This window comes from Kitasatospora sp. NPDC004531, from assembly GCF_053602195.1.
Map to the genome: position 1 here is coordinate 1 of NZ_JBSGDD010000049.1, position 54,167 is coordinate 54,167.

General features: G+C 73.9%; 54 protein-coding genes and 1 riboswitch. Of the genes, 25 read left to right on the forward strand and 29 right to left on the reverse strand.

What is annotated here, in order from left to right; all coding sequences use genetic code 11:
- Position 1 precedes the first annotated feature (1 nt).
- Positions 2–2,404, reverse strand: coding sequence for a glycosyl hydrolase 2 galactose-binding domain-containing protein (locus ACWEMJ_RS20175; RefSeq protein ID WP_452138437.1), 2,403 nt, complete (start codon positions 2,402–2,404; stop codon positions 2–4).
- Between the two features lie 176 nt (positions 2,405–2,580).
- Here ACWEMJ_RS20175 and ACWEMJ_RS20180 point away from each other — a divergent pair, with 176 nt between their 5' ends.
- Entirely contained in the window at positions 2,581–4,398 is a 1,818-nt protein-coding gene (locus ACWEMJ_RS20180) for a hypothetical protein (RefSeq protein ID WP_452138438.1), read from the forward strand.
- Between the two features lie 136 nt (positions 4,399–4,534).
- Complete coding sequence (locus tag ACWEMJ_RS20185; RefSeq protein ID WP_452138439.1) at positions 4,535–5,830, forward strand: hypothetical protein; 1,296 nt, start codon at positions 4,535–4,537, stop codon at positions 5,828–5,830.
- A gap of 21 nt (positions 5,831–5,851) precedes the next feature.
- Here the strand turns inward: ACWEMJ_RS20185 and ACWEMJ_RS20190 are convergent, their stop codons facing one another.
- Positions 5,852–8,020, reverse strand: a complete 2,169-nt coding sequence (locus ACWEMJ_RS20190) for a transglycosylase domain-containing protein (RefSeq protein ID WP_452138440.1) — start codon at positions 8,018–8,020, stop codon at positions 5,852–5,854.
- Positions 8,021–8,211: 191 nt separating this feature from the next.
- Between ACWEMJ_RS20190 and ACWEMJ_RS20195 the strand changes: the two genes are divergently transcribed.
- Complete coding sequence (locus ACWEMJ_RS20195; RefSeq protein WP_452138441.1) at positions 8,212–8,901, forward strand: hypothetical protein; 690 nt, start codon at positions 8,212–8,214, stop codon at positions 8,899–8,901.
- A 31-nt stretch (positions 8,902–8,932) separates the two neighbouring features.
- Here the strand turns inward: ACWEMJ_RS20195 and ACWEMJ_RS20200 are convergent, their stop codons facing one another.
- Positions 8,933–9,946: a LacI family DNA-binding transcriptional regulator gene (locus ACWEMJ_RS20200; protein WP_452138442.1), complete on the reverse strand. Its 1,014-nt coding sequence runs from the start codon at positions 9,944–9,946 to the stop codon at positions 8,933–8,935.
- Positions 9,947–10,147: 201 nt separating this feature from the next.
- On the opposite strand from ACWEMJ_RS20200, the gene ACWEMJ_RS20205 reads away from it, so the two are divergent.
- Positions 10,148–11,122, forward strand: coding sequence for an ROK family protein (locus ACWEMJ_RS20205; RefSeq protein WP_452138443.1), 975 nt, complete (start codon positions 10,148–10,150; stop codon positions 11,120–11,122).
- A 240-nt stretch (positions 11,123–11,362) separates the two neighbouring features.
- On the opposite strand, the gene ACWEMJ_RS20210 is transcribed toward ACWEMJ_RS20205, so the two are convergent.
- From ACWEMJ_RS20210 to ACWEMJ_RS20225, 4 genes are all read right to left on the reverse strand, one after another.
- Positions 11,363–12,022 (reverse strand): SDR family oxidoreductase, encoded by a 660-nt coding sequence (locus ACWEMJ_RS20210; protein ID WP_452138444.1) that lies wholly within the window; start codon positions 12,020–12,022, stop codon positions 11,363–11,365.
- 114 nt (positions 12,023–12,136) lie between these two features.
- Entirely contained in the window at positions 12,137–12,715 is a 579-nt protein-coding gene (locus tag ACWEMJ_RS20215) for a GNAT family N-acetyltransferase (protein WP_452138486.1), read from the reverse strand.
- A 59-nt stretch (positions 12,716–12,774) separates the two neighbouring features.
- Positions 12,775–13,122 (reverse strand): winged helix-turn-helix domain-containing protein, encoded by a 348-nt coding sequence (locus ACWEMJ_RS20220; RefSeq protein WP_452138445.1) that lies wholly within the window; start codon positions 13,120–13,122, stop codon positions 12,775–12,777.
- Positions 13,119–13,853, reverse strand: coding sequence for a hypothetical protein (locus ACWEMJ_RS20225; protein ID WP_452138446.1), 735 nt, complete (start codon positions 13,851–13,853; stop codon positions 13,119–13,121). Before ACWEMJ_RS20225 ends, ACWEMJ_RS20220 begins: the two co-directional genes overlap by 4 nt.
- Positions 13,854–13,985: 132 nt before the next feature.
- Here ACWEMJ_RS20225 and ACWEMJ_RS20230 point away from each other — a divergent pair, with 132 nt between their 5' ends.
- The 4 genes from ACWEMJ_RS20230 (at position 13,986) to ACWEMJ_RS20245 (ending at position 17,155) form a co-directional block, all read left to right on the forward strand.
- Positions 13,986–14,384, forward strand: coding sequence for a DnaJ family domain-containing protein (locus ACWEMJ_RS20230; protein WP_452138447.1), 399 nt, complete (start codon positions 13,986–13,988; stop codon positions 14,382–14,384).
- Between the two features lie 71 nt (positions 14,385–14,455).
- Positions 14,456–14,968, forward strand: coding sequence for an N-acetyltransferase family protein (locus tag ACWEMJ_RS20235; RefSeq protein WP_452138448.1), 513 nt, complete (start codon positions 14,456–14,458; stop codon positions 14,966–14,968).
- Between the two features lie 240 nt (positions 14,969–15,208).
- Positions 15,209–16,357 (forward strand): Cmx/CmrA family chloramphenicol efflux MFS transporter, encoded by a 1,149-nt coding sequence (locus ACWEMJ_RS20240; RefSeq protein WP_452138449.1) that lies wholly within the window; start codon positions 15,209–15,211, stop codon positions 16,355–16,357.
- A 111-nt stretch (positions 16,358–16,468) separates the two neighbouring features.
- Positions 16,469–17,155, forward strand: a complete 687-nt coding sequence (locus ACWEMJ_RS20245; RefSeq protein WP_452138450.1) for a hypothetical protein — start codon at positions 16,469–16,471, stop codon at positions 17,153–17,155.
- Positions 17,156–17,167: 12 nt separating this feature from the next.
- Here the strand turns inward: ACWEMJ_RS20245 and ACWEMJ_RS20250 are convergent, their stop codons facing one another.
- Entirely contained in the window at positions 17,168–17,941 is a 774-nt protein-coding gene (locus ACWEMJ_RS20250) for an SDR family oxidoreductase (RefSeq protein ID WP_452138451.1), read from the reverse strand.
- Positions 17,942–17,983: 42 nt separating this feature from the next.
- Positions 17,984–19,255: a cytochrome P450 gene (locus ACWEMJ_RS20255; protein WP_452138452.1), complete on the reverse strand. Its 1,272-nt coding sequence runs from the start codon at positions 19,253–19,255 to the stop codon at positions 17,984–17,986.
- 292 nt (positions 19,256–19,547) lie between these two features.
- Here ACWEMJ_RS20255 and thrS point away from each other — a divergent pair, with 292 nt between their 5' ends.
- The 4 genes from thrS to ACWEMJ_RS20275 all read left to right on the forward strand — a co-directional run bounded on the left by thrS (position 19,548) and on the right by ACWEMJ_RS20275 (position 23,192).
- On the forward strand, positions 19,548–20,762 hold the full coding sequence (thrS, locus tag ACWEMJ_RS20260) for a threonine--tRNA ligase (RefSeq protein WP_452138453.1): 1,215 nt from the start codon (positions 19,548–19,550) through the stop codon (positions 20,760–20,762).
- A gap of 185 nt (positions 20,763–20,947) precedes the next feature.
- Positions 20,948–21,586 (forward strand): hypothetical protein, encoded by a 639-nt coding sequence (locus ACWEMJ_RS20265; RefSeq protein WP_452138454.1) that lies wholly within the window; start codon positions 20,948–20,950, stop codon positions 21,584–21,586.
- A gap of 201 nt (positions 21,587–21,787) precedes the next feature.
- A complete protein-coding gene (locus ACWEMJ_RS20270) occupies positions 21,788–22,582 on the forward strand; it encodes a thioredoxin domain-containing protein (protein ID WP_452138455.1) in 795 nt (264 codons plus the stop codon).
- Positions 22,583–22,586: 4 nt separating this feature from the next.
- Entirely contained in the window at positions 22,587–23,192 is a 606-nt protein-coding gene (locus tag ACWEMJ_RS20275) for a vitamin K epoxide reductase family protein (RefSeq protein WP_452138456.1), read from the forward strand.
- A gap of 70 nt (positions 23,193–23,262) precedes the next feature.
- Here ACWEMJ_RS20275 and ACWEMJ_RS20280 read toward each other — a convergent pair whose 3' ends face one another.
- On the reverse strand, positions 23,263–23,850 hold the full coding sequence (locus tag ACWEMJ_RS20280) for a TetR/AcrR family transcriptional regulator (protein WP_452138457.1): 588 nt from the start codon (positions 23,848–23,850) through the stop codon (positions 23,263–23,265).
- Between the two features lie 30 nt (positions 23,851–23,880).
- Complete coding sequence (locus ACWEMJ_RS20285) at positions 23,881–24,732, reverse strand: alpha/beta hydrolase family protein (protein WP_452138458.1); 852 nt, start codon at positions 24,730–24,732, stop codon at positions 23,881–23,883.
- Positions 24,733–24,919: 187 nt separating this feature from the next.
- Between ACWEMJ_RS20285 and ACWEMJ_RS20290 the strand changes: the two genes are divergently transcribed.
- From ACWEMJ_RS20290 to ACWEMJ_RS20300, 3 genes are all read left to right on the forward strand, one after another.
- On the forward strand, positions 24,920–25,411 hold the full coding sequence (locus ACWEMJ_RS20290; protein WP_452138459.1) for an SRPBCC family protein: 492 nt from the start codon (positions 24,920–24,922) through the stop codon (positions 25,409–25,411).
- 126 nt (positions 25,412–25,537) lie between these two features.
- The gene (locus tag ACWEMJ_RS20295; RefSeq protein ID WP_452138460.1) at positions 25,538–26,164 is read left to right on the forward strand and encodes a YbhB/YbcL family Raf kinase inhibitor-like protein; all 627 of its coding nucleotides are present in this window, start codon (positions 25,538–25,540) and stop codon (positions 26,162–26,164) included.
- 71 nt (positions 26,165–26,235) lie between these two features.
- Positions 26,236–26,907, forward strand: a complete 672-nt coding sequence (locus ACWEMJ_RS20300) for a thiaminase II/PqqC family protein (RefSeq protein ID WP_452138461.1) — start codon at positions 26,236–26,238, stop codon at positions 26,905–26,907.
- A 390-nt stretch (positions 26,908–27,297) separates the two neighbouring features.
- On the opposite strand, the gene ACWEMJ_RS20305 is transcribed toward ACWEMJ_RS20300, so the two are convergent.
- The 3 genes from ACWEMJ_RS20305 to ACWEMJ_RS20315 form a co-directional block, all read right to left on the reverse strand.
- On the reverse strand, positions 27,298–28,143 hold the full coding sequence (locus tag ACWEMJ_RS20305; protein ID WP_452138462.1) for a nucleotidyltransferase domain-containing protein: 846 nt from the start codon (positions 28,141–28,143) through the stop codon (positions 27,298–27,300).
- A 77-nt stretch (positions 28,144–28,220) separates the two neighbouring features.
- Entirely contained in the window at positions 28,221–29,654 is a 1,434-nt protein-coding gene (locus ACWEMJ_RS20310) for an endo-1,4-beta-xylanase (protein ID WP_452138463.1), read from the reverse strand.
- 225 nt (positions 29,655–29,879) lie between these two features.
- Positions 29,880–30,386: a GNAT family N-acetyltransferase gene (locus ACWEMJ_RS20315; RefSeq protein WP_452138464.1), complete on the reverse strand. Its 507-nt coding sequence runs from the start codon at positions 30,384–30,386 to the stop codon at positions 29,880–29,882.
- A gap of 199 nt (positions 30,387–30,585) precedes the next feature.
- Between ACWEMJ_RS20315 and ACWEMJ_RS20320 the strand changes: the two genes are divergently transcribed.
- The 3 genes from ACWEMJ_RS20320 (at position 30,586) to ACWEMJ_RS20330 (ending at position 33,086) form a co-directional block, all read left to right on the forward strand.
- The gene (locus ACWEMJ_RS20320) at positions 30,586–30,780 is read left to right on the forward strand and encodes a hypothetical protein (protein WP_452138465.1); all 195 of its coding nucleotides are present in this window, start codon (positions 30,586–30,588) and stop codon (positions 30,778–30,780) included.
- Positions 30,781–30,887: 107 nt separating this feature from the next.
- Complete coding sequence (locus ACWEMJ_RS20325) at positions 30,888–32,477, forward strand: hypothetical protein (protein WP_452138466.1); 1,590 nt, start codon at positions 30,888–30,890, stop codon at positions 32,475–32,477.
- A gap of 234 nt (positions 32,478–32,711) precedes the next feature.
- Positions 32,712–33,086 carry an RNA polymerase-binding protein RbpA gene (locus ACWEMJ_RS20330; RefSeq protein WP_073816413.1) on the forward strand — a complete coding sequence of 125 codons (375 nt, stop codon included), beginning with the start codon at positions 32,712–32,714 and terminating at the stop codon, positions 33,084–33,086.
- 139 nt (positions 33,087–33,225) lie between these two features.
- Here the strand turns inward: ACWEMJ_RS20330 and fxsA are convergent, their stop codons facing one another.
- The 4 genes from fxsA to ACWEMJ_RS20350 all read right to left on the reverse strand — a co-directional run bounded on the left by fxsA (position 33,226) and on the right by ACWEMJ_RS20350 (position 37,702).
- Positions 33,226–33,795 carry an FxsA family membrane protein gene (fxsA, locus tag ACWEMJ_RS20335; protein WP_452138467.1) on the reverse strand — a complete coding sequence of 190 codons (570 nt, stop codon included), beginning with the start codon at positions 33,793–33,795 and terminating at the stop codon, positions 33,226–33,228.
- 146 nt (positions 33,796–33,941) lie between these two features.
- Positions 33,942–35,549, reverse strand: a complete 1,608-nt coding sequence (gene lnt, locus ACWEMJ_RS20340) for an apolipoprotein N-acyltransferase (protein WP_452138468.1) — start codon at positions 35,547–35,549, stop codon at positions 33,942–33,944.
- 67 nt (positions 35,550–35,616) lie between these two features.
- Complete coding sequence (locus tag ACWEMJ_RS20345) at positions 35,617–37,230, reverse strand: amidohydrolase (RefSeq protein WP_452138469.1); 1,614 nt, start codon at positions 37,228–37,230, stop codon at positions 35,617–35,619.
- 31 nt (positions 37,231–37,261) lie between these two features.
- The gene (locus ACWEMJ_RS20350; protein ID WP_380466084.1) at positions 37,262–37,702 is read right to left on the reverse strand and encodes an Lrp/AsnC family transcriptional regulator; all 441 of its coding nucleotides are present in this window, start codon (positions 37,700–37,702) and stop codon (positions 37,262–37,264) included.
- A gap of 207 nt (positions 37,703–37,909) precedes the next feature.
- On the opposite strand from ACWEMJ_RS20350, the gene ACWEMJ_RS20355 reads away from it, so the two are divergent.
- The 3 genes from ACWEMJ_RS20355 (at position 37,910) to ACWEMJ_RS20365 (ending at position 41,149) form a co-directional block, all read left to right on the forward strand.
- A complete protein-coding gene (locus ACWEMJ_RS20355; RefSeq protein WP_452138470.1) occupies positions 37,910–38,311 on the forward strand; it encodes a hypothetical protein in 402 nt (133 codons plus the stop codon).
- 75 nt (positions 38,312–38,386) lie between these two features.
- Positions 38,387–39,010: a uridine kinase family protein gene (locus ACWEMJ_RS20360; protein WP_452138471.1), complete on the forward strand. Its 624-nt coding sequence runs from the start codon at positions 38,387–38,389 to the stop codon at positions 39,008–39,010.
- 315 nt (positions 39,011–39,325) lie between these two features.
- Complete coding sequence (locus ACWEMJ_RS20365) at positions 39,326–41,149, forward strand: AAA family ATPase (RefSeq protein WP_452138472.1); 1,824 nt, start codon at positions 39,326–39,328, stop codon at positions 41,147–41,149.
- 19 nt (positions 41,150–41,168) lie between these two features.
- Here ACWEMJ_RS20365 and ACWEMJ_RS20370 read toward each other — a convergent pair whose 3' ends face one another.
- Together ACWEMJ_RS20370 and ACWEMJ_RS20375 are read right to left on the reverse strand one after the other, a co-directional pair.
- Positions 41,169–41,720, reverse strand: a complete 552-nt coding sequence (locus tag ACWEMJ_RS20370) for a hypothetical protein (protein WP_452138473.1) — start codon at positions 41,718–41,720, stop codon at positions 41,169–41,171.
- A 195-nt stretch (positions 41,721–41,915) separates the two neighbouring features.
- Positions 41,916–42,581 (reverse strand): TetR family transcriptional regulator, encoded by a 666-nt coding sequence (locus ACWEMJ_RS20375; protein ID WP_452138474.1) that lies wholly within the window; start codon positions 42,579–42,581, stop codon positions 41,916–41,918.
- Positions 42,582–42,649: 68 nt separating this feature from the next.
- Here ACWEMJ_RS20375 and ACWEMJ_RS20380 point away from each other — a divergent pair, with 68 nt between their 5' ends.
- Entirely contained in the window at positions 42,650–43,537 is an 888-nt protein-coding gene (locus ACWEMJ_RS20380) for an SDR family NAD(P)-dependent oxidoreductase (protein WP_452138475.1), read from the forward strand.
- A gap of 51 nt (positions 43,538–43,588) precedes the next feature.
- On the opposite strand, the gene ACWEMJ_RS20385 is transcribed toward ACWEMJ_RS20380, so the two are convergent.
- The 9 genes from ACWEMJ_RS20385 to ACWEMJ_RS20425 form a co-directional block, all read right to left on the reverse strand.
- Positions 43,589–44,620: a hemolysin family protein gene (locus tag ACWEMJ_RS20385; RefSeq protein WP_452138476.1), complete on the reverse strand. Its 1,032-nt coding sequence runs from the start codon at positions 44,618–44,620 to the stop codon at positions 43,589–43,591.
- Positions 44,617–45,957, reverse strand: a complete 1,341-nt coding sequence (locus ACWEMJ_RS20390) for a hemolysin family protein (RefSeq protein WP_452138477.1) — start codon at positions 45,955–45,957, stop codon at positions 44,617–44,619. The genes ACWEMJ_RS20385 and ACWEMJ_RS20390 overlap by 4 nt, the downstream gene beginning before the upstream one ends.
- Before the next feature lie 194 nt (positions 45,958–46,151).
- Positions 46,152–46,595, reverse strand: coding sequence for a PH domain-containing protein (locus ACWEMJ_RS20395; RefSeq protein ID WP_452138478.1), 444 nt, complete (start codon positions 46,593–46,595; stop codon positions 46,152–46,154).
- A gap of 61 nt (positions 46,596–46,656) precedes the next feature.
- Positions 46,657–47,505, reverse strand: coding sequence for an ATP phosphoribosyltransferase (gene hisG, locus ACWEMJ_RS20400; RefSeq protein ID WP_452138479.1), 849 nt, complete (start codon positions 47,503–47,505; stop codon positions 46,657–46,659).
- 37 nt (positions 47,506–47,542) lie between these two features.
- Positions 47,543–47,815: a phosphoribosyl-ATP diphosphatase gene (locus tag ACWEMJ_RS20405; RefSeq protein WP_400298587.1), complete on the reverse strand. Its 273-nt coding sequence runs from the start codon at positions 47,813–47,815 to the stop codon at positions 47,543–47,545.
- A 105-nt stretch (positions 47,816–47,920) separates the two neighbouring features.
- Complete coding sequence (gene ribH, locus ACWEMJ_RS20410; RefSeq protein WP_452138480.1) at positions 47,921–48,406, reverse strand: 6,7-dimethyl-8-ribityllumazine synthase; 486 nt, start codon at positions 48,404–48,406, stop codon at positions 47,921–47,923.
- A gap of 31 nt (positions 48,407–48,437) precedes the next feature.
- Positions 48,438–49,712, reverse strand: coding sequence for a bifunctional 3,4-dihydroxy-2-butanone-4-phosphate synthase/GTP cyclohydrolase II (locus ACWEMJ_RS20415; protein WP_452138481.1), 1,275 nt, complete (start codon positions 49,710–49,712; stop codon positions 48,438–48,440).
- The gene (locus tag ACWEMJ_RS20420) at positions 49,709–50,290 is read right to left on the reverse strand and encodes a nicotinamide mononucleotide transporter family protein (RefSeq protein WP_452138487.1); all 582 of its coding nucleotides are present in this window, start codon (positions 50,288–50,290) and stop codon (positions 49,709–49,711) included. The genes ACWEMJ_RS20415 and ACWEMJ_RS20420 overlap by 4 nt, the downstream gene beginning before the upstream one ends.
- Before the next feature lie 56 nt (positions 50,291–50,346).
- Positions 50,347–51,006 carry a riboflavin synthase gene (locus ACWEMJ_RS20425; RefSeq protein ID WP_452138482.1) on the reverse strand — a complete coding sequence of 220 codons (660 nt, stop codon included), beginning with the start codon at positions 51,004–51,006 and terminating at the stop codon, positions 50,347–50,349.
- Positions 51,007–51,195: 189 nt separating this feature from the next.
- A riboswitch (FMN riboswitch) is annotated at positions 51,196–51,323 on the reverse strand.
- Positions 51,324–51,470: 147 nt separating this feature from the next.
- Between ACWEMJ_RS20425 and ACWEMJ_RS20430 the strand changes: the two genes are divergently transcribed.
- The 3 genes from ACWEMJ_RS20430 to ACWEMJ_RS20440 all read left to right on the forward strand — a co-directional run bounded on the left by ACWEMJ_RS20430 (position 51,471) and on the right by ACWEMJ_RS20440 (position 53,977).
- Entirely contained in the window at positions 51,471–51,719 is a 249-nt protein-coding gene (locus tag ACWEMJ_RS20430) for an SCO4226 family nickel-binding protein (protein ID WP_452138483.1), read from the forward strand.
- Positions 51,720–51,766: 47 nt separating this feature from the next.
- Complete coding sequence (locus ACWEMJ_RS20435; RefSeq protein ID WP_452138484.1) at positions 51,767–52,405, forward strand: MSMEG_1061 family FMN-dependent PPOX-type flavoprotein; 639 nt, start codon at positions 51,767–51,769, stop codon at positions 52,403–52,405.
- A gap of 192 nt (positions 52,406–52,597) precedes the next feature.
- The gene (locus tag ACWEMJ_RS20440; RefSeq protein WP_452138485.1) at positions 52,598–53,977 is read left to right on the forward strand and encodes an FAD-dependent oxidoreductase; all 1,380 of its coding nucleotides are present in this window, start codon (positions 52,598–52,600) and stop codon (positions 53,975–53,977) included.
- Positions 53,978–54,167 lie beyond the last annotated feature (190 nt).

The following is a 54,167-nucleotide window of genomic DNA, read 5'->3' on the forward strand; positions in this document are numbered from 1 at the left end:
GTCAGGCCGGCTCGACGCAGAACAGCGCGGCCCGGACCTGCTCGGCGCCCGGGGCGCCCGCGCCGCGCACCCGGATCACCAACTGCTCGCCGGGGAGCAGCGTGGTCAGGCCGCGGTCGGCGGTGGCGGACGGGTGGAGGCGGTCGGGCTGGAGCAGCAAGTCGCGCAGCAGCGTGCGGGCAGTGACCCGGACGTCCGCCGCGTCGTCGCCGGCCGGCGTCACGTCGAGGTCGAACTCGGGCACCGGGTAGGCGAACAGCTTGTCGGCGACGGGCACGTGCACGGCGCGCAGGCCGTCCGCGTCGGCCACCAGGAACTCCTTCGTCGACCCCTCCTCGATCAACAGCCCTTCCGGCAGCGGCAGTTGGCGGACCTCGCGCGGCCCGACCGCGACCTGCTCGGTGTGCTCGGCGAGCAGCCGTCCCGCCGTGTCCAGGCGGCGCAGCCGGACGGTGGCGGTCCAGGGTTCGGCGGACTGGTTGACCAGGGCGGTGCGAGGCGCGCCGTCGCGGTCGGCGGGCTGGAGGGTGAGCAGGCGGTCGGCGTACAGGCGGCGCAGTTCGTGGTGCAGCGGCTTGAGGCGGCCGTCGCCGTCGATCGCGGACCAGGAGGAGACCGGCCAGCAGTCATTGAGCTGCCAGACCACGGTGCCGGCGCAGTGCGGCCAGTGGGAGCGCCAGTGCTCGATGCCGGTGGCGATGGCGCGGGCCTGGACGACCTGGGTGAGGTAGTGCCAGCGGTCGAAGTCGGCGGGGAGGTCGAAGTGGCGTTCCAGGCCGCGGCGGAGTTTGCCGTTGCCGTCGCCGGCCTTCTGGTGGTGCAGCATGCCGGGCGAGTCGGCGGCGAGGGTCTCGTGCGGGAGGGCGCGGCGCAGGGTGGCGTGCGCGGGCGGGGCCTGCCAGCCGAATTCGGCGACGAAGCGCGGGACGGTGGCGCGGTACTCGGCGTAGTCCTGCCGGTTCCACACGTCCCAGGAGTGGTGGGTGCCGTGGTCGACGTCGTTGGGGTGGTGGTCCCAGCTGCCGGACCAGGGGCTGCCCGCGCTGTAGGGGCGGGTGGGGTCGAGTTCGGCGACGATGCGCGGCAGCAGGCCGAGGTAGTAGCCCTCGCCCCAGGAGTCGCCGTTCAGCTGCTGCTCCCAGCCCCAGTCGCGGAAGCCCCACAGGTTCTCGTTGTTGCCGTTCCACAGCACCAGCGAGGGGTGCGGCATCAGCCGGACGACGTTGTCGCGGGCCTCGGCCTCGATCTCGCCGCGCAGCGGCTGCTCCTCGGGGTAGGCGGCGCAGGCGAACGGGAAGTCCTGCCAGACCAGCAGGCCGAGTTCGTCGCAGAGGTCGTAGAACGCGTCCTGCTCGTAGATGCCGCCGCCCCAGACCCGGATCAGGTCGATGTTGGCGTCGACGGCCTGGAGCAGGCGGGTGCGGTAGCGGGCGGGGGTGACGCGGGTGATCAGGGTGTCGTCGGGGATCCAGTTGGCGCCGCGCACGAACAGCGGCTCGCCGTTGACGGCCAGCGTGAAGGGGGTGCCGGTGGCGTCGGGGGTGCGGTGCAGTTCGACGGTGCGGAAGCCGATCCGCCGCCGCCAGTCGTCGAGTTCGGCCTCGCCGTCGGTGAGGATGAGGGCGAGTTCGTAGCGCGGCTGGTCGCCGTGGCCGCGCGGCCACCAGCGGGCGACGCCTTCGGCCTCCAGTGTCAGCACGGCGCGGTCGCCGTCGAAGGTGGCCTCGGCGACCGCGCCGGCGACGGTGGCGCGGGCGGTGAGCGGGCGTCCGGCGCCGGTGGCGGTGCGTTCGACGGTGAGGTGCAGTTCGACGCGGCCGGTGTCGCCGTCGACGGTGACCAGGGGGCGGACCTCGGCGATCCGGGCCGTGGACCAGCGTTCGACGGCGACGGGCTTCCAGATGCCGGCGGTGGGCAGGGTCGGGCCCCAGTCCCAGCCGAAGCTGCTGGCCATCTTGCGGATGTACTGGAACGGCTCCGGGTACTCGTTGGGCCGCTCGCCGACGAGGCCGCGGACCCGCTCGGCCTCCGTGTAGGCGCTGGTAAAACGCACCGTCAACGCGCCGCTCAGGCCGGTGGCGTCGAAGCGGTGGCGGCGGTGCATGTTGCGGGTGCGGCCGAGTTCGACGCCGCCGAGGGTGACGGTGGCGACGGTGTCCAGGCCCTCGAAGACCAGGTCGGTGCGCTCGTGCCCGGCGCCGTCCGGGGCGGGCAGGTCGAGGCTGTACGTCCAGTCGCGGCGGCCGACCCAGGCCACCTCCAGCTCGTTGGCGTCCAGGTACGGGTCGGGGATCAGCCCCGCGGCCAGCAGATCGGTGTGCACGCAGCCGGGCACCGTCGCGGGCAGCGACTCCCCGTCGTGGTGCAGGCTCCAGCCCTGGTCGAGCGGGGTGGTGTCCTTCATCTGTGCGGACTCCTCGGTGACGGTCGGTCGGCGCGAGCTGCACCGTAACCCCGGCCCGTCGGAGCTGTCCACGAACAGTCCGGCCGCCCGTCAGCACCCGGCGGGGGCCGCGACGTTCGCTGTCACGGCCTGCGGGTAGCGTCGGCCGCACCCGATCCACCGAGGAGCGCCGCCGGATGCGACCGCCGAACGAACTCGACCAGGTCGACTGGGCCGCCCTCTCGCACGCGTACGGCTCGGCCGAGGACGTCCCCGAGCTGATCCGCGCCCTGTACCGGCCCGACCCGGAGGCGGTCGAGGAGGCGGTGCACGAACTGTTCGGGACGGTGTACCACCAGGGCAGTGTCTACCCGGCGTCCGGTCCCGCCGTCGCGTTCCTCGCGCACGCCGCCCGGCACGGCGCCGGGCGGCGGGTGGATCTGCTGTTGCTGCTCGCGCTGATGGCCGATCACGGGGCGGAGGACGTGGCGTCCCCGCGCTGGGAGCGCTCCGAAGTGGCCGATATGTGCGCGGAGTTGGTCCGCGTGCTGCCCGAGATCGCCCGCTGCCTCGCGGACCCGGACCCGGAGGTGCGGCAGGGTGCGCTGCGCGTGGTGGCGGCCGTCGCCGACCTGCTGCCGACGCGGCAGGTCGATGAGGTCGCGGGCCGGGTCGGCGGGCTGCTGGCCGGCGATCCGGTGCCGCAGGTGCGGGCGGACGCGCTGCTGACCCTCGGCGCGCTGGGCCACCGGGCGGCGACTCCCGACGACGCACCGCCCGAACTACGCCTGGCCGCAGCGCTGTTGACCGCCGAACGGGACGGTGCGCCGTACGCCCCCGAGCTGGTCGAGGTGTTCGCCGCCGACGGCGCGCGCCCGCCGTGGAGCATGCCGTGGGCGGACGAGCGGGACATGGACGCGCGGCTGACCTGCGCCCTCTCCCTCGACCCGGACGCGGCACTGGCCGTCGCGGCCCGCTGGATCGCCGCCGGCGACCGGGGCACCCGCGGCACCTGGCTGGCCGAGCACATCGTCGAGACCTGGCGCGACCGCGAGGGCGAGGTGCTGGAACTGCTGCTGGCCGCCCTGCCCCACCAGGGCGACGGCCGCTCCGCGCACCACCTGCGCACCATCGCCCACTGGATCGAGGCACTGCCCGCCCCTGGCGCCGACCTGCGCGACACCCTGTTCGCCCACGCGGCCGGCGACCCGTCCGCGCTGCTCGGCCTGATCCGCGCCCGCGACCCGCGCGCGCTGGACCTGCTGGGCGACCGGCCCGACCCGCACCTGCTCGCCGAGGCGGCCCGGCTCTTCCCGTCGGCCGCCGAACGGCTGGTCCCGCCGATCCGGGCCCGGCTCGCCGACTCCGCCGCCCTGATCGCCGCCCTGCCCGCCCTCGGCGGGCCCGCCCGCGCGGCCGTGCCCGAGCTGCTCGCCTGCCTGCGCACCGGCCACGTGCACCTCGCCGCCGCTGCCGCCCGCGCCCTCGGCCGGCTCGGCGCCGCGACCCCGGAGCTCCTCTCCCCCGAAATCCACCGCGACGATCCGACGCTGCGCATCGCCGTCACCGTCGCCCACCACCGGCTGGTGGGCGACCCCGCGCCGGCCCTCGCCGCGTTCCGCGAGCTCCTTCAATCCGCTCAACCGCGTTGGCTGCCCGAGGAGTTGAGCGCGGTCGGCCCGGCGGGCGCCGTCCTGCTGCCGCTGCTCGAACCCCTGCTGGCCGCCCGCGACCACGTCCGGTTGGCCGCCGCCGACGCCCATCACCGGCTGTCCGGCTCCCCGGACCGCGCGCTCCCGGCCCTGGCCGACCTGGTCGGCCCGTCCGCCCTGGGCCTGTCCGCCCTCCGCTGTCTCGCCGACATCGGCCGCGTCCCCGACTCGCTCCGCCCCACCCTCCGCGCGCTGGCCTTCTCCCCGTACCGCCTGGCCCCGGACGACCCGCTCGCCCACACCGGCGGCGGCCACCCCGACCGCGAACTGCGGTCGCTGGCCCTGCAGTTGCTCGCCACCTGACGCACCGTCGCCCGACGGAGCCGGTCTCTTCATTGATACGACTACATACTCAGTAACCATTCCGATCATCGGGTCGTCCTACTACCGAGAACGGTCTGCCAGCCGGGCGGCCGTACGACGGAGGGGACGGCGAGCGATGACGGACGGACGACACCCGGGCGGCGGCACGGGACGACGGGCCAGAACGGCGCGGATCGCGGCGGCCGTGGTCGCCGCCGGCGCGGTCAGCGCGCTCGCGGTGAGCCTGACCACCGGTGGCGACGCCGCCCCGGCACAGCATTCGCTCTCCGCTCCGAGCCCCACCACCGGCACCGCCCCACCGACGACCGGCCCAGCCCCGGCGTCACCATCCCCGTCCCCGTCCTGGGACGGCAAGGTGAAGGTGCTCGGCGACGGCTCCACCTCCGACACGGGGCCGCAGCCCGACCAGCTGAAGGCCGAGAAGCTGAAGCCGGGCGAGAAGCCCCCGCAGTTCGTCGTCTTCTCCTGGGACGGCGCGCTGGAGAACGACGACCACCTGTTCTCCCGGTTCCGGAAGCTGGCGAAGGACAACCACGCGAACATGACGTTCTTCCTCACCGGGATCTACCTGCTCCCCGAGGAGAAGCGCTCGCTGTACCGCCCGCCGCAGCACGACCGGGGCAACGCCGCGATCTCCTTCCCCACCGACGAGCACGTGAAGGAGACGCTCGCGCAGCTGCGGCTGGCCTGGCAGGACGGCAACGAGATCGGCACGCACTTCAACGGCCACTACTGCGGCCCGAAGGGCGGCGGCGACTGGAGCGTGGAGGAGTGGCGCAGCGAGATCGAGCAGGCGTACTCGTTCGTCACCGACTGGCGGACGAACACCGGCTTCGGCAACGAGGCACCGCTCCCGTTCGACTTCCGCAAGGACCTCGCGGGCGGTCGCGCGCCCTGCCTGGAGGGGCAGGCGAACCTGCTCAAGGTCGCGAAGGAGCTCGGCTGGCGCTATGACGCGAGTTCGCCGGGCGAGTTCCAGGTGTGGCCGTCGAAGGTCGGCGGGGTGTGGAACTTCCCGCTGCAACTGCTGCCGTTCGGCGACAAGCAGGTGCTGTCGATGGACTTCAACTTCCTGGCCAATCAGTCCGGCGACAGCACCCAGGGCGATCCGCGCAAGTACAACTCCTGGGAGAAGCAGACCCGCGAGGGGTACCTCGACGGGTTCGCGCGGGTCTACAACGGCAGTCGGGCGCCGATGTTCATCGGGAACCACTTCGAGACCTGGAACGGCGGCATCTACATGCAGGCGATCGAGGACGTGATGAAGGAGGTCTGCAACAAGCAGGACGTCCGCTGCGTCTCGTTCAAGGAGCTCGCCGACTGGCTGGACGCCCAGGACCCGAAGGTCCTGGACCAGCTCCGCCGGCTCGACCCGGCCCAGGCGCCGGACTGGCCGACCTACCTCAAGTAGCCTCCCGGGAACGGCACTTCATCACCCCGCCGCCTTGGTGTAGGCGGCCCAGACGGCGGCGGGGACGGTGTGGTCGGGGGTGGCCGGGTCGGCCCCGGCCACCCCGGTCAGCGGCTGCAGTTCGAGGGTCTTCGCGTCCATCCGGAACAGCGAGACGGCGGTGGTGACCGCGCCCCGGTAGCCGACGAACCAGCCCGCCGTGCGCGCCTGGTTGACGCCGGTCTTCCCGGCCGCGCCGGGGACGGCCTTCCCGACCTCCTTGCCGGTGCCGTTCTCGACCGCGCCGCGCAGCGCGCTGTCGACCTCGGCGGCCACGGCGGCCGGCACGGCCCGCACGGGGGCCGGGAGCTGGACGGCGACCTCGCCGCCGTTGCGGGTGACCCGGGCGACGGAGTACGGGTCGGTGCGCATGCCCTGCCCGCCGAACGCGGTGTAGGCGTCGGCCAGCCGGATCGCGCTGGGCGTGGAGTTGCCGAGCGAGAAGCCCGGCACCAGGTCGCCCATGCTCTCCGGCAGCAGTCCGAAGCCGAGCGCAGCCCGGCGCACGTTGTCGAGGCCGACGTCCATGCCGAGCTGCTCCAGCGGGCCGTTGACGGACTGTTCGACGGCGGTCCGCAGGCCGATCCGGCCCCAGCTGCGCTCGCCGTCGTTGGCGGCCTTGGCCTTCTTCCCGTCCCGCGCCCAGTACGGGCCCTCGGGGGTCTGCAGGTCGATGCCGTTGTCGCCGTTGTAGGGGGTGGTGGGGCCGACCGGGGTGCGCCTGCCCTGCCGTTCGCGCTGGACGCCCTGGTCGAGCGCGGCGGCGTACACCAGCGGGGTGAAGGCGGTGCCGGTGGGCACGTTCACGGTGTTGGCGTTGTTGAAGCCCTGTTTCAGGTAGTCGGGGCCGCCGTAGACGGCCAGGATCCGCCCGTCGGAGGCGACCGAGGCGGCGCCCAGGTGGACGTCCCGGTCGGCCGGGCGCTGCTCGGGGTCGAGGTTCTTCACGGCGTCCTGGGCGGCCTGGGTGAGCGCGGTCTGCCGGGGCTTCTCGAAGGTCGTCCAGATCTGGTAACCGCCCAGGTCGAACTGGGCCGGGGTGACGTCGGAGTGGCTCTGCAGGTAGGTCCGGGCGAGGTCCACCAGGTAGCCGGTCTGTCCGCTCAGGCCGGCCTGCTTCAGCGGGGCCTGCGGCTCCGGGAAGACGTTGTACTGGGCCCGCTCCTCGGCGGACAGCTTCCCGATCTCCACCATCCGGTCCAGGATCCACGACCAGCGCTCCACCGCCCGGGCCCGGTTCTCGTCGCCGAGCGCCGGGTCGTACAGCGCGGCGCCCTTCAGCACGGCGGCGAGGAACGCGCCCTCGCTGGCGTTGAGTTGGGAGACGTCCTTGCCGTAGTAGGCCTGCGCGGCGCGCTCGATGCCGTAGCTGCCGCGCCCGAACCAGCTGATGTTCAGGTAGCCGCTGAGGATGTCCTTCTTCTCCACCTGCCGGTCCAGCTTGACGGCGATGAACGCCTCTTCGAGCTTGCGGGAGAAGTCCTGACGCTGGTTCAGGTAGGCGTTCTTCACGTACTGCTGGGTGATCGTCGAGCCGCCCTGGGTGTCGCCGCCGGAGCCCATCCGGTAGAACGCCCGGGCGATGCCCTTGACCGAGATCCCGGGGTCGGAGTAGAAGCTCGCGTTCTCCGCCGCGAGCACCGCCCACTGCACGTGCTGCGGCACCTGCTCCAGCGGCACGTCCTGCCGGTTGACCAGGCCGGTGCGGGCCATCTCGGTGCCGTCCGCCCAGTAGAAGACGTTGTTCTGCTGGGTGGCGAACGCGTTCAGGTCCTCGGGGATGTCCGTCCGGACGTACATCACCAGCGCGGCGGCGGTCAGCATGCCGACGAACGCCGTTGCCAGCAGCGCCAGTTGACGCCAGGACGGGAGCCAGCGCCGGACGCCCCGGCGGCCGCCGCGCGGATAGTCCGGGCGCAGCCTCGCGAACCGGCCGCGCCGCGGCTCCTGTTCCGGCTTCTGCTTCGGCTCCTGTTCCGGCTTCTGCTTCTGCTTCTGCTTCTGCTTCTGCTTCTGCTTCCGGGCGGGCCACCGTCTCGCGCGCTCCGCAGTTCCGTCCGCCGCCCCGGCCGCTTCCCTCGGCCCGTCCGTCGCTTCCGCGTCCTTCGGCTCGCCGGACACCATGCGTTCCCCGATCTGCTCGACTGGCAAATCTCTCCCGAAGATGTCCGACGCCCCGCACACCCCTCCCGTTTCAACCCGCCCGGTGTGACGATCACCACCCGAGCTCGATGCAACCTCCTGGAAAGCCTTTGCCGAACGCCGCCCGCACGCGCCCGCCGCCCTCTGGTAGCGTCGCGCTCTTCGCCACTCGCACCGGCGGAGTACCCCTGGCAGGAACCATGACGACCGCTCAGCAGCGCCTGCACCACGCCCTGGACGCCCTCGACTCCGCCGGCGGCAGCTCACGCCCCGGCCCGCCCGTCCACGGCTGCGAACACTGCTGGAGCGCCGAGGACTTCGCCCTGCTGGCCGGGCCGCCGACCCTGCTGCCGGACGCCCTGCTGCACCGCGCGGCGGCGAAGGGCGCCGACCTGTGGGACGACTTCCCCACCCTCTACCGCCGCCTCGCGCCGCGCATCCTGCGGCAGTTGACCACCGGCCGGCTGCTGGTGGACGGCCCGCTGATCGCCTCCCGGCTGGTCGCCGCCGACTGGCGCGGGTGGCCGCACGCCGAGCAGCTCGCCGAGGTGCTGGACGCCTGGTGGCTCGCCGCCCTCGACCGGCCCGCGCCCGTCCCGGACGTGGCACAGACCCTGGAGACCGTCGCGACCGCGTCCGGCGCCCTCGCCCCGTGGCTGCGCGCCTGGGCGGCGACCCGGACGCCGACCGCCGACCGGCACCTCGCCGACGTGCTGGAGGGGTGGCTGCGCGGGGGCGACCTGCCCGGGCTGGAGTTCGGCTCCCACCGCGAGCTCCCGGTCGGCGCGGAGCTGACCCGGTGGCTGCTCGACCTCCCGCCCGGCCGGATCGGCGCGGATCAGCGGTACTGGCTGGAGCTGCTCGACTCGCCCGCCCCGCAGGCCGGTTGAGCCACGGCCTGGCGGGCGCTACGGCCGGGCGCTACGGCCGGAGCTCGCCGGAGCCCCGGGCGATCAGCGTGGTGGGCAGCTCCAGCCGCTCGGGCGCGCCGCAGTCGCCGGCCAGGCGGGCGAACAGGCGGCGGGCGGCGAGGGCGCCGAGGGCGGCCGGGTCCTGGGCGACCACGGTGAGGCCGGGGGTGAGCAGGTCGGCGAGCTCCAGGTCGTCGAAGCCGACCACGGCCGGGCGGCGGCCGGCGGGCAGGTGGTGCAGCGCGGCCAGGGTGACGCGGTTGTTGGCGGTGAACAGCGCGGTGACGGCGTCCGGTCCGGTGGTGAGTCGGCGCACCGCCGCGCCGACCCTGGCCCGGTCGGTGGGGCCGCAGTCCACCCAGCGTTCGTCCACCGGGAGCCCGGCCCCGGCCATCGCGGCGCGGTAGCCGCGTTCGCGTTCGGCGGCGGTGTGGATGGCCCGCTGGTCGCCGATGTAGCCGATCCGGCGGTGGCCGTGGGCGATCAGGTGCGCGGTGCCCCGGCGGGCGCCGCCCGCGTTGTCGCTGAGCACCGCATCCGCGTCGATGCCGCCGGCTGGGCGGTCGAGGAAGACCACGGGCGTGCCGGAGGCGATCTCCGGCAGCAGGTACCGGTGGTCGTCGCCGGCCGGCACCACGATCAGCCCGTCCACCCGGCGGGCGCAGAAGGCGAGCGCCAACTCCCTTTCCCGTTCGGCCCGTTCACCGCTGGAGCCGGTGAACAGCAGGCAGCCCTGGGCCGCCGCCACCTGTTCGACGGCGCGGGACAGCGCGGAGGAGAACGGGTCGCTGATGTCCTCCAGCAGCAGCGCGACGCTGGCGGTGCGCCCCGTCCGCAGCAGGCGCGCGCTGTCGTTGCGCCGGAACCCGAGCGCCTCGATCGCCTCCCGCACCCGGCCCGCCGTCTCGACCGTCACCCCGCTCTCGCCGTTGACCACCCGGGAGACGGTCTTCAGCCCGACCCCGGCCGCCGCGGCGACGTCCTTCATGGTCGGTCGGACACCGGTGCGGAGGCTGCTCGTCATGGCACGGAGAATAGTGCGGGCCAAGAAGAACCTTGTGCGCCCTGCCCTCAACTGCCGTCCGCGCTCCCGCCGGGACCTGTCCGGGCCGCGCCGCGCACCTGCTGGACAACGTTGTCAAAGGGGGCCAGAATCACAAGACCGATCCGACGGCGCCCTGCCACGCACCACGGCGCTCCCCGTCCCACCTGCGGAGACGTCACCATGAGTCAGCAACCGGCAGCACCCGCCGCGCCCGGCGGGCCGCTGCTCGCCGCCCTCGACATCGGCGGCACGAAGATCGCCGGCGGCCTGGTCGACACCGAGGGCGCGCTGCTGCACCGGCTCCAGGTGCCCACCCCCGCCGACGGCGACCGGCACCGGCTGATGGCCGCCGTCTCCGGCGTCCTGGACGCGCTGGCCCGCCACCCCGCGTGGCCCCGGGTCGGCGCGCTCGGCATCGGCAGCGCCGGGCCGGTCGACATCGCCGCCGGCACCGTCAGCCCCGTCAACCTGCCCGGCTGGCGCGAGTTCCCGCTGCGCGCCGAGGCCGCCGCGCACCCCGCCGTCCGCGGCCTGCCGGTGGTCCTCGGCGGGGACGCGGTCGCCATGACCGCCGCCGAACACTGGCGCGGCGCGGCCCGCCCCTACCGCAACGCGCTCTGCCTGGTCGTCTCCACCGGCGTCGGCGCCGGCCTCGTCCTCGACGGCCGCCTGCACACCGGCCCCACCGGCAACGCCGGCCATCTCGGCCACATCAGCGTCGACTTCCGGGGCCGCCCCTGCCCGTGCGGCTCACGCGGCTGCCTCGAAGGACTCGCCTCCGGCACGGCCATCGCCCGCACCGCCACCGAGAACGGCTGGCGGCCGGGCCCCGACGGCGACCTCACCGCCGCCGGCGTCGCCCGCGCCGCCGCGGCCGGCGACCCCGTCGCCCTCGCCGCGTTCGACCGCGCCGCCCAAGCCCTCGCCGCCGGCATCGCCGCCACCGCCACCCTGGTCGAACTCGACGTCGCCGTGATCGGCGGCGGCGTCGCCACCGCGGGCGACCTCCTCTTCACCCCCCTCGCCCGCCACCTCGCCGCCTACGCGACCCTCCCCTTCACCCGCCACCTCACCGTCACCCCCGCCCACCTCGCCACCACCGCCGGCCTCATCGGCGCCGCCGCCCTCGCCCGCGCCGCCCTCCCCGGCCACTGACCGCCCCGGCGGTCACGCCCGGAGCCCCACCTGTCGGGGCGCGCCCGCGAGGACATCTCCCGGCAGACTTCGAAACCATGCCCCTCACCGGTGAGTTGCCATCAGCAGGCCCCAACGTCCGCCCCACCAGTGGCTCGTCCCGCATGCTTGGCCAGGTAGTCGCCGATACGCCCTTCGGCGTCATGGAAGCCACGCTGCGAGGGCTCCCGCTCCACCCGGCGGACCCATGCGGCCAGAGCACTAGCTTCCGGCTGCCGAAACCGCCTCCGCCACGGGCGAGTTGCCGCTGATCAGCTCCAACGTCCGCCCCACCGTGGCCGGTTCGTCGAGCAGGGCGACGAGCACCGCCGCCACGTCGTCGCGCGGCACCGTGCCGTGCCCCGTGGACTCGCCCAACTTCACCCGGCCCGTGCCCGGTTGGTCGGTCAGGCCGCCCGGGCGCAGAATCGTCCAGTCGAGACCGGACCGGGAACGCACCTCGGCGTCCGCCGCCGCCTTTGCCCGCAGGTACGCGGCGAAGACCGGATCGGTGCCCTTCGGCGGCTCCCGGTCCGTCCCCATCGACGAGACCACCACGAAGCGCCGCACTCCGGCCGCCTCCGCCGCGTCCGCGAAGAGCACGCAGGCGCCCAGGTCGACCGTCTCCTTCCGCGCCGCGCCGCTCCCCGGGCCGGCCCCGGCCGCGAACACCGCCGCGTCCGCCCCCTCCAGATGCCGGGCCACTTCGGCCACCGAGGCCGACTCCAGGTCGCACACCACCGGTTCGGCCCCCGCCGCCGACAGGTCTCCTGCCTGTTCCGGCCGCCGAATGAGCCCCGCGACCTCGTCGCCCCGCCCGCTCAGCAGCCGTTCCAGCCGGAGCGCGATCTGACCATGACCACCCGCGATGACAATGCGCATGCGCTCCACGCTATGCCCCGCCGCCCACCCCCGCCTCCGCAACCCGCGAACTCCCGCGGCGCCGACACCCCGGGCCGGTGTGATCGGTCAGTGGCCGTGTCGGCCAGATTCCCCTCACGACTCCCCGTCGAGAATCCGCTCCCACATCAGCGAGTCCTGCCACCGCCCGTCGAGCAGGATCGCGCCGTGCGCGACCCCGTACGGGCTGAACCCGTTGCGGCGCAGGACCCGCTGGGACGGGAGGTTCTCCAGGTTGGTGAACGCTTCGACGCGGTGCAGCCCGAGTTGCTCCGTCATCACCTCCAGCGCGAGCCCGACGGCGCGGCCGGCGTGGCCCTGGTTCTGGGCGGTGGTCGCGATCCAGTAGCCGAGCGAGGCGCGCCGCAGGTGCGGATGCGGGAGAATGCCGCCGACGGTGATCTGTCCGACCACCTGATCATCCGCGAGCACCACCCCCGGCCAGACCGTCCCGTCACGGTGCCCGGCCAGCAACCGCTCGATCCGCGCCGCCTGCCCCTCCACCGTGAAGAACTCGGCCGGCTGCTCCGGCTCCCACCGCCGGAACGCCTCGACGTCCCGCAGCCGATGCCCGGCGATCGGGCCGGCGTCGCCGGGCGCTATCAGACGAATACCGGTATGGCTGCTGGGCACGGCGGCTGCCTCCTCGTGACGGTAGATCAGGTCGCCCGGCAGCCTACGCACCGAAGCTCCCGGAGGGCTCCCGAGAGCCCCGGGCGTCGCAGCCGACTCCCCTACCCCGGGCGGCCGTTCTCGATCTGCTGGATGAGTCGTTTGAGCTGGGTGACCTCCTCCTGCAACGCCCGGTCGCCGGCCGGGCTGAGGGTGAGCCAGGTGCGGGCGCGGCGGCCCTCGTAGCCCTTCTCGATCGTGATCAGGCCGGCCTTCTCCAGGACGGTCAGGTGCTGGCTGAGGTTTCCGGCAGTGAGGCCGAGCGCGGTGCGCAGGAAGCCGAACTCGACCCGGCGGGCCTGGTGGGCGACGGTGAGGATGCCGAGGCGGACGCGCTGGTGGACCACGTCGTCCAGGCCGCTGGCGGGGTGGGGTTCGTGCTGGTCGGGCAGGTTTCGCTGGTCGGTCATGACGCGGCGCGTCCCCGGGTCCGTTCCGCCAGGGCGAAGCCGAGCGCCCCGAGCAGGAGCAGTGCGCCGGGGGCGGCGTACTGCGGCAGGAAGGCCCACGGCGAGGTGATCGGGATGCCCGCCCAGCCGTTGCCGAGCGGGACGAGTTCCATGGCCAGGTACAGTGCGGCGATCAGCAGCAGGGCGCGGCTGCGTTCGACCCGGGCCAGCACCAGCAATGGCAGGCCCACGGCGAGGGCGCCTCCCATCAGCCGTCCGAGGAACCGGGTCGTCGGCGCGGCGGCGTCGAGGTGCAGGCCCCAGAGGTCGAGCGGTGCGCCGGGCTGCGGGATCCCGTTCCGGGTGACCCAGAAGCTGGTGCCGGCCACCACGGCGAGCAGGACGACGCCGGTGAGGACGTACGGCCGCACGGCCGTGCCGACGCCCCGACTGCGGGCCCGGCGGAGGTAGAAGACCGCGGTGGCGAGGTAGGCGACGGCCAGCCCGATCGGCCAGTAGAACGGGGAGCCCTGCCTGACCAGGGTGCAGTCGCCGGCGAGGTCGGGGCAGGGGACGGTCAGCAGCCGGTAGGTGAGACGGCTGACCAGGATGCCGCCCATGGTGAGCCCGCCGAGCAGCAGCAGCGGGAACCAGGTGCCGCGCTGAGCGGCACGCACCTTGCGGGTCAACTCGCCCATCCAGGCGGAGAGTTCGTGCGGGGTGCCGTTCGCGGGCACCGATGCGTCTGTCATGCCGTCAGGTTTGCATGACAAACCAGTTGCCGCAAGAGACTTCCCGTGATCGGCCCGCCCCGCACCGCCGGGCACTGACGTAGGCTCGTGAAGGAGAGCCGTCCGCGCCGAACCGAACGGGAGGATCGCGCCGTGACCGACCGCAAGCCCCCAGGGGTCACGTTCGAGAGCTGGGTCGATCGGCAGATCCGGGAGGCCGCCGAGCGCGGTGCGTTCGACGATCTGCCGGGGGCGGGCAGGCCGCTGGCGCACGAGGGGCGGCCGTACCACGAGATGTGGTGGGTCCGGGAGAAGCTCGAACGGGAGGGGCTGAGCTTCCTGCCGCCCTCGCTCGTGCTGCGCAACGAGCTGCGCGAGGCGCTCGACGCCGCCCGCCTCGCGCCCACCGAGGCGCTGCTGCGTCGGCGGCTGGCCGAGCTCAACTCCCGTATCGACGCCGCGCTTCGCCGCCCGATCGAGGGCCCGCCGCTCGGCGTGGCGCCGGTCGACGTCGAGGCGGAGCTCGCCGAGTGGCGCCGCTCCCGCAGCTGATCCGGCGCCCGGCCGAGCAGGCGTCGAAAACCGGCTTTCGCACCGGCCGCCGCACGGCCGAAGATGTCCGGATGGATGCTGATCGAACCGTGCAGCTGCGGCGGATGACGCCCGCCGAGTACCAGGCCGTGACGGAGCGCCGCGAGGCGGAGACGGCGCGCGAGCTCGCCGCGTTCCTGCCCGAGGAGCTCGCCCGGCAGCGGGCCCGGGAGGGCACCGCGCAGTTCCTGCCGCAGGGGGTCGACACCGACGGGCACCACCTGGTGGTCGCGGAGGACGAGGCCGGCCGGGTGGTCGGCGACGCCTGGATCGGGCCGGACCCGCGCCAGTTGGCCGGCGGCACCGCCTCGGCGTGGCTGTACGACCTGCACGTGCGGCCGGAGTTCCGCCGCCGGGGCTTCGGTTCGGCGATCCTCCGGGCCGCCGAGGCCCTCACCGCCCGCGAGGGCTGGACGGCCCTCGGCCTGAACGTGTTCGGCGGCAACGAGGGCGCCATCGCGCTGTACCGCGCCAACGGCTACCAGGTGGCCGCCATGGCGCTCCGCAAGGAGGTCGCCGGGCCCGCCCGGAAGAAATCCGGGTGACCGGACGGCGGGTGTTCGGTAGCGTACGCAGCGTGGTGAGCCCCGAGTCGGACGAGGCGGGGGTCTTCGGCTCCGCCGTCGGCCCCTGAGCACCCGAGTCCGCGCCTGCGCGCCCGCGCCGCCCCCGGAGAACCGCCGGGGCCGCGCGGCTCTGCGGCGTGCCCGCCGCGCGCGTTCCGCGCGGTGACCGGGTGACGAGACGGCAGTCCGTTTCCTCTCCTCACCCCGGAGTACCGTGCGATGCCTCTTGCCCTGTACCTGCTCGCCCTGGCCGTGTTCGCCATGGGCACCTCGGAGTTCATGCTGTCCGGCCTGCTGCCGGACCTCGCCGCCGAACTCGGCGTCCAGGTCGGCACGGCCGGCCTGCTGACGTCGGCCTACGCCGTCGGCATGGCCGCCGGCGCCCCGCCGATGGCGGCCCTGGCCCGCCGCTGGCCGCGCCGCGCCGGGCTGTTCGGGTTCGTCGCGCTGTTCGCGGCGGCCCACGCGGTGGGCGCGGTGACCGACTCGTTCCCGGTGCTGTGCGCGAGCCGCGTGGTGGCGGCGCTCGCGAACGCCGGCTTCCTGGCGCTGGCGGTGACGACGGCGGGTGCGCTGGTCGCACCGGAGCGGCGGGGGCGCGCGATCGGCGTGCTGCTGTCGGGGACGACGGTGGCCACCGTGGTGGGCGTGCCGGCGGGTGCGCTGCTCGGTCAACTGCTGGGCTGGCGCGCCTCGTTCTGGGCGGTGGCGCTGCTCTGCGTACCGGCCGCGGTCGGCGTGCTGGCCGGCGTCCGGTCCGAGCCCGGGACGACCGACCGGCCCGCGCTGCGGGCGGAACTCGCCGAACTCTCCCGGCCCCGACTGCGCCGCGTGCTGCTGCTGGGCGCGCTGGTGAACGGCGGGACGTTCGCGGCGTTCACCTTCCTCGCCCCGCTGGTCACCGGCCCGGCCGGGCTCGGGCGGGGCTGGGTGCCGGTGGTGCTGGTGCTGTTCGGTCTCGGCACGTTCTGCGGTGTGGGCGTCGCCGGGCGCCTCGCCGACCGGCACCCGCTGCGGCTGCTCGCGGTGGCGGTGCCGCTGCTGCCCCTCGGCTGGGCGGCCCTCGCCGTCCTGGCCGGCCGACCGGCCGCCGTCCTCACCCTGGTGCCGCTGCTCGGCGCCCTCTCCTTCGCCGCCGGCGGGACGCTCATCGCCCACACCCTGACCACCACCCCCAACGCCCCCACCATGGCGGGCTCCTACGCCACCGCCGCCCTCAACCTCGGCGCCGCCGCCGGCCCGCTCCTCGCCGCCGGCACCCTCCCCAGCCCCACCGGCCCGCTCCACGCGGCCACCGCCCTCACCGCCGTCGCCCTCCTCCTCGCCCCCACCCTCCGCGAACGCCCGCCGGCCCCGACCACCGCCTGATCCCGACCACTGCCCGCCCCGGCCCCCTCGTCACCGCTGCTCAGCGTGCTTGTAGAGTGCTCGCCGTCGTCCGACCGGACGACCTGATTCCACTTCAGCCAGGGGGAGCCGATGACCACCGCCGAGGAGCCGCCGCAGTCGGGCGTCGACAGCCTGCGGACGATCTGGGCGGCGGGGCAGCAGCCGCCGGTGCCCTGGCACCGGCGGCTGACGGGGAAGCAACTCGGCCTGTGCATCGGCGCGGTGGCCGCACTCTCCCTCCTCGCGCTGGGCCTGGTCGCGATCGACTCCGAGTCCGAGCAGCGCACGGTCGCCCTCCCGGCCGAGTTCGCCGGCCTGTCCCGGGTCGCCGAGGACCAGGACCTGGCCCGCCTCCGCGCGGCCTACCAGGCGGACAACGCCAAGCGCTACGTGCCGCGCAGCATCGAGGTGGTCGCGTACGGGCAGCCGGGCGCGACCGGCCTCGGCGAGGCGGAGCTGCTGGCGGTCGGCCTCTCCGGCTCGGTCCCGGACGCCGCCGAGGCGGCCACCCGCATGCTCGGCGGCTACTCCCCCACCGGCACCCGCACCCTCCGCGACGGCACCGAGGTCACCGACCTGCGCACCTTCGACCCCGGCCCGCTCGGCGGCAGCCTCGCCTGCGCCCTGCTCCAGGACACCGACCGCGAACTCCCGGTCTGCGCCTGGGCCGACGGCTCCACCCTGGGCAGCCTCACCGACGGCACCGCCACCCTCACCCTCGACGAACTCGCCGCCCGCACCCGCGAACTCCGTACCCTCGCCGAACACCGCAGCTAGGGTCTGCCCCCGCTACTGGAAGCCGCCGCTGCTCTGCAGGAGTTGGCCGTTGATCCACTGACCGTCCGGGGAGCAGAGGAAGTCGATCAGGCGGGCCGCGTCCCGGGGGGTGCCGAGGCGGGCGAGGGGGGTTCGGGCGAGGATCCCGGTGCGGGTGGCGTCGTCCATCCAGCCGGTGTCGGTGGGGCCGGGGTCGACGGCGTTGGCGGTGATGCCGAGGTGGGCGAGTTCGTGGGCGGCGGCGAGGGTGATCCGGTCGAGGGCGCCCTTGCTGGCCCCGTAGGGGAGGTTGCCGACGGTGTGGCCGCTGGTGAGGGCGATGATCCGGCCGGTGCCGAACGGGCCGGCGAAGCGGCGGCCGAACTCGCGGATCAGCAGCCAACTGGCGCGGGTGTTGACGGCGAAGTGCCGGTCGAAGCTTTCCACGGTGGTGTCGAGCAGGCCGGAGTCGACGGATTCGGCGTGGCTCATCACCAGCGCGGTGACGGGGCCGAGTTCGGCCGTCACCCGGTCGAACAGCCGGGCGGGGGTGTCGGGGTCGGCGAGGTCGGCGGGCACCGCGAGCTGCCGGGCGCCGTGCGCACGGATCGCGGCGCCGACGGTCTCGACGGCACCGGCCTCCACGCCCCAGGGCATCCGGGTGTCGTACGGCGTCCAGTGGGTGTGCGCGATGTCCCAACCGGAGGCGGCGAGTTGTTCGGCGATCGCGGCGCCGATGCCCACCGTCCGGCCGACTCCCGTCACCAGTGCGACGGGGCGGGCGCCGTCATGCTCAGCAGTCTTCATCGCCGCCGATTCTGACGGCGCATCACGGAGCGCCGCAAACGATTACCGCCGCAGCACCGCCCGCACCGGCCCGTCGGGGTGCACCGTCAGCCGGTAGCCGACGCCGCTCGGCCGCTCCCGGATCTCCGGCCGGACGGCGGGCAGCACCTCCTCCAACAGCAACGTCATTTCCCGCAGCGCGAATTGGGCACCGATGCAGGCCCGCGGGCCGAGCCCGAACGGGAAGTAGGCGCCGGGCGCGGGGCGACGCTCGGCGGCCAGGAAGCGCTGCGGCCGGAACGCCTCCGGGTCGGGCCACAGCCCGGGGTCGCGGTGCGTCAGGTAGGGGCAGAGCAGCACGGTCGCCCCGGCGGGGACGGTCACCCCGCCGACGGCTCCGGTCTCGGCTGCGTGCCGGGGCATCAGCCAGGCGACGGGGTACAGCCGCAGCGTCTCGTCGATCAACGCCCGTACAGCGGCGGCCCGTTCAGCCGATCCGGCCGGCCCGGCGGCGAGCGCCCACTCCCGCTGTTCGGGGTGCTCGTCGAGCAGCAGGAACAGCCAGCCGAGCGTGGTGGCGGTGGTCTCGTAGCCCGCCACCATCAGGGTGAGCAGCTCGTCGCGGACCAACTTCCGGTCGTAGTCGGGCAGTTCGCTCGCGGCCCGGAGCAGCACCGCGATCAGGGTGGGTTCGTCGGCCTGCCCGGCGAGGGCGACGGCGTGTTCGGCGGCGCGGTCGGCGTCGGCAACGGCGCGGCTGAAGTCGAGCCCGGTCTCGCCGGTGGCGGGGGCGAACGCGGGGATGGCGGCAAGGCTGTCCCCGGCGGCGACCAGCTGCCGGTAGGTGGGCTCGTCCAGGGCCTGCGCGGTGAGCGCGCGCCAGATCACGTCGAGCGAGAAGTACCTCAGGTCGGCGTCGAGTTCGCGTTCCTCGCCGGTGTCGGCGGCGGCCCGCCAGCGGTCGGCGAGGGCGGCGACGGCGGCCCGCAGCTGCGGTTCGTAGGCGCGGATGCCGCGCACGGTGAACTGCGGTTGCAGCAGCTTGCGTTGACGCCGCCAGGGCTCGCCGGCGGCGCACAGCAGGCCGTCGCCGAGCAGCACCTTGGCGCGGTGGCCGTGCTTGACGTACGTGTCGGGTTCGCGGGCCAGCACCTGCTGGACTTCCTCGGCCCCGGCGACCAGCACCACCTGCCGCTCGCCGATCCTGAACCCGGCCACCGGGCCCAGCTTCTGAGCGGCCGTCAGCAGGTCGACCAGCCGCCCGCCGCCCGCCCGCCAGCGGACCAGCTCCTCGGCGTCGAGCTCCGGAAGGGTGCTGTCCGCTGCCGTCACCATCGCATCTCTCCCCTGCCGCCACGGTCCGAACAGCACCCACCCTAACGGAGCGTGGGCGCCCCGTGCCGGTCCGCAACCGCCGACCGGACGCCGACCCGGCAATTCGGGTGCGGTCGCGCGGCCTGCCCGCTAGCGTGGCGGCCATGAAGCGCGCTGCGATGCTGACGACGACGCCGGAGAGTGTCCCGGCGCGCTGACTGCTGCAGTGAGTTCAAGCCCCGGGGCCGAGCGCCCAGGGCTTTCGCATGTGCGGCCACCGGCGGCTCGTCCCCCTTCCGGTGAGGAGACCGCCGTGTTCGACCATCGCAAGCTGGGCCGCGAGTTGGGCCTGTTCGACACCGATCCGCTGATCGGTTCGGGTCTGCCGTTCTGGCTGCCGGACGGCGCCGCGGTGCGGCAGAGCCTGGAGGATTTCGTCCGCGCCCTGGAGCGCCGCGCGGGCTACCGGCACGTGTACTCCCCGGTGTTGGGCAAACGCGAGCTGTACGAGCTGTCCGGGCACTGGGCGCACTACCGGGACGACATGTTCCCGCCGCTGTCGATGAGTGACGACGACCAGCTGGTGCTGCGCCCGAGCCTCTGCCCGCACCATGCGGTGATGTTCCGCTCCCGCGCCCGCAGCTACCGTGAACTGCCGTTGCGGATGGCCGAGTTGGGCGACATGTACCGCTCCGAGCGGTCGGGGGTGCTGGGCGGGCTGACCAGGGTGCGGGCGATCCGGCTGAACGACGCGCACATCTTCTGCACCCTCGACCAGGTGGCCGAGGAGGCGCGCGGCGCACTGGAGTTGATCGCGGTGGCGTACCGGGCGATGGGCATCGTCCCGTCCCGCTACCGGCTCTCGCTGCCCGGCCCGGGCGGCAAGTACGTGGCCCGGCCGGAGCTGTGGGAGCGGGCGACCGCGCTGCTGGTGGAGGTGCTGGAGGAGCTGGGCGTGCCGTACGAGGAGGGCGTCGGCGAAGCGGCGTTCTACGGGCCGAAGATCGACGTGCAGGTGGTGGACGCCGCGGGCCGCGAGTCGACCCTGTCCACCGTGCAGGTCGACTTCCACCAGCCCGAGCAGTTCGACCTGCACTTCGTCGGCCCGGACGGGGCGCGGCACCGGCCGGTGATGGTGCACCGGTCGGTCGTCGGCAGCGTGGAGCGGGCGGTGGCGCACCTGATCGAGCGGCACGGCGGGGCGTTCCCGGCCTGGCTGGCGCCGGTGCAGTTGGCGGTGCTGCCGCTGGGCGAGGAGCAGGACGGCGCGGCGCGGGAGCTGGCGGCGCGCTGCCTGGAGCTCGACCTGCGGGCGGAGGTGCTGGGAGCGGACCGGGGTTCGCTGGGCGCCCGGGTCCGGGAGGCGCGGCTCGCGCCGTACCAGGTGGTGCTCGGTCCGCGCGAGGTCGCCGACGGCACCCTCGGGGTGCGGCTGCGCGACGGCCGGCGGCTCGATCCGCTGCCCGCCGGGGAGGTGCTGGCGCGGATCGGCGCGCAGGTCCGGGCGCACGCCGTGGAGCTGTGGTGACGGTGGCCGGGGTCACAGCGACGGCGTGACAAGTCCCACGCCGCCCGCCCGGCCGGGCGGGCGCCGATCCGTCCCGCGCCCGCCCCACCGGCCGCCGAAGTCCCCTTTATTCGGCGCTTATCCGCAGGTCGGGGGGCCGAACGGCCCTCGTGCCCGGGACCTTCGGCGTGGCATACTCCGGAGCCATGACCGGCATTCACGCGACCAGGGCCCTGCGGGGCGCGGTGTTCACCGCGCTCGCCGTGCCGCTGGCCGCGTTCGGCCAGGTGGTGATCACCGGCCGTGCCCTGCCGCTCACCCTGGTCGCGGCGGCCTGCCTCGCGGTCTTCCTGCTCGCGGTCCTGCTGGACGGCGCGCGCCGCCGCTTCCTGCTGCTGTCGGCGGTGCTGGTGCCGGTCGAGCTGCTGCTGAACACCGCCTTCAACCTCGGCCAGGACGCCTGTTCCCGGCCGATGCGCGGCGTGGACCTGCTGGTCTGCGGCGGCGACCGGGTCGGCGGCTCCGAACTGTTCGCGCAGTGGACGCACAACTCGGCGGGCCAGCTGCGCCTGCTGGTGCTGGGCGTGCACCTGGCGCTCGCGCTGGCCGCCGCGGCCTGGCTGCGGCTGGCCGACGCCGCCCTCGACGGGGTCGGCGAGGCGCTGCGCACGGTGGCCCGGGTACTGCCCCGCCGCTGGCGTTCGCTGCTGCTGGCGGCCCGCCCGGCCTGCCCGGCCGCGCTGCTGCCCCGGGCCGGCGCCGAGCCCGCCCCGCGCCGCCCGCAGGACGCCGTCCACACTCCCGCCCCGCGTCGCGGACCGCCGCAGCCGGCCTTCGCCTGCTGACGGTCCGCCGCTTCGCGCCTCGCGCCGCTCCCGGCCGTCTCCGGGCATCCCGCACTGCCCCACACCCCTTTTGACCCGCACCCCGCCGGGCCGCCCGCGCCTGCTCCCGTTCCGCCGAAACCACCTGTTCAGGTGGCCTCGCCGGCCGGAGCCGGGCCGCGTCGTGCCGCCCGCCGCCGGGTGCAGAGGAGACGGATCACCATGCCCAGCACCCACAAGTCCGCCAAGACCGTTTCGGCCCGCGAGCGCCTGAAGCAGGCCCAGCAGGCGGAGGCGCTGCGCGCCAAGCGCCGCCGCACCCTGACCATCGGCATCTCGGTGGTCGCGGCCGTCGCCGTGATCGCGGGCGGCACCACGCTCGCCGTCAACGCCTCCAAGGACTCCGACTCCGGCAGCAGCTCGACGGCGATCCCCGCCAACACCTCCGGCCCGGACAACACCGTGGTCGTCTACGGCAACCCGGACGCCCCGCACACCCTGGCCGTGTACGAGGACTTCCGCTGCCCGGTCTGCGAGATGTTCGAGACCGCGGCCGGCCCGACCGTCAAGGAACTCGCCGACCAGGGCCAGTACAAGATCGAGTACCACCTGGCCGCGTTCCTCGACAACAACCTCGGCGGCAAGGGCTCCAAGACCGCGCTGGCCGCGGCGGGCGCCGCGCTGAACGAGGGCGTCGACAAGTTCAAGCAGTTCCACGACGTGCTGTACGCCAACCAGCCCGAGGAGCGCGACGACGCCTTCGGCGACGTCAACCACATCCTGGAGCTGGCCGACCAGGTCCCGGGCCTGAAGACCGAGGCGTTCACCAAGGCCGTCACCGAGGGCACCTACAAGGGCTGGGCCACCAAGGTCGCCAACGCCTTCAACAAGAGCGGCGTCAGCGGCACCCCGACCGTCAAGCTCGACGGCAAGACGCTGAACGTGATCGGCCAGGACGGCAAGGCGCTCTCCGGCGAGCAGTTCGGCGCGCTGGTCAAGCAGACGATCGGCGGGTGACGCGATGACCACGGCCCACACCGGCCCGGTGGCGGCAAGTCGCCGCTTCTCCTGGCTGATCCTGCTGGCCGGGCTGCTCGGCCTGGCCGCGTCCGCCCAGCTCACGCTGGACAAGATCCGGCTGATCGAGAACCCGGCCTACCAGCCGAACTGCAACATCAACCCGATCATCAGCTGCGGCTCGGTCATGCGCACCGAGCAGGCCGAGGTCTTCGGATTCCCTAATCCGATCATCGGCCTGGCCGCGTTCGGCGCCCTCGCCGCCATCGGCGCGGGCCTGCTCGCGGGCGCCTCCTACCGCCGCTGGTTCTGGCTGTCCCTGCAGGGCGGAACGCTGGTCGGCCTGGGCTTCGTCGCCTGGCTGATCCACGAGGCGCTGTACGAGATCGGCGCGCTGTGCCCGTACTGCATGGTGGTCTGGGCCGTGGTCATCACCCTCTTCTGGTCCACCACGATCCACAACCTGCGCACCGGCGTCCTGCCCGCCCCGGCCGCCGTCCGCCGCTTCGCCGCCCTCCGGCACCAGTGGCTGGGCCCGGTCGCCGGCTTCCTGGTGGTCGCCCTGCTGATCCTGAACCGCTTCTGGTTCTACTGGTCGACGCTGATCTGACCGCCCCGAAAACGGCCGCCCCCTCGCCCGAGGGAGCGGCCGTTTCGCCGTTCCAGGCTCGGCCCGGCGTTCAGCAGATCCGCGGCGGCGAGGCCAGCGCCGCGGCCACCAGCGCCCGCACCGCGCGGTCGTCCAACTCGCCGCCGCACAGCACGACGCCGCGGAACAGCATCAGGCCCGCCCAGGTGTCGAGCAGGGTGTGGATGTCGGTGTCCTCGGGCAGCACGCCCCGGGCGACGGCGCGGCGCAGCACGGTGGCGGAGCGTTCGCGGCGGGGTTCGACGAGTTCGGTGCGCAGGCGGTGGGCGAGTTCGGGGTCGGTGGCGGCGTCCGAGATCAGCGCGGGCAGGATCGCCCGGACCTGCGGGGCGCCGTAGAGCCCGGCCAACGCCCGGGCCAGGGCGAGGATTTCGCGCGGGCTGTCGTCGAGGTCGTCGACCGGGATGTCCGGCAGCGTGGTGCGGACGGCGTCCAGGGTGAGGGCGGCCTTGTGCGGCCAGGAGCGGTAGACGGTGGCCTTGCCGACGCCCGCCTCCTGGGCGATGCCGCCGACCGTGGCCTTCGCGTAGCCGACCCGTGCCAGCACCCGCAGCGTGGTCGCCAGGATCCGTTCGCGGGCCGCCAAGTCCCTTACCGGAGCGCCCTGTTCGTCGGACACCGGGTGCAGGGTGCGCTTCTCCCCCATGGCTCAGCGACCGCCGCGCAGCCAGTCGGCGATCAGCTCGGCGATCCCGCCGCCGGAGCGCGCCCAGCGGACGTGGTCGCCGGCTTCGCCGGGTGCGGGCCGGTGGTGCCGGCGCTCCACCTTCGCGGCGGGGAGCTTGCCCACCAGGTGGTCGACCGCACCGGCGGGGGCGAGGCGGTCGTCGGGGAGGGAGACGGCGAGGACGGGCAGGTCGAGCGCGGCAAGGGCCTGCTCGTAGTCGAGATCGGCGCCGGCGGGCGCGAAGCGGCCGGTACGGCCGAGGCGGGCCCAGTCGCGCATCAGCCGGGCGGGCTGGCGGCCGCCGAAGCCGAGCCGGTGGCCGGGCCAGTAGCCCCACAACGTGGCGATCAGCGCGAGGAGTTGGGTGTTGGCCAGCACCCGCCAGCGGGCGGCGCCGGTGAAGCCGCGGAAGTCCACGGTGCCGGAGGCGACCAGTACCAGGCCGTCCACGGCCGCCGGTTCGCGCGCCGCGGCCAGCAGGGCGGCCTGCCCGCCGATGCTGTGGCCGAGCAGGAACAGCGGCACCTCGGCCCCGAACCTGGCCCGGGCCGCGGCCGTCACCGCGGGGAAGTCCCGGGCGGCCAGCGCGTGGTAGCCGTGCGTCGACCGGCGGTCGGGCGCCGGCCCGCTCTCGCCCTGTCCGCGCAGGTCGACCGCGACCACCGCGACCCCGCGCGCGGCCAACTCGGCGCAGAACGGCGCGTAGTAGCCGGCCGGCACGCCGAGCGCGGGCCACAGCAGCAGCACCGCCGTCGGCCCGCCGTCCGGCACCGTCACCGTCGCCGCCAGCGCCTCGGCGCCCGGCACCGGTATCCGCGTCCGCTCCGGTTCCATCGGCTCCCCCGCTCCCGTCTCCACCCGCGCCGCAGGTCGGAACGAGTCGTCTCGTTCCACGCTAGCGAGCGCCCTCGCGGGCCGTCAAGTACCCCTCCGACGAGCGGATTTGGGCCTTGCGGCGCGCTCCGCCCGGCGCATACGGTCGGAGCCTACTCGTCAGTCACTTCCAGCCCGGGAGGCCCCTGTGACCCGCCAATGGACCCTTCGGGAGAGCGTGACGGTGCGCGCGTCCGCCGAGTCCGTGTACGCCGCCGTCACCGATCTGCGGAACATGGCCCGCTGGAGCCCGGAGTGCATCGGCGTCCGCCGCCTGGGCGGCGGGCCGGTCGCCGTCGGCGCCCGCTTCCTCGGCTTCAACCGCAAGGGCCCGTTCCTGTGGTTCACCGACTGCCGGGTCACCACCGCCGAACCCTCCCGGGAGTTCGCCTTCCACGTGGGCGTCTTCGGCCTGTCGGTGGCCAGTTGGGGCTACCTGATCGAACCGGAGGGGCCCGACGCCGTCCGCGTCACCGAGTACTGGGAGGACCTGCGCACCGGCCCCGGCTCCCGCCTGACCGACCTGCTGGCCCGGGTCTTCTCCGGCACCCGCCCCGCCGACCGCGCGGCCCTCAACCGCACCGGCATGCGCGCCACCCTGGCCCGGCTGCGCACCGACGTCGAGCAGACCCGCCGCTGACCCCGCCCCGCCCTTCCCGTCCGAACGTTCAGCATCCGAACCCCTTGACCGGCCGCCCGTTCCCGGCTTAGCTGGCGGCCGCCCGGTGTAGTTCACGGGCGTCAAATCAACGACACGGGGGTCAAGTTGATCATCTCTCGCCTGCCCGCGCTCCGAACGGCCGCTGTCGCCGCCGCCGCGCTGGCCGTCAGCTGCACGCTCACCGCCGCCGCCCCGGCGACCACCGCGGACGCCGCCTCCGGCGCCCGGCTCACGCCGTTCACCCTCACCAGCCCGGACTTCCGCGACGGCGGCAAGCTCCCGGCCTGGACCGAGCTCGGCGGCCCCGGCACCGAGGAGGCGTCCTGCCACGGCAAGAACCTCGCGCCGCAGCTGGACTGGCGCAACGCCCCGGAGGGCACCGCCGGTTACGCCCTGCTGGTGAACGACCCGGACGCGCCGCTGGCCGGCGGCTGGCACCACTGGGTGCTGTACGACATCCCGGGCTCGGCCCACCGGATCGACGGCCACGGCAAGGTCCAGTTCACCTCGGGCACCAACAGCTACACCGCCTACGGCCTGCCGGTCCCCGGCTGGGGCGGCCCCTGCCCGCCCGCCACGGGCCAGCCCCACCACTACGTGTTCACGCTGTACGCGCTGTCCACCCCGACCCTCCCGACGGCCGGCCTGACGTACGAGCAGGTCACCGCCGCCATCGAGCCGTACGTCCTGGGCGCCACCAGCATCGTCGGCACCTTCCGCCGCACCCCCTGACGCCGCGTCGCCCACCGCCGTCCCGGTGTGGCACTCCGGCGTGTGCGGACACCCGCCCGTAGCCTGGGCGGGTGTCCGCACCCGTTCCCGCACGCACCGCAGCACGCGAGTTGTACGAGCGCACCGTCGCCGAGCTCGCCCCCGCCGCCGCCCGCAACCGCCTGGTCGAGCTGGTGGAGGCGGGCACCGCGCCCGTCGAGTCGCTGCGCCGGATCGCCGGCGAGGAGGACCGGATCATCCGCAGCGACCGGCGCTCGTTCGCCCTGCTCGCCGCCCGCTTCGCCGACTCCGGCCCGGCCGCCGCCCCGTTCTTCCTCGGCCTCGCGGAGGGCGAGGGCCAGGCCCTCGACCTGCTCCCCCCGTTCGCCGCCGCCGTCGGCCTCTCCCCCGCCGACCTGGCCGCGTACCGCCCCCGCCCGGCGGCGCAGAGCTACCCTCATTACCTCGCCTGGCTGGCCCAGTTCGGCGCCCTGAGCGAGACGGTGCTCGCCCTGCTCGCCAACTTCGGCTTCTGGGGCGGCTACTGCGCCCGCCTCGCCGCCGCCCTCCCGGAGCACTACGGCCTCTCCCCCGAGGCCACCGCCTTCTTCCGCTTCTTCGCCACCCTCCCCCCGGACTTCGAGGCCACCGCCCTCGGCCTGCTCCAATCCGCCCTGGACGCGGGCGAATCCGCCGACAGGGCCCGCCACGCCGCCCGTCTGATGCAGTCCTACGAGGCGTCCTTCTGGTCAGCGATGCTCTGAGCGACGGAGCCGGTCACCGTCCGCCGGCGATCAGCGCCAGGGCCTCCGACAGGCCCAACTCCTCGAAGCCGCACCGCAGTACGGCCCGCGCCGCCCCCGTCGCACACCCGTGCCGCAGGCGTCCCGGCGCAGCCGTCGGCCGACCTCCACCCCTTCGACCGGCGCTTCCTCGTCCACCTGATCCAGCCCGGCGAACCCCAGGAACCGCCCACCGCCGCGGAGTTGGACGGCCCACCGGCCCAACCGCGCGCGCCCGCCGACCCTTCCCGGTCGAGCACGCCGCCGAGGTGACAACACACCTCGGGGTCGGCGTTCAGCTCCGCCCAGCGGTCCAGGTCGTCGTCCCGCCACTGCCGCAACACCGGCCTGGGCGTGGCCAGTTCGACGAACTCAGCCGTGCCGCCCGCCCGCCAGCACCTCGGCCGCCAGCGCCTCCGCCGCGTCCAGCACCGCGCCGAGCGCCGCCGCGTCCACCCCGCCGGGGGCGAACAGCGCCTGCGCCCGTCGCTCGAAGTCCGTCGGCGCACAGGGTAGTTGACCGGCCGAGGCGATCGCGCCCTTCTCGTTCACCAGCCACCGCCCGGCCCGCGCGTGCAGGGCGTGCACCAGTAGCCCGACCGCCCGGAACAGGCACCCCTGCACGTACCCGGCGTCGCCGCGCCGCGCCCCCTTCCGGGCGACCGCCAGCGTGAACGGCACCTCCCACCCGGCGTCCGCCTCCAGCCTGCGCGTCAACTCGGATGGGAATTCCCGTACTTCGTCCTGAAGCTCCGTCAGTGTGCCGTCCTGCTCGGCGAGTACCAGCCCCAGCGCCAGTTCGCCGACGTACGTGTAGGACGGCACACCGTACGGGTGCCCTGCCTGCTGCCCGCCGACGTACCGGCCGGCCCGGGCCTCTGCGGCGTAGCGGCGGACCCGGTCGACGTCCCGGTAGATCCAGTCCACCCGCGCCGGGCCGATGTCCAGCCACGCGCCGCCGTCGACCCACGGCCCCCAGCCGCCCGGTTCGGTCACCTCGACCGGGCGGCCGCAGAGTTCGGCGGCGAGGCGACGCAGCGCGGCGGTGTCGAGTTCGCCGGCCCGGTAGTACAGGCCGAGGTCGTAGTCGGATCCGGCGGCGTGCGCCCCGCGTGCCCGGCTGCCGCCGAGGCAGACGCCGACGATGCCGCCGATCCCGGCCAGCCGTTCGGCGATCCGCCGCAGTTCGGCCTCGCTCAGTTCGCTGTTCTCGTTCATCGCCGTCAGAATGCCGTACCGCGCCCGCCCCGGCGAGGAGGTTTCGTCCCGGCGGGCGCGGACCGCCGGCCGGTGGCTCAACCCATCGTGCAGGCAACCCCGTTGAGGGTGAATCCGGTGGCCGCGGCGGTGTTCCCGGTGTGGTTGGCGTTGAACCCGAAGCTGGTCGATCCCCCGGCCGGAACGGCCGCGTTGTAGCCCAGGTCGCTCGCCGTGACCTGCCCGCTCGCCGGCGTGACGGTGGCGTTCCAGGCGCTGGTGACGCTCTGCCCGGCGGGCAGCGTGAACTTGACCGACCAGCCGTTGACGGCGCTGCCGCCGGTGTTGGTGACGGTGACGTTCTCGGTCAGGCCGCTGTTCCAGGCGTTGACCTGGGTGCTGACCTTGCAGCCCGTCCCCGAGGGCGGGGTGGACGGGGAGGAGGACGAGGACGGCGAGGGCGATCCGGCCGCGCCGCCGAGCGCGGTGACGGCCGCGTTGTAGGCCGACTTCGGCAGGTAGTTGTTGTCGTACATGGTGGCGGCGCCGTACCCGCTGAACGCCCCGGGGATCCACGAGTCGGCGTCCCCGACGCCCCACTGCGAGACGCCCACGCAGCGGCTGACGGCCAGGCAGTTGCCGATCACGGTGGCGTAGTCGGTGGCCTGCTGGGCCAGGTTGGCGGCACTGGCGGGGGTCTGCATCCGGTCGTCGAGTTCGGTGATCGCGACGTCGAGGCCGAGCGCGGCGAAGCGCTGGATGTTGGCCTTCATGCTGCTGGGGACCTGGCCGACGATGAAGTGGCTCTCCAGGCCGACGCCGTCGATCGGCACGCCCTGCGACTTGAGCGAGGAGACCAGCTGGTACATGGCGTCGCTCTTGGCGTTGAGGCCTTCGATGTTGTAGTCGTTCAGGTAGAGCTTGGCGTTCGGGTCGGCTGCCCGCGCGGTGCGCAGCGCGTCGGCGATGTAGTCGGCGCCCATGGCGTTGTAGAAGACGCTGGTGCGCAGTGAACCGTCTTCGTTGAAGGGCTCGTTGACGACGTCCCAGGCGTAGAGCTGGCCCTTGTAGTGGGTGGCCTCGGTGGTGATGTGGTTCTCCATCGCGGCCTTCACCTGGCCGGTGGGGAGGTTGCTCACCCAGGACGGCAGCTGGCTGTGCCAGACCAGGGTGTGGCCGCGCACCCGCATGCTGTGGGCCTTGGCGAAGGAGACGATCTGGTCGCCGGGGCCGAAGTTGAAGTTGTTGGCGGAGGATTCGGTGGTGTCCCACTTCATCTCGTTGCCGGGGGTGACCATGTCGAACTGGGTGCCGGCGACGGCGGTGAGCGCGGGGGTGTTCAGGTTCGACTGGGTGATGGCGGTGCCGAAGTAGCTGCCTTTGGCCTCGGCGAGGTCGCGCAGGGTGGTGCCGGCGGCTCCGGCGGGGCCGCTGCCGAGGGTGGCGGCGGCGAGCAGTCCGCCGGCGGCGGCGAGGGCGAGCGCGGCGAGGGCGGGCCCGCGCCGGCCTGCTGCGCGCAACTGTGCAGCCATGGTTCGTCCTTCCGGGGGTGGGTGGGTGGACGGACCGTACGGTCGGCCGCCCGCCCCGGGCAACGGCCCGCCGTCACCGCCGACTGCCCTGCCGGCCACGGCAGTTGATCGCCCCGGCCCGCCGCCGACACCCCCGACCTGCGGCGGCCCGGGAACGGCGGAGCGGCCGCCGCCCGGCGCTCCGGGTGTCGGCGGCCGCTCCAAGTACCGGTGCGGGGGCGAAAGTTACAGCGCGTCGGCGCTCAACGCGCTTTCCTCGCGGACGAGTTCCTTGCCCATGCAGATGCTGAGCTCGTGGTCCTTGTAGTAGCCGAACTTGCGGATGTCGGCGTACCCCTCGGAGGTGTACAGGCCGATCGCCTCGGGCTGCAGGGTGCCGGTCTCCAGCACCATCCGGGTCCGCCCGGCGGCGATCGCGGCCCGCTCCAGGTGGCGCAGCAGCTCCCGGGCGTACCCCTTGCCGCGGGCGGCGGGGACGACGTACATCCGCTTGAGCTCGGCGTCGCCGTCGCGCAGGCCGTCCTCGTCGCGCTCCTTGACCCGCCATCCGCCGCAGGCCACCGGTTCGCCGTCCGCGTAGCCGATCACGAACAGCCCGGCGGGCGGGTCGAAGTGGTCGGTGTGCACGGCGGTCTGGTCGCCGTCGCCGTATCGGACGACGTACTCCTGCTGCACTTCGTCGGCGAGCTTCTGGGCGTCGGGGTGTCCGAAGCCCGTGGTGCGGATCTCCATGCCAGCCAGGGTACGGGCCGCCGCCGGGCGGCCGTGCGGGGGGCGGTCGAACCCGGAGCCGTTCCCGGCCGGTGGTCGAGCCGCCGTTCGGGCGGCCTTGGAAGATCCACCCGCTTGCCGCACACCATCATCTATTACTTTTTGTCACGATGAAGACACTTTCTGTCATATTGTCCCCGCCCCCGTGAAGGAGCGTCCCGTGATTCTCTCCATCTCCGGCATCGTCCTGTTCGGCGTGATCGCCTTCCTGTTCTTCCGGCGGGACGGGCTGAAGATCTCCCACGCCCTGGTCTGCGCACTGTTCGGCTTCTACGTCGCGGGCTCCTCGATCGCCCCGAGCATCCAGGCGGGCGGCGCGAGTCTGGCCAGCCTGATCGGCGGCCTGAGGTTCTGACCGGCCCCGGTTCCGCACGGCCCGGGCGCGGCAGTCCCACCGCCCCGGGTCGTCCCGTTCTCAGCTGATCCCCGTCCCCCGCCCACGCCCCCGCCTCGGGAGTCCGCATGTCCTTCACCCGCCACTTCAACCGGGGCCGCGACCTCGCCCGCTCGGCCGGCGACCACGCGGCCGACGTGTTCGCGCCGCTGACGCTGATCGGTCGCGGCCTGCGCCGCCATGCCGACTGGGCCAAGGCCCGCTGGGCCGCCACCCCGAAGGAGCGGCGCGGCCCGACGCTGCTGGTCGGCGCGGCCGTCACGGTCGGCGTCTTCCTGCTGCCGCACGGCCCGCTGCTGGCCCTGGTCGCCCTGCTCGCCTCGGCCGCCTGGGTCGGCCGCAGCCCCAAGTCCGCGCCCGAGCCCGAACCGGACCTCGCCGAGGTCAAGCTGACCGCGCTGTACGCGGCGCTCACCCCGTACCTCGGCGGCCTCGACGAGCCCTTCGCGCTGTACCGGCTGGACGGCGAGTGGCGGGCGGCGTTCTCCGGCTGGGAGTTCGACGCGGACGGGCGGCTGAGCGCGCTGGAGATCTCCTACCCGGCGTACTTCACCGACACCGAGCCCGCCGCCCGGGCCCGCATCGAGCAGGTGGTGCAGGGCAAGGCGGGCCGCTCCCGGGAGTACCGCTTCGACTGGGACGAGGAGATCAACCGGCTGCGGGTGAGCGCCCTCGCCCCGCTGCCCGCCGACATCGTGGCGCAGCGCTTCGTCACCGCGCCGGGCGAGATCGTGCTCGGCTTCACCGACGGCGCGGGCAGCAACCGCACCATCCCGATCGAGCAGGGCGGCGCGACCGAGCAGCAGCCGCCGGTGGTCTGGCGGGTCGGCCCGCGCTCGGCGGAGCCGCACCTGCTGGCACTCGGCGCGGCCGGGTTCGGCACCTCGACGCTGCTGCGGTCGATCGCGCTGCAGGCGCTGCCGTACGGGGACCTGGTGGTGGTGGACGGTGCCAGCACCGGCGAGCACGCCTGCCTGGTGAACCGTCCGGGCGTGTACACCGTGGAGACCAGCCTGCACGGGGCGCTGGCCGCGCTGGAGTGGGTGGCGAAGGAGACCGAGCGGCGGCTGATGGCGCTGAACGCGGCCCGGCACCACGGGGTGGCGGCGCCGGCGGACGTCACCCGGCCGCTGTGGATCCTGCTGGACCACCTCACCGAGCTGTCCGAGCTGGCCCACGCCGAGGGCCGCACCGACCCGCAGGAGCTGCTGGAGCTGCCGCTGCGGCACGGCCGGGCGGCCCGGGTCACGGTGGTGTTCGTGGACGACCTGGAGGCCCGCGACCGGATCTCCGCCACCGTGCACACCAGCACCCGGGCCCGGGTGGTGCTCGGCCCGGTCACCTCCGAGTCCGGCTCGGCCGCCCTGGGCGTGCCGCTGGACATCGCGCCCGCCGCGCACACCCCGCCCGGCCGCGGCTACGCCCGGATCGGCACGGCGGCCCCGGTCCGGGTGCAGGTCCCGGTGACGGTCGACCCGCTGGACGACGAGGCCCCGCAGGCGCTGCGCGAGGCGGTGATCGCGCTGCTCCCGCACCGCGACTCCCGCACCGAGGCCCCCGCGGCCGCCGAGCCGGAGCCCGCGGCCGAGCCCGAGCCGGAGCCCTCCGAGGTGCGGCTCACCAAGGACGCCTCCCCGGCGCAGCCGCGCCCGGCCTGACGGCCCCGCGGTGCGGTCGCTTTTTCTCCTGCTGAAACTGCACAAAATGTGACACGCCGGGTGATATCACCGCTCAGATGTGACAAATCGGGCGACCATGGGTACAAACAGGGGCGGCACGACAGGCGACGTATGTCCCAGGACGGGAATCTTCGTCGGAGGTCGGGCGTTGGACCCATCGACGAAGACAGCGACCACTAGTCCTGTGGGCAAGAAGCCCGGGAGGCACGATTCATGAGCGAGCGAGCTCTCCGCGGCACGCGACTCGGGGCGACCAGCTACGAGACCGACCGCGGCATTGACCTGGCACCGCGCCAGACCGTCGAGTACGCATGTCAGAACGGACACCGCTTCGAGGTGCCGTTCTCGGTCGAGGCGGAGATCCCCGTGGTGTGGGAATGCCGCTTCTGTGGCCAGGAGGCCGCACTCCTCGACGGCGAGGAGCCCGAGGAGAAGAAGACCAAGCCGACGCGCACCCACTGGGACATGCTGATGGAGCGCCGGACGCGCGAGGAGCTGGAGGAGGTCCTGGCCGAGCGCCTGGCCGTGCTCCGCTCCGGCGGGATGAACCTGGCGGTCCACCCGCGCGATTCCCGCAAGTCCGCCTGACGGCGGACGACAGCACCACTGCCGAAGGGCCCCGGGAACTCCGGGGCCCTTCGGCGTTGCCGCGTGCGTGCCGGGCACCACGCGTGGCTGGGCACGCCGCCGGGTGCGCACCCCGGGGGCGCGCACCCGGCGAAGGGGCTCAGGGGGCGATCGGCGGCCGGTACTCGGTGTCCGGGCCCTGCGGCTGGCTCGGCGGGTCGACGACCTCGCCCTGGACGACCTTGCCGTCGGGGCGGTGGATGCGCAGCTGCTCCTGCAGGCGCATCGCGTCGGCGAACCGGTCCGCGCCGACCGGGGCGGTGGAGCGCAGCACGCTGCCGGTGAGGCGGCGGGCGGCGGCCCGCCACAGGGCGCGGGTCGGCGGGAGCAGCAGGGTGGCGGCCAGCAGGTCGGAGAGGAAGCCCGGCAGGATCAGCAGGACGCCGGCCAGCACCGTCATCGAGGTGCCGGTCTGCGGCTGCGCGGACTTCGGGTCCTTGGAGAGTTCGACGGCGGCGCGGAACGCCCGCACCCCGGCTCGCTTGATCACGGTGCCGCCCAGGAACACCCCGGCCACCAGCAGCACCAGGGTCAGGAACCAGCCCACCCACCCGGCCACCACGGTGACCAGCCAGATCTCCAGTACCACCCAGGCGGCGATCAGCAGCGGCAGGAACCGGGCGAGGCGCCCGCGCCGGGTCGGACGGGCCGGGGTTGCTTGCTGGGACACGGTACGGATCCACTCCAACGCGGTGCTCTCAGGTGCGGCCGGCGGCTCCGGCGGCGTTCACGGCACCACCCTGCACAACGGCCCGGCGCCGCCGCATGTTCCGGCGGCCCGGCCCGTCCGCGCCCTGCCGGCCCGTACCGGCCCGGTCAGGACCGCTTGGCCGCCCGGCGCCGCTGCCACCCGGCGGCGGCCGCGACGCCGCAGGCCAGCAGGCCGCCGAGGGCGAGCACCCACTCCGGCCCGGCGCCGACCTTGTCGGCGATCGTCTGGCTGTCGCGCAGCGGCACCACGGCGTTCAGCACTTCCTGGTCGAGTTCCGCGGTGCGCTGCTGGACCTCGCCGTCGGGGGTGATCACGGCGCTGACGCCGCTGGTGGCGGCGATCAGCACCGCGCGGCCGTGCTCGACGGCGCGCAGCCGGGACATCGCCAGCTGCTGCTCGGTCTGCCCGGTGCGGTTGTAGGTGGCGTTGTTGGTCTGCACGACCAGCACCCGGCCGCCCTGGTTGACGGTGTCGCGGACGATCTCGTCGTAGGCGACCTCGAAGCAGATCACGTCGCCGATCCGGGCCGGGCCGAGGTGCATGACGCCGCTGCCGGTGCCGGGGTAGAAGTCGCGGGCGACCCGCTGCAGGCGGGTGATCACCTTGGAGAGTTCGGCGCGGAACGGCACGTACTCGCCGAACGGCACCGGGTGCTGCTTGGTGTAGGACTCCCCCGGGCCGGAGACCGGATCCCAGACGATGCCCTCGTTGCGGACGTGCTGCTCGTCGGGGCCGTCGACCAGGGCGCCGACCAGGGTGGGGACGCCGATGGTCTTCACGGCCTGGTCGATCCGGGCGTAGGCGGCCGGGTCGGTGAACGGGTCCAGGTCGGAGGCGTTCTCCGGCCAGATCACCACGTCGGGCTTGGGCACCTTGCCGGCGGCGACGTCCGCGGCGAGCTGCTCGGTGGCGCCGGCGTGGTTGTTCAGCACCAGCATCGGGCGGCCGAGGAAGTCCATGCCGGGGCGGTCCACGTTGCCCTGGACGACGGCGACCTTCACGGTGTCGGCGGCGGTGGTCGGCACCGGCACCGCGTAGCCGATCAGCACCAGCGCGACGGCGGCCAGGCCGCCCGCGACGGGGCGCCAGGGCAGCGCGGCGGCGTCGCCGGAGCGGCGGGCCCGCAGCGCGCACAGCGCGGCCCAGGCCAGCAGCGTGCCGCAGGAGGCCACCGCGAAGGTGACCAGCGGGGCCCCGCCGAGCGCGGCGAGCGGCGTGAACGGGCTGGCGGTGTTGGCGAAGGCGAGCCGGCCCCACGGGAAGCCGCCGAACGGCAGCCGGTCGCGCGCCCACTCCTGGGTGACCCAGAGCATCGCGCCCCACAGCGGCCAGCCGCGCAGCTTGGAGGTGAGCGCCAGGCCGGCGCCCATCAGCGCGAGGAACAGCGCCTCGATCGCGGACAGGCCGATCACGCCGTCCCAGCCCACCACCCGCAGCCAGGACAGCAGCACCACGAAGAACGGCACCCCGAACACGAAGCCCAGCCAGGCCCCGTGCCGGGCCCGCCGGCCCCGGGTCAGCAGCGTCAGCGCCGCCACCCCGAGGATCGACAGCGGCCACACGTCGTACGGCGGGAACGCGAACGCCATCACCGTCCCGGCCGCGGCGGCCAGCCCGGTGCGGGCCCACCATCCGCCGCGGCCGGGGCGCCGGGGCGCCTCGTCCGGTTTCAGGTCGGCCACCGGGCGCTCCTGCGAAACGGGCAGTGCCACCTGCGCACCATCTCTCTGCTTCGTACGACGTTCCCCGAAAGGTACCTCACTCGTTCGGGTGGGCCGCTCAGCCCTGACGGCTATGGACGGTACGTCCGCGAACGACGGTGCGCAGGCAGGTCGGGAGGGGTTCGCCGGGGGTCAGGTCGGGCAGGCCGGGGGTGCCGGAGCGGGGGTCGGTGGACCAGCCGGCGATGCGGGTGTCGGGGGCCTGGACGACCAGGTCGGTGGTGGCCCAGACGGCGTAGGAGGCGATCGCGCCGGGCACCAGCACGCCGTCGGCGTCGTGGCCGAGGGCGCGGCGGCCGCCCCGGGTGTGCGCGGTGAACGCGGCGCGCACCGAGATCCGGTGCTCGGGGGTGCGGTGGAAGGCGGCGGCGCGGACGGCGCCCCACGGGTCGAGCGGGGTGACGGGCGCGTCGGAGCCGAAGGCCAGCGGGACGCCGACCCGCAGCATCGCCGCGAACGGGTTCAGCCGGGCCGCGCGCTCGGCGCCGAGGCGCTCGACGTACATGCCCTCGGGGCCGCCCCAGGCGGCGTCGAAGGCCGGCTGGACGGAGGCGGTGAGGCCGAGTTCGGCGAACGCGGCGAGGGTCTCGGGGGTGAGCGCCTCGGCGTGCTCGACGCGGTGCCGCATCGCCTTGACGCGCTCGGCGCCCAGCTTGTCGCCGGCCGCCCGGACGCCCTCCACCACGGCGCCGATCGCGGCGTCGCCGATGGCGTGGAACCCGGCCTGCAGGCCGGCCTCGGTGCAGGCGGCGACGTGCTCGGCGATCTGCTCGGCGCTCAGGTAGGCGACGCCGGTGTGGTCGGTGTCGGCGTACGCCTCGTGCAGGCAGGCGGTGTGCGAGCCGAGCGCGCCGTCGACGAACAGGTCGCCGCCCGCGCCGACCGCGCCGAGCCGCTTCGCGGTGGCCACCCCCTCGGGGCCCAACTCGCCCCAGTAGCCGAAGACTTCGGGCCCGTCGGTGTCGGCGGCCAGGGCCAGCAGGGCGGCCAGGTCCTCGGCGGAGGAGATGTCGGGGCCGGCGCACTCGTGCAGCGCGCCGATGCCGAGCTCGGCGGCCCGGCGCAGCGTGGCGAGCTGGGCGTCGCGGCGCTGGGCGGGGGTGAGGTGGTCGAGGGCGGCGCGGCGGACGGCGTGGTGGGCGTCCTGGGTGAGCGGGCCGTCGGCGGAGTACCCGGCGCGGTCGGCGAGGGTCGGGACGAGGGCGCGCAGGGCGCTGCTGGCCAGGGCCGAGTGGACGTCGGTACGGGAGAGGTAGAGCGCGGCCCCGCCGGCGGCGGCGTCGAGTTCGTCGAGGGTGGGGGCGCGGTGCTCGGGCCAGCGGGTCTCGTCCCAGCCGTGGCCGAGCAGGACGCCGTCGGAGCGGCCCGCGGTGAAGGCGGTGACGGCGGCGAGCGCGTCGGCGAGCGAGGCGGCGCCGGTGAGGTCGAGGCCGGTGAGGGCGAGGCCGGTGGAGGTGGCGTGCACGTGGGCGTCGACGAACGCGGGGGTGACCAGGGCGCCGTTCAGCTCGACGATCTCGTCGGCGACGTCGGCGTAGGCCTCGGCGGCGCCGTCGCTGCCGACCCAGGCGATGTGTTCGCCCTCGACCAGCATGGCGGTGGCGAAGGGGTCGGCGGGGCTGTAGACGTTGCCGCCGCGCAGCAGCACGGTCCGGTCGGTGCGTTCGGTCATGGCGTCCAGTCTCGCACCACGGACACCCTGCTCAGAGCTTCGGGGGGCGGGCCTCGTACGGGGTGGACAGGACCACGGTGGTGCGGGTGGAGACGCCGGCGGCGGCGCGGATCCGGGCGAGCAGGTCCTCCAGGTCGCCGGGGGTGGGGACGCGGACCTTGAGGATGTAGTTCTCGTCGCCGGCGACGCTGTGGCAGGCCTCGATCTCGGGGAGGGCGACCAGGCGTTCGGGGGTGTCGTCGGGGGCGCTCGGGTCGAAGGGCTTGACCGAGATGAACGCGGTGAGCGCCAGGTCGACGGCCTCGGGGTCGACGATGGCGGTGTAGCCGCGGATCACGCCGCGCTGTTCGAGGCGGCGCACCCGCTGGTGCACGGCCGAGGTGGACAGGCCGGTGGCCTTGCCCAGGTCCGTGTAGCTCATCCGTCCGTCCTGCAGCAGCAGCTGGACGATGCGCTGGTCGAGTTCCTCCACAAGGCGTCAACCTACTCGATGACGGCGGGGCCGCGCAGGCCGGTCCTCGGGGGCGCATTCGGGGGGCACATGCCAACGGAATGTGGCAAGGAACACACATGGTGCATCACCGTGCGCCGGAGCGCAGGGTTATGACGCGCCGTCAAGGGGAAGTGCTGCTGGTGGCCCGGACAACGAGAGACTCCGGCCCGATCCGAGGGGGATCAGATGCCTTCCACCGACCAGCGTCCCGACGTCGAGGACGAACCCCGCGCGCCCGAGCCGTCCTTGGGGACGGACCCGGGCGCGGCCGACACCTGGGAGATCGTCCGGGTGCACTGCCCGGCCTGTGACCGCCCGATCGCGTTGATCGGGGACGAGGAGAGCCTGCCGCAGCACGCGGTGCTGCCCTCCGCGTGGAACCCCTTCCAGTCGGCGATCTGCCGGGGCACCGGCGCGCCGACGGCCGACCTGCCCGAGAGCGTGGACCAACCGGAGCAGGACGGCTTCGAGAACCTGGTGACGCTGCCGACGGCGCTGGACTGGCGCACCCAGCCGTTCTCGCACGCGGGCACCCACCGCGCGGTGCGGGCGCTGCTGCCCGCGCAGCGCGACCGCCGGGCGGCCTGAGCACCGCTCTCCCGTCGAGGGCGCCGCGGCGCGACGCCCTCCGGGATCCCGCAGCCGGCCGCGTAGGCTGGCCGGATGACCGACGCCTTCCCCGACCTGTCCGCGCTCGCCGCGGGCCTGCTCGCGCTGCCGCCCTCGCTGGGCCCGGTGCGGCTGGTCGCGGTGGACGGGCACGCCGGTTCCGGCAAGACCACGTTCGCGGGGCGGCTGGCGGCGGCGCTCGGCGGTGCGCCGGTGGTGCACCTGGACGACCTGGCCACCCACCGGGAGCCGTTCGGCTGGGTGGACCGGCTGCGCGACCAGGTGCTCCGGCCGCTGGCGCGGGGCGGGTCGGCCCGGCACGGCGTGTACGACTGGACGGCACGGGAGTTCGGCTCCGTGCACGAGGTGCCGCCGGCGCCCGTGGTGCTGCTGGAGGGGGTGGGCGCGGGCCGGCGGGCGGTGCGTCCGGCGCTCGCGGCGCTGCTGTGGATGGAGTTGGACGCGGTGGCGGCGCGGGCCCGCGGGGAGTTGCGCGACGGTCCGGAACTGGCCGAGTTCTGGGCGGGTTGGGCGGTCGCGGAGCGGGCGCACTTCGCCGCCGATCCGAGCCGTCCGTACGCCTCGCTGCGGGTCGACGGGATCACCGGGCGGATCGTCGGGGACACCCTGAGTGAACCCCTTGAACCGCTCTTGACCTGCGACGTCGCCAGGATCTAAGTTCTGCGTGTCGCGGAATTCAGTTGAATCCGCAACCACAGACACGGCGTCTCCGACTTGTTCCCCCGTGAGCCGGAGACGCCGTTCCCTTTCCCGCCGGAAGCGGCGCGGGCCCCAACACCCGATCGTCTCGCGCCATTTGACCCGCGCGGCACCCTTACGGATCAGCTCCGCGCCGGTACCATGCCCACGCAGGCGCGTTTGAAGCGGCCCGAGGTCTGGCGGGGGGCGTCAGTGACGGTGGAGAGTTCCGGCGGCAAAGGGTCCGCCGCGGCGGGGCCGGATCCGGAGGCCGACCGCTCCTGGTCGCGTGCGATGGACGCCTACACGGCGGGCTCGTACGCCCGGGCCGAGGAGGAGTTCCGGGCGGCGGTGCGGGTGGATCCGGGCATGGCGGACGCCTGGCTGGGGCTGCACGCGCTGCGCAGCGACACGGCGGGCGCGCTGCTGGCGATGCACCGGCACCGCGAGCGGTTCGGCGAGCAGCGCGAGCGCCACCGCCGTCCGCTCAGTTCCTGGTACTGGCTGGGCTGGTGGGTGCAGCCGGTGCTGGAGAGTGCGCAGGACCTCGCCCTGGCGCACGCCTCGCACTGGCTGGACGGCCGTCATCTCACCGAGCTGGACCAGGCGTTGGCGGCCTGCCCGACGCCGGAGCAGGAGCCGGCGGTGCGGTTCCTGCACGCCTGTCGCTCCTATCTGCTGAAGGACTGGGAGCAGTTGATCCGGGACACCGACCGGCTGCTCGACGATCCGGTGCTGGGTATCGAGGCCGGCCTGTTCGCGGGGATGGCCCGGGTCCGGCTCGACATGTGCGCGCAGGCGCAGCGCCCGCTGGCGGCGTCGCTGGCCCGGTGCCGCTCCGAGCAGCCGCAGCGCAAGGAGCTCCGCTACTGGCTGGGCCGGGCGTACGAGGGCGCGGGGCGCAGTGCGGCGGCGCTGCCGCTGTACCGGGCGGTGCACCGGGCCGATCCCGCGTTCATGGACACCGAGCAGCGGCTGGCGGCGATCGCCGCCGAGGACGGGCTGCTGGAGGGCGCCGCGCTGGGCGAGTACGGCGAGTACCGGGGCACGGCGGTGGAGACGGCCGTCGAGCCGTCCCTCGATCCCGCGCCGGAGCCGGTGGAGGAGGTCGGGCCGGAGCGGGCGCAGCCGCCGGCCGGGGAGCCGCGCGGCGGGCAGCTGGCCGAACGGGCGTCCGGCGCTTCGCCGTTACCCCTGCGGCTGGGCAACTGGCCTGCGGCGGCGGCGATTCCGCCGACCGGTCCGAACCCGGCGCCGGCCGCCCGGCTGGAGCTGGACCAGGCGCTGGCGGAGCTGGAGGCGATGGTCGGCCTCGACCCGGTGAAGCGTCAGGTGCGGGCGCTGTCGGCGCAGTTGAGGATGGCGCGGCTGCGCGCGGACCGGGGGCTGCCGGTGCAGCCGCCGAAGCGGCACTTCGTGTTCTCCGGGCCGTCGGGCACCGGCAAGACCACGGTGGCGCGGATCCTCGGCCGGGTCTTCCACGCCCTCGGCCTGCTCTCCGGGGACCACCTGGTGGAGGCCCAACGCGCCGATCTGGTGGGCGAGTTCCTCGGCCAGACGGCGGTCAAGGCGAACGAGCTGATCGACTCGGCGCTGGACGGCGTGCTGTTCATCGACGAGGCGTACTCGCTGGCCAACTCCGGCTACAGCAAGGGCGACGCGTTCGGCGACGAGGCGCTGCAGGTGCTGCTGAAGCGCGCCGAGGACAACCGGGACCGGCTGGTGGTGATCCTGGCCGGCTACCCGGAGGGCATGAACCGGCTGCTGGCGACCAACCCGGGCCTGAACTCGCGGTTCACCACCCGGGTCGACTTCCCGTCCTACCGGCCGTCCGAACTCGCGGAGATCGGCGGGCAGTTGGCGCACACCGACGGTGACGAGTGGGACGTGGACGCGGCCGAGGAGCTGGCGTCGATCTGCGGACACGTGGTCGCCGAGGGCTGGATCGACCAGCTCGGCAACGGCCGCTTCGTCCGCACCCTGTACGAGAAGTCCTGCGCCTACCGGGACTTGCGGCTCTCCGCGCTGCGCGGCGTCCCGTCCCGCGAGGACCTCGCCACGCTGCGACTGCCCGATCTCCTCCAGGCCTACGGCGAGTTGATCGACGGCCGGCAGTGACGGAGCGCGGTCGCGCCGGTCAGCCGTGCACGACGGTGCGGCCGGCGATGACCCAGGCGTTGGCCGGGGTCGGGGTGCACTTGGTGGCGCGCGGCGGGTTCTCGGGATGCAGCAGGTCGGCGCCGGCCCAGCCCACCCGGAGGTGGCCCTCGGCGTCGGCCGGGTAGAAGCTGAGTCCGGTCTCGGGGTGCCAGCCGGCCGGCCCGGTGGTCGGCGCGCCGCCGTCGGCGGGGGTGACCAGGGCGCTCGCCACGGGGCCGGTGACGGTCACGACGCCGCCGTCGACGACCAGGCAGTCCACGTCGAACTCGACCCGGACGGTGCCCTCGCCGTCGAAGACGTGCTGGGCGACGACGTGTCCGCGGGTGCGGCCGTTGTCGGTGCGGGCCTCCACCTGGGCGGTGAAGCGCTGGCCCGGGTTGGGGCCGGGGCCGTTCTGGTTGAGCAGCGTCCAGCTGTGCACGCCCAGGTGCCGGCCGGAGTCCTGGGCGGCCGCGGCGGGGCCGGCGGCAGCGGCGATCAGCGTCGCCGTCGCGGCGGCGGCCAAGGCGGCGGAAACGTACTTACGCATCGTCAATCCTCCATGCTGACACGGGAGTCGGGCACCTCGCCCGACACCCGCAATCCTTCCGCCCCGGCCGCCGCGCGCCCTCCGCCCGGGGCAGGAACCTCCGTCGGCACGGCGGACGAGAGCCGCCTCCTCCCGGCGGACGGCGCGGTGGGCGCGGTGTCCACCGGGAGGAGGACGCACCCGCCGGGCGCGGGCTCAGGACGCGGGGGCGGCCGCCTGGGCTCCGGTCAGGTAGGCGGTGAGGATGCGGCGCAGGCGGGGTTCGACCTCGACGATCGCGTGGCCGAGGCGGGGGTCGGAGGCGTAGAGGGCCCGGATCTCGGGGCCGGGGGTGGCGATCTGCCAGAGCGCGCCGGCCAGGCCGGTCGCGGTGGCGGCGAGGTCGAGCACCTGCTGCTCGCCGAGGCCCAGCAGGCGGTTCAACTCGGCTCCGATCAGGGCGACTTCGTCCAGGGTGACGAGCTTGAAGGCGCGCACCGCCTCCAGTGAGACGTTGCGCTCCAGGTTGAGCGGGGCCTGGGCGAGCAGGTCGCAGAACATCGGGCGGGCCGACAGGGTCGCGGCGAGCAGGCCGGCGACCTCGGCGGGGCCGGCCTGCGCGCGGGCGGCGAGCTCGGCGCGCAGCGCGGCGGACCACTCGCGCCAGCCCTGGGCGGTGAGTTCGAGGAAGATCTGCTCCCTGGTCTCGAAGTACCGCAGCAGCGCCGACTTGTGCATGCCCACTTCGGCGGCGATGTCGGTGAGGGTGACGTCGCGGATGCCGCGTGCCTCGCCGAGCGCCCGGGCCGCGTCCAGGATCGCCCCTTCGCGTGCCTGTTTGGCCTCGGCGCTGCGCGCCCGTCGGAATGCCGGCTGACTCATGGGGCCATCATAGAAGCCGCTAACGCAACGCCGTTGCGCTAATAAGAGAACAGTGTTTTACTAAACCCATGAGCGAAGAAGCGAGCACCACTCAGCAGCAGGTCTGGTTCATCACCGGCTCCTCCCGCGGCTTCGGCCGCGCCCTGGTCGACGCCGTCCTCGCGGCGGGCGACCTGGTCGTCGCCACCGCGCGCCGCCCCGCAGCCCTCGCCGCGCAGCTCGCCGAGTACGGCGACCGCGTCCTCACCGTCCCGCTGGACGTCACCGACCCGGCGGCGGCGCAGGCCGCGGTCGACGCCGCGCTCGCCCGCTTCGGCCGGATCGACGTGCTGGTGAACAACGCCGGCTACGCCAACGTCTCGCCGGTGGAGACCTCGGACGACGACGACTTCCGGGCCCAGTTCGAGACCAACTTCTGGGGCGTCTACCACGTCACCAAGGCCGCCCTGCCCGCGCTGCGGCGCCGGCGCGCGGGCACCGTGGTGCAGTTCTCCTCGATCGGCGGGCGGGTCGGCGGGTCGCCGGGCATCGCCTCCTACCAGGCCGCCAAGTTCGCGGTGGACGGCTTCACCCGGTCGCTGGCCGCCGAGACCGCGCCGTTCGGCATCCGGTACCTGGTGGTCGAGCCGAGCGGCTTCGCCACCGACTGGGCGGGCGCCTCGATGACCGCCTTCCCCGTCCCCGAGGAGTACGAGCAGACGGTCGGCGCGATGAACCGCCGGGTCCGCCAGGCCGGGGCCGGCACCGCCGGCGACCCGGAGCGGGCCGCCGGGATCATCGTCCGCACGGTCCGCCGCGCCGACCTCCCGAGCCACCTGCTGCTCGGCGTGAACGCCGTGAACATGGCCCTCGACCACTCCCGCCGACAGCTCGCCGAGGCCGGCGCCTGGGAGCGGGTCAGCCGCTCCGCGGACTTCGCCGAGCCGTACCCGGTCGAGCTGCCGGCCGCGAGCTGACAAGCGAACGGCCCCGCCGCAGACGACTGCGACGGGGCCGGGGGCGAAGGGTCAGTGGCGGTGGTCGGGGTCGTGCACCTCGCCGACCAGTTCCTCCAGGACGTCCTCCAGGGCGACCAGGCCGAGCTGGCGGCCGTCCGCGTCCACCACGGCCGCCAGGTGGGCGGCGGCGCGGCGCATCGCGGCGAGCGCGTCGTCCAGCGGCAGGCCGGAGCGGAGCACGGTGATCGGCCGCCACAGCCGCTCAGGGACGGGCGCGGCCAGGTCGTCGACCTCCAGCGAGTCCTTGACGTGCAGGTAGCCGAGCACGGCGCCCTGCTCGTCGGCGACCGGGAAGCGCGAGAAGCCGGTGCGCACCGCGAGCTGCTGGACCTGCTCGCCGGTGACGTCGCGGCCGACGGTGACCAGCTGCTCGGCGGGCAGCATCACCTCGGTGACGGGGCGGCTGCCCATCTCCAGGGCGTCCTCCAGGCGTTCGCGGCGGGTGTCGTCCAGCAGGCCGGCCTCACCGGAGTCGGCCAGCAGGAGCAGCAGCTGCTCGCTGGTGAACACCGAGTTGACCTCGTCCTTGGGTTCGACCCGGAACAGCCGCAGCACGCCGTTGGCGAAGGCGTTCAGGAACGCGATGAACGGGGCCAGCCAGCGCGCCAGGCGGTCCAGCGGCGGGCCGAGCAGCAGCGCGGCCTTCTCCGGTCCGGCCAGCGCCATGTTCTTCGGCACCATCTCGCCGATCACCATGTGCAGGAACACCACCAGACTGAGCGCGATGGCGTAGCTGAGCAGGTGCATCGCCGAGTCGGGCACGCCGAGCGCGTGGAAGGCGGGCTCCAGCAGGTGCGCGATGGTCGGCTCGGCGAGCGCGCCGAGCAGCAGCGAGCAGACGGTGATGCCGAGTTGGGCGGCGGCCAGCATCGCGGAGACGTTGGACAGCGCGTGCAGCACGGTGCGGGCGCGCTTGTCGCCGGCCTCGGCAAGCGGTTCGATCTGGCTGCGGCGCACCGAGATGACGGCGAACTCGGCGCCGACGAAGAACGCGTTGCCGAGCAGCAGGAGCAGCGAGAAGGCGAGTTGCAGGGCGCTCATCGGTGGCCGTCCTGGTCGTCGTGGTCGTCCTCCGCGTGGGTGCGGCGCACCTCGACGCGACTGGTGCGGTGCCGGTCGACGGCGGTCACGGTCATCTCCCAGCCGGGCAGTTCGGCACTCTCGCCGACGGCGGGGAGCTTGCCGAGCAGGTCGGCGAGCAGGCCGCCGAGGGTCTCGTAGGGGCCGTCGGGGGCGTGCAGGCCGATCTTGGCGAGCTGGTCGAGCCGGGCCCGGCCGTCGGCGTCCCAGACCGGCAGTCCGTCGCGCGGGGCGAGCGGGCGCAGGTCGGGGGCGTCGTCGGGGTCGTGCTCGTCCTGGACCTCGCCGACCACCTCCTCGACGATGTCCTCGATGGTGGCGACGCCGGCGGTGCCGCCGTACTCGTCGATCACCACGGCCATCGGCTCGCTGCCGCGCAGCAGGTCGAGCAGCCGCTCGACGGGCAGCGTCTCGGGGACGACCAGCGGCAGCGACGCCAGGTGCCGGACCTTGGTGTGGTCGCGGCGGTCGGCGGGGACGGCCAGCGCGTCCTTGAGCGTGACGGTGCCGGTGACGTTGTCGAGGCTGTCGCGGTACACCGGGAAGCGGCTCAGCCCGGTGGCCCGGGTGAGGTTGAGCACGTCGCCGGCGGTGGCGTCCTCCTGGAGCGCGGCGACGTCGATCCGGGGGGTCATCACGGATTCGGCGGTCAGCTCGCGCAGGCCCAGGGTGCGCACGAACAGCGTGGTGGACTCCTCGTCCATCGCGCCGGCCTGGTACGAGTGCCGGGCGAGGGCGACGAGTTCGTCGGCGGTGCGGGCGTGGCCGAGCTCCTCCTGCGGTTCGACGCCGAAGGCCCGGACCATGCGGTCGGCGGAGCCGTTCAGGAACGCGATCAGCGGGCGGCAGGCGGCGGAGAACACCCGCTGCGGGCCGACCACGGCGTAGGCGACCTGCATCGGGTGGGAGATCGCCCAGTTCTTCGGGACGAGTTCGCCGATCACCATCTGCAGCACGGTGGCCAGCACCAGGCCGACGATCAGCGCGGTGCCGCGGGCCGCCGAGTCGGGCAGGCCGACGGCGGTGAACACCGGCGAGAGCAGCGTGGACAGCGCCGGTTCGGCGAGCATGCCGACCACCAGTGAGGTGATGGTGATGCCGAGCTGGGCGCCGGAGAGTTGGAAGGACAGTTCGCGCAGGGCCTTGGACAGGCCCTTGGCCCGGCGTTCGCCGGTGGCCGCGGCGCGTTCCACGGCACCGCGGTCGGCGGTGACGAACGCGAACTCGGCGGCCACGAACAGGCCGTTGGCGAGGATGAGCAGGAATGCCGCGAGCAGCAGGAGCCAGGCGGTGGTCATCGGGCCGCCCGCCTTTCCTGGCTCGGAATGTGCGTGGCGGCGCGGGTACTACCGGACGGGTCGTCCATCGAGGGGAGGTGTCACTCCTCAGGTCGCGAGTCTGGGCGGCAAGGCGCACACTCGGGGGCTTTGCCGCGTTTTTACCAGCCTAGACGATACCCGAACGGTTCTCCGGGCCGGTCGGCCCGGACGTGTCAGGCCCGGCTCGCGCCGCGCTCCTCGACCAGGTCGCGCAGCGTGCGGGCGGCCGTGACGGCCTGCTCGCGGCCGCCGGCGGGCTGGATGCCGACGGCGGCCAGCGCGGTGCCGTCGGCGAGGTCGAGCATCACCCACGGGTCGCCCTGGCGGAGGTTGACCCGGACCACCTCGGCCCAGGCCAGGCGGCGGCTGCGGACGAAGTTGACCACGGTCAGGCCGTCGGCGTCGGCGACCACCTTGGGCCGGGCCAGCATCAGGCCGACACCGGCGAACAGCAGGCCGCTGACCACCATCAGCACCCGGTCGCGGAGCTGCCAGTTGTCCGGCAGCGCGAAGGCGAGCACGGTGAACAGCACCACCATCACGGCGCACAGCGTGAGCAGCACGGCGCGGTTGCGGCGGGGGGCCCAGGTCACGGGGAGGGCGGCGGCGGTGGACACGAGGGTGGCTCCAAGGAGAAGCGGGGGCCGCCGTCCGGGCGGCCCCCGTTCCGGTGACGGATCAGATGCGGCAGGCGTGGATGTTGGTGACCAGGATGGCGCGGGCGCCGATGGCCCACAGGTCGTCCATGATCCGCTGGGCCTCCTTGCGGAGCACCATGGAGCGGACCGCGACCCAGCCGGCGGTGTGCAGCGGCGAGACGGTCGGCGACTCCAGGCCGGGGGTGAGCGCGACGGCCGCGGTGACCTGCTCGGCGCGGATGTCGTAGTCCATCAGCACGTAGCGGCGGGCCACCAGCACGCCCTGCAGGCGGCGCAGGAACTGCTCGACGGCCGGGTCCTCGCCGGCGCCCTTGGGCCGGATGACCACGGCGTCGGAGATCAGGATCGGGTCGCCGAACACCTCCAGGCCGGCGTTGCGCAGGCTGGTGCCGGTCTCCACCACGTCGGCGATCACCTCGGCGACGCCCAGGTGCACGGCGGTCTCCACCGCGCCGTCCAGCTTGGTGACGGTGGCCTTCACGCCGTGCTCGGCGAGGTGCTGCTCGACCAGCCCGGTGTAGGAGGTGGCGATCCGCAGGCCGTCCAGGTCCTGGACGCCGTTGATCTCGGCGCCGACCGGGCGGGCGAAGCGGAAGGTGGAGGCGGCGAAGCCGAGGGCGAGCACCTCTTCGGCGTCCGAGGCGGAGTCCAGCAGCAGGTCGCGGCCGGTGATGCCGACGTCGAGACGGCCGGAGCCGACGTAGACGGCGATGTCGCGCGGGCGCAGGAAGAAGAACTCGACCTGGTTGTCCGGGTCGACCAGGACGAGTTCCTTGGCGTCCTTGCGCTGCCGGTAGCCGGCCTCATGGAGCATCTCCGCCGCGGGACCCGAGAGCGAACCCTTGTTGGGGACGGCGATGCGGAGCATGAGAGGGGAACCCTTCGTCGAACTGCGGTGGGGTGGTTTACAGGTACTTGTAGACGTCTTCGAGCGTCAGCCCGCGGGCGATCATCATCACCTGTACGTGGTAGAGGAGCTGGGACATCTCCTCCGCCGCCTCCTCGGGCGACTGGTACTCGGCGGCCATCCAGACCTCGGCTGCCTCCTCGACGACCTTCTTGCCGATGGCGTGGACGCCCTGCTGCACGAGCTGGGCGGTGCGGGAGGTCGCGGGGTCGCCGGTGGCGGCCTTCTGCTGGAGCTCGGCGAAGAGCTCCTCGAATGTCTTGGAAGCCATGATGACCTCACCTTACGGGGTGCGGGCTGACGGGCGGTAAACGGTTCCGCACCGTGGACAGTCCGTTGGACATCCGGACGGACCGCCCACGGTGCGAAGGTCCGATCAACGCCAGGGCTCGACCACCTCGCGCAGCACGGCGGCGGTGGCGACGGCGGCGGTGGCCGCCTCGTGGCCCTTGTCCTCGACCGAGTCGGGCAGCCCGGCCCGGTCCAGCGCCTGCTGCTCGGTGTCGCAGGTCAGCACGCCGAAGCCGACCGGGACGCCGGTGTCCACCGCGACCTGGCTCAGGCCGAGCGTCGCGCCCTGGCAGACGTAGTCGAAGTGCGGGGTGCCGCCGCGCACCACCACGCCCAGCGCCACCACCGCGTCGTACCCGCGGACGGCCAACTGCTTGGCGGCGACCGGCAGTTCGAAGGTGCCGGGGACGCGGACCACGGTCGGCTCCTCGATCCCGAGCTCCTTGAGCGCGCGGTGCGCGCCGTCCAGCAGGCCGTTCATCACCTGCTCGTGCCACTGCGCGGCGACGATCGCGACCCGCAGGTCGGCGGTGTTCTTCGGGGACAGCACAGGTGCTCCGTGGCCGGCCATGTCGTGCTCCTCTGTCGGCGGGTTGGGCGGGTTACTTGTTGTCGTCGTCGAGCCACGGCAGGTCGTGGCCCATCCGGTCGCGCTTGGTGCGCAGGTAGCGGAGGTTGTGGGTGCCGGCGGCGGTGGGCAGCGGCCGGCGGGCGGCGACCTTGAGGCCGTGCTCGGTGAGCGCGGTCTGCTTGGCCGGATTGTTGGAGAGCAGGGTCAGCGAGTGCACGCCGATGTCGGCGAGCATCTGCGCGCCGATCGAGTAGTCGCGGGCGTCGACGGGCAGCCCCTGGTCGAGGTTGGCGTCGACGGTGTCGCGGCCCTGCTCCTGGAGCTCGTAGGCGCGCAGCTTGTGGGCCAACCCGATGCCCCGGCCCTCGTGGCCGCGCAGGTACAGCACCACGCCGCGGCCGGCCTCGGCGACGGCGCGCAGCGAGGCGTGCAGCTGCGGGCCGCAGTCGCAGCGCAGCGAGCTGAACACGTCGCCGGTCAGGCACTCGGAGTGCACCCGCACCAGCACGTCCTCGCCGTCGGGGAGCTTCCCGTCGGCGTCCAGGCCGCCGGCCACCAGGGCCAGGTGCTCGATGCCGTCGAGGGTGCCCCGGTAGCCGACGGCGGTGAACTCGCCGTGGTCGGTGGGCAGCGCGGTGACGGCGGCGCGGTCGACGTGGAGTTCGGTGCGGCGGCGGTAGGCGATCAGGTCGGCGATGGAGATGATCGCCAGGCCGTGCCGGCGGGCGAAGGCGTGCAGTTCGGGCAGCCGGGCCATGGTGCCGTCGTCGTTGACGATCTCGGCGATCGCCCCGGCGGGCGGCAGGCCGGCCAGCCGGACCAGGTCGACGGTGGCCTCGGTGTGCCCGGGGCGGGCCAGCACGCCGCCGTCCACGGCGCGCAGCGGGAAGACGTGGCCGGGGCGGGTGAGGTCGGCGGCCTCGGTGGCGGGCGCGCCCAGCAGCCGGACGGTGCGGGCGCGGTCGGCGGCGGAGATGCCGGTGGAGACGCCGTCGCGGGCGTCCACCGAGACGGCGTAGGCGGTGCCCTTGCGGTCCTCGTTGACCTGCGTCATCGGGGGCAGCCGGAGCCGGTCGAGTTCGGCGCCGATCATCGGGACGCAGATCACGCCGGAGGTGTGGCGGATGGTGAAGGCCATCAGTTCGGGGGTGGCGGCGGACGCGGCGAACACCAGGTCGCCCTCGTTCTCGCGGTCCTCGTCGTCGACCACGATCACGGCGCGGCCGAGCGCGAGGTCGGCGACGGCGCGTTCCACCGGGTCGAGGGCGAGCGGCTCCTCGGGGCCTGCGGTCTCTTCGGCGCTCATGCGGTGACTCCCTCGGCGCGCGGGGCGGTTGACACGGTGCGGGCCTTCGTCCACCAGCTGACCAGGCCGCCCACCACCAGGACGAAGTAGATGGTGAAGGTGAGCGCGGAGAACACGTAGCCGTGGGCGTAGCTGTACGGGACGCTGATCACGTCGACGGCGATCCAGGCGAACCAGAACTCCACCCAGCCGCGGGCCTGGGCGTACATCGCGGCGAGCGTGCCGGTGAAGATGTACGCGTCCAGCAGCGGGTTCCAGGACAGCTTCGGGTAGGCGTTGAACAGCGCGGCGACGGCGGCGGTGCCGGCCGCGGTGGCGGCGATCAGCACGGCGCGCTGCTTCCAGCCGGCGAAGTGGACGGCGATCTCGCCGGTGTCACGGCGGCCGCGGCTCCACTGCGTCCAGCCCCAGATCGCGGCGACCACGACGATCACCTGCTTGCCGATCAGTCCGGGCACCTGCCCGCCGAGGAACACGCTGATCAGCACGGCCCCGGCCAGCAGCTGGGCGGGCCAGGTGAGCACCGAGCGGCGCCAGCCGAACGCCAGCCCGGCGAGGCCTATCAGGTTGCCGACCATGTCGGCCACCTTCACCTGCTCGCCGAAGGCGGTGAAGGTCAGATCTGCGAGCGCGCTCACTTGGACTCCCCCAGGGTGTCGGGCAGGGTACGGGCTTCGAGCAGCCGTTCCACGTACTTGGCGAGCACGTCCACCTCCAGGTTGACCGGGTCGCCGACCGCCTTCGCGCCGAGCGTGGTCAGGGCGAGCGTGGCGGGGATCAGCGAGACGGTGAAGCTGTCGAGGGCGGCCTCGACGACGGTGAGGCTCACTCCGTCCACGGTGATCGACCCCTTCTCCACCAGGTAGCGCGAGATCGGCTGTGGCAGCGAGAAACGCAGCACCTCCCAGCGGGGATTCCCGTGCGCGTCCAGATCGCCCGGTTCGCGGGACAGCAGGGCGGCGGTGGCGTCGACGTGGCCCTGCACCAGGTGGCCGCCGAGCCGGGCGCCGAGTGCCATCGCCCGTTCCAGGTTGACCCGGGAGCCGGGGGCCAGCGCGCCGAGACTGGAGCGGCGGAGCGTCTCGCGCATCACGTCGGCGCTGAACTCGCCGTTCTTCTCGGCGAGTCGCTCGTCGTCGTCGACGACGGTGAGGCAGACGCCGTTGACGGCGATGGAGTCGCCGTGGCGGGCGTCCGCGGTGACCAGCGGGCCGCGCAGGCGGATTCGCGAGGATTCGCCGATCTCCTCGATGGAGACGACCTCGCCGAGCTCTTCGATGATGCCGGTGAACACCCGGATTCTCCTCGCGCTTGGGGCGCGGACTCCGGGGCGGCGATAGGGAGTTGACTGCGGACGCGGCAGCTCGGGGACGGCCGTCGTGCGGCCGGGGTTCGCAAACCCCTGGCACGAACGGCCCGCCGAAACGCCGTGCTTCCGCACCCCGGCCCTCGGGTGGGCCGCGGTGTGAACACACCTGTCCGCCGCGCACGCCTCCCATCCGGACTTTAACCGTCGGTCCAGGAATTTCACCTGGTCAACCGGCCGCTGGCTGCGGACGGGTCGCGGACTGTAACCGCCGGCTCGGAATTTCACCGACCCCGGAGTGCGCTGAACGTCACTGCTACTTCTCCAGCATTCTTGCACGCGCATCTATGCCCGGGGCAAGAGCGCGCCCTGTGGCCTGCTTCACGCCCGGGGCGCACGGTGGAGGTGAACGCCCCCGTACGGGGGGCTCCCGGCCGAGGAGTTGACCGACGATGACGATGTTCATGGACGTCCACCACGGGATGGCCGGCATCACGGCGGAGCAGCTGAAGGCCGCGCACGAGGCCGACCTCGCGGTGCAGGCCGAGGAGGGCGTGGAGTTCCGGCAGGCCTGGGCCGACCCGGAGTCCGGCACGGTGTACTGCCTGTCCTCCGGCCCGTCCCGGGAGGCCGTGCAGCGCGTCCACGAACGCACCGGGCACCCGGCGGACGAGGTGCACGCCGTGCCGCTGCAGGTCTGAACGACCCCCTGCCGCGGGCGGGGTGAGCGGCGGTAGGGTCGGGCCGCGTGATCTTCGACGCCCTCGCCGCTGAGGCGATCCACGACCCGTCCCGGCTGCGGGAGTTGTACGAGCCGTCCAGCGAGATGGTGCGGCGCAAGCAGGTCGGCCGCCTGCACGAGGAGGCGCGCCGGCTGATCGGCTGCGCCTCACTGGTGTTCCTGGCCACCGCCGACGCGGACGGCAACTGCGACGCCACCCCGCGCGGCGGCCCGCCCGGGTTCGTCTCGGTGCTGGACGACCGGACCCTGGCGATCCCCGACGCCACCGGCAACCGCCGCCTCGACAGCCTGCACAACATCGTCGCCACCGGAAAGGCCGGGCTGATCTTCGTGGTGCCCGGCCGTCCCACCACGCTGCGCGTCAACGGGCGGGCCTGCGTCAGCGAGGACCCGCGCCTGCTGGAGCGGCTGACGGCCGTCGGCAAGCCGCCGCGCACCGCGATCGTGGTGTCCGCGGACGAGGTCTACGGGCACTGCCCGAAGGCGTTCCTGCGCGGCTCGGCCTGGCGGCCCGACCAGTGGCTGCCCGCCGACGCGGCGCCCAGCTCGGCCGCCATCACCCTCTCCCACCTGGGCGATCCCTCGCTCACCCTGGACCAGGTGCTCGCCGCCGAGGAGGAGTCGCTGCGGCTGCGCTACGAGTGACCACCCCGCCGGGGCGCCGGGACGCGTCGTGCATGCTGGGGGGAACGGGGACCCGGGGGCGTCGCATAGGAGGAACTTTGGGGGGCCATAGCTTCGGCTTATGACGACATAAGCCGAAGCCCCGTACCGGGCGCGCCCGCCGGCCGGAAGGCTGGCGGTACGCGCCCACAGCCGAACAGGAGTTACCTGCCCATGTCCCGCCCCGTCCGGGTGGCCGTCGTCGGTGCCGGCCCCGCCGGGATCTACGCCGCCGACGCCCTGCTGAAGTCCGAGCTGGCCGCCGCCCCCGGCGTGTCCATCGACCTGATCGAGCGGCTGCCCGCCCCCTTCGGCCTGATCCGCTACGGCGTCGCGCCCGACCACCCCCGGATCAAGGGCATCGTCACCGCCCTCCACCAGGTGCTCGACAAGCCGCAGGTGCGCCTGCTCGGCAACGTCGACTACCCCGGCGACCTCTCCCTGGACGAGCTGCACCGCTTCTACGACGCCCTGGTCTTCGCCACCGGCGCCGAGGCCGACCGCGACCTGGCGATACCCGGCATCGAGCTCGACGGCTCCTACGGCGCCGCCGACTTCGTCTCCTGGTACGACGGCCACCCCGAGGTCCCCCGCGAGTGGCCGCTGGAGGCCGAGCAGGTCGCCGTCCTCGGCGTCGGCAACGTCGCCCTCGACGTCGCCCGGGTCCTCGCCAAGACCGCGGACGAGCTGCTGCCCACCGAGATCCCCCCGAACGTGTACGACGGCCTGGCCGCCAACCGCGCGGTCGAGGTCCACGTGTTCGGACGGCGCGGACCGGCGCAGGCCAAGTTCTCCCCGATGGAGCTGCGCGAGCTCGACCACTCCCCCACCATCGAGGTGATCGTCGACCCCGAGGACATCGACTACGACGACGCCTCGATCGCCACCCGGCGCGCCAACAAGCAGGCCGACATGGTCGCCTCGACGCTGGAGAACTGGGCGATCCGCGACATCGGCGACCGCCCGCACCGCATCCACCTGCACTTCTTCGAGAACCCGGTGGAGGTCCTCGGCGAGGACGGCCGGGTCGTCGCGCTGCGCACCGAGCGCACCGCGCTCGACGGCACCGGCAACACGGTGGGCACCGGCACCTTCCGCGAATGGCCCGTCCAGGCCGTCTACCGCGCGGTCGGCTACCGCTCCGACGAGCTGCCCAAGCTGCCCTTCGACGCCCTCTCCGCGACGGTTCCGCACGAGGCGGGCCGCGTCCAGGAGAACGGCGCCCACCTGCCCTCCGTGTACGTCACCGGCTGGGTCAAGCGCGGCCCCGTCGGCCTGATCGGCCACACCAAGGGCGACGCCAACGAGACCGTCGCCTGCTTGGTCGCCGACCACGCCGCCGGCGCGCTGCGGCCTGCGGCCGAGCCCGCCGAGGACGCGGTGGTCGACTTCCTGCGCTCGCGCGGCGTCGACTTCACCACCTGGGAGGGGTGGCAGCGGCTGGACGCCCACGAGAAGGCCCTCGGCGCTGCCTCGGGCCGCGAACGGGTGAAGGTCGTGGACCGGATCGCGATGCTCAACGCCTCGTCGAGCGACAGGTCCGCCGAGCGGTAGCGGGCGCGAAACGCAGGCGGGCGCAGAACGCAGGCGGGCGCGAAAACAGGGGCGCGGGGAACTGCGCGGCAAGCGCCAACCACGTCCGCAAGGTCGCGATCAAGTGCAGGTCATTGTCCTGCGTCGCGATCTTGCGGACGGGGTGCCTTCCGCTGTGGACCCCGTCGACGGGTCCGTCGGCGTCGTCGAC

Coding starts and splice junctions, on each gene's coding strand:
- ACWEMJ_RS20175 (WP_452138437.1), bottom strand. CDS start 2,404: ATGAAGGACACCACCCCGCTCGACCAGGGCTGGAGCCTGCACCACGAC.
- ACWEMJ_RS20180 (WP_452138438.1), top strand. CDS start 2,581: ATGCGACCGCCGAACGAACTCGACCAGGTCGACTGGGCCGCCCTCTCG.
- ACWEMJ_RS20185 (WP_452138439.1), top strand. CDS start 4,535: ATGACGGACGGACGACACCCGGGCGGCGGCACGGGACGACGGGCCAGA.
- ACWEMJ_RS20195 (WP_452138441.1), top strand. CDS start 8,212: ATGACGACCGCTCAGCAGCGCCTGCACCACGCCCTGGACGCCCTCGAC.
- ACWEMJ_RS20200 (WP_452138442.1), bottom strand. CDS start 9,946: ATGACGAGCAGCCTCCGCACCGGTGTCCGACCGACCATGAAGGACGTC.
- ACWEMJ_RS20205 (WP_452138443.1), top strand. CDS start 10,148: ATGAGTCAGCAACCGGCAGCACCCGCCGCGCCCGGCGGGCCGCTGCTC.
- ACWEMJ_RS20210 (WP_452138444.1), bottom strand. CDS start 12,022: ATGCGCATTGTCATCGCGGGTGGTCATGGTCAGATCGCGCTCCGGCTG.
- ACWEMJ_RS20220 (WP_452138445.1), bottom strand. CDS start 13,122: ATGACCGACCAGCGAAACCTGCCCGACCAGCACGAACCCCACCCCGCC.
- ACWEMJ_RS20225 (WP_452138446.1), bottom strand. CDS start 13,853: ATGACAGACGCATCGGTGCCCGCGAACGGCACCCCGCACGAACTCTCC.
- ACWEMJ_RS20235 (WP_452138448.1), top strand. CDS start 14,456: ATGGATGCTGATCGAACCGTGCAGCTGCGGCGGATGACGCCCGCCGAG.
- ACWEMJ_RS20240 (WP_452138449.1), top strand. CDS start 15,209: ATGCCTCTTGCCCTGTACCTGCTCGCCCTGGCCGTGTTCGCCATGGGC.
- ACWEMJ_RS20245 (WP_452138450.1), top strand. CDS start 16,469: ATGACCACCGCCGAGGAGCCGCCGCAGTCGGGCGTCGACAGCCTGCGG.
- ACWEMJ_RS20250 (WP_452138451.1), bottom strand. CDS start 17,941: ATGAAGACTGCTGAGCATGACGGCGCCCGCCCCGTCGCACTGGTGACG.
- ACWEMJ_RS20255 (WP_452138452.1), bottom strand. CDS start 19,255: ATGGTGACGGCAGCGGACAGCACCCTTCCGGAGCTCGACGCCGAGGAG.
- ACWEMJ_RS20265 (WP_452138454.1), top strand. CDS start 20,948: ATGACCGGCATTCACGCGACCAGGGCCCTGCGGGGCGCGGTGTTCACC.
- ACWEMJ_RS20270 (WP_452138455.1), top strand. CDS start 21,788: ATGCCCAGCACCCACAAGTCCGCCAAGACCGTTTCGGCCCGCGAGCGC.
- ACWEMJ_RS20275 (WP_452138456.1), top strand. CDS start 22,587: ATGACCACGGCCCACACCGGCCCGGTGGCGGCAAGTCGCCGCTTCTCC.
- ACWEMJ_RS20285 (WP_452138458.1), bottom strand. CDS start 24,732: ATGGAACCGGAGCGGACGCGGATACCGGTGCCGGGCGCCGAGGCGCTG.
- ACWEMJ_RS20305 (WP_452138462.1), bottom strand. CDS start 28,143: ATGAACGAGAACAGCGAACTGAGCGAGGCCGAACTGCGGCGGATCGCC.
- ACWEMJ_RS20310 (WP_452138463.1), bottom strand. CDS start 29,654: ATGGCTGCACAGTTGCGCGCAGCAGGCCGGCGCGGGCCCGCCCTCGCC.
- ACWEMJ_RS20315 (WP_452138464.1), bottom strand. CDS start 30,386: ATGGAGATCCGCACCACGGGCTTCGGACACCCCGACGCCCAGAAGCTC.
- ACWEMJ_RS20325 (WP_452138466.1), top strand. CDS start 30,888: ATGTCCTTCACCCGCCACTTCAACCGGGGCCGCGACCTCGCCCGCTCG.
- ACWEMJ_RS20330 (WP_073816413.1), top strand. CDS start 32,712: ATGAGCGAGCGAGCTCTCCGCGGCACGCGACTCGGGGCGACCAGCTAC.
- ACWEMJ_RS20345 (WP_452138469.1), bottom strand. CDS start 37,230: ATGACCGAACGCACCGACCGGACCGTGCTGCTGCGCGGCGGCAACGTC.
- ACWEMJ_RS20355 (WP_452138470.1), top strand. CDS start 37,910: ATGCCTTCCACCGACCAGCGTCCCGACGTCGAGGACGAACCCCGCGCG.
- ACWEMJ_RS20360 (WP_452138471.1), top strand. CDS start 38,387: ATGACCGACGCCTTCCCCGACCTGTCCGCGCTCGCCGCGGGCCTGCTC.
- ACWEMJ_RS20365 (WP_452138472.1), top strand. CDS start 39,326: ATGGACGCCTACACGGCGGGCTCGTACGCCCGGGCCGAGGAGGAGTTC.
- ACWEMJ_RS20370 (WP_452138473.1), bottom strand. CDS start 41,720: ATGCGTAAGTACGTTTCCGCCGCCTTGGCCGCCGCCGCGACGGCGACG.
- ACWEMJ_RS20375 (WP_452138474.1), bottom strand. CDS start 42,581: ATGAGTCAGCCGGCATTCCGACGGGCGCGCAGCGCCGAGGCCAAACAG.
- ACWEMJ_RS20380 (WP_452138475.1), top strand. CDS start 42,650: ATGAGCGAAGAAGCGAGCACCACTCAGCAGCAGGTCTGGTTCATCACC.
- ACWEMJ_RS20385 (WP_452138476.1), bottom strand. CDS start 44,620: ATGAGCGCCCTGCAACTCGCCTTCTCGCTGCTCCTGCTGCTCGGCAAC.
- ACWEMJ_RS20390 (WP_452138477.1), bottom strand. CDS start 45,957: ATGACCACCGCCTGGCTCCTGCTGCTCGCGGCATTCCTGCTCATCCTC.
- hisG (WP_452138479.1), bottom strand. CDS start 47,505: ATGCTCCGCATCGCCGTCCCCAACAAGGGTTCGCTCTCGGGTCCCGCG.
- ACWEMJ_RS20405 (WP_400298587.1), bottom strand. CDS start 47,815: ATGGCTTCCAAGACATTCGAGGAGCTCTTCGCCGAGCTCCAGCAGAAG.
- ribH (WP_452138480.1), bottom strand. CDS start 48,406: ATGGCCGGCCACGGAGCACCTGTGCTGTCCCCGAAGAACACCGCCGAC.
- ACWEMJ_RS20415 (WP_452138481.1), bottom strand. CDS start 49,712: ATGAGCGCCGAAGAGACCGCAGGCCCCGAGGAGCCGCTCGCCCTCGAC.
- ACWEMJ_RS20420 (WP_452138487.1), bottom strand. CDS start 50,290: ATGGTCGGCAACCTGATAGGCCTCGCCGGGCTGGCGTTCGGCTGGCGC.
- ACWEMJ_RS20430 (WP_452138483.1), top strand. CDS start 51,471: ATGACGATGTTCATGGACGTCCACCACGGGATGGCCGGCATCACGGCG.
- ACWEMJ_RS20440 (WP_452138485.1), top strand. CDS start 52,598: ATGTCCCGCCCCGTCCGGGTGGCCGTCGTCGGTGCCGGCCCCGCCGGG.